This is a genomic window from Serratia sp. MMO-28 (genome assembly GCF_037199905.1).
Lineage (GTDB): Bacteria > Pseudomonadota > Gammaproteobacteria > Enterobacterales > Enterobacteriaceae > Chania > Chania oryzae.
On the sequence record NZ_JBBCVB010000038.1, the window covers coordinates 1 to 48,652 of the forward strand.

Sequence of the window (48,652 nt, forward strand, 5' to 3'; positions counted from 1 at the left end):
CCCACGGGCTTGGTGTCCCAGAGGGCGTACGTGCTGCCACGCCGGGTAAGAACACGGTACAACCTATCTTTTTACATCAACTACAAACATACAAGGGCCGGGGTGAGGGGCTTTAGTGCAGCAATATCCCCTTCTCCGCGCAAAACCGGCCAGCATTGCCAATCAGCGCACCGGAACCAGCAGTTCTGTCGCCACTACCACCACTATCAGCCCGACAATAACCGGCACAGAAGTCCGCTTCACTACCTCGAAGGGTGAGATCTTCGCCATCCCGGCAACCGCCACCACAACACCAGAAACCGGTGACATTGTTCGGCCCAGATTTGATGCCTGCAGCATCGGGATCACCAGATAAGCCGGGTTCACCCCCATCTGTGCAGCCAATTTAGGGATCAGTTCGACAAACGCATAGAAAGGCGCATTACCCGAACCTGTGGTCATCGCTGCCAGCATGGTGATCACCACCAGAACCAGCATCATGATAATGCCCCCCGTGCCGAACGACTGGGCCAGGCCGATCAATCCACTGATAAACCCAACGGTGCTTAACCCCTGCGCAAATACCCCTGCCGCCACCAACAGCATCACCACGCTGGCAAACGCATCCGCCATGCCACGGTAAGCCACTTCCAGGCCAGCAAATACGGTTTTGGCATTAAAACAGCGGATAAACTCGATCACCGCAGTCAATAACATGCAGATCACCAATATGGTAATAATATGCAGCTCAGGGCCCCATTTGCCGTCAAACACCAGCACCCCCAAGATCGGCGTAAACGGCAAAATAGCGTAGAAAGCCGGGGCATGGGTGGTGATTTCGCTCACATCAACAATATGATGCTGCTCATTGTTTTTCTTATCGAGATAGCGCTGCCAGAAGAAATGGGCAATCGCCATGCAGATAATGGCGGCGATCGAAATCGGCAACGTGGTTTTAAAGGCAAAATCCACCAGCGGCATTTCTGCCGCCTTGGCCGCCAGCACCACATCACCGGAGGTTGGCGAAAGGATAATCGCCGCCGGGGAAGCACAGATCGCCGCCGCCGCACCGCGGCTGATACCCACATTCACCATCAGCGGGAACAGCGTTGCCATCAACAGCACACCCAGCCCGGTAGCGGAAGACACCGCCAATGACATCAGGCAGGCAACAAAATAGGCGGCGATCATCAACAGATAAGGGGAGTTGATCATCTGCAGCGGGCGCGATGCCAGCTTCACCACTACGTCGTTGGCGCCAATGTGCGTCATGTAGGCGGCAAAACCACACAGCATCATGATCATCATGCCGAGATCGCCACCGCGGCTCATCAGCAGGATTTTCACATACTCGACAATGTCGGTTGCCCGCCAGCCGGTTGACGTGGCGCTGGCAGGCAAAACGCTTTTGCCCATCAATGCGCTGATCGTCAATAGCAGCAAGCCCCCAACCATCAGCACCCCAGTGGCCGAGTAACCTTTGATTATGTAACGGCCGACCCCCACCGCTACCAATGCACCAATCAGAAGCTCTAACATAATCCCTCGATTTAATTATTTTGTTTCTACTAAACACGCCATCACCACAGAATAGCGTCACACTCTGCCGAAGATCGGTACAGAATATTATGACACTCATCAAGGTTACGGGGGGAAACTATCAGGAAATAATGAAACTTCAGGCGAAAAAGGTCATTCAGGCTATCTGGATGCCGCGTAAAACCCTCATCCCAACGGAGAGGGTTAGCCTTAACTGACCAATATTAAGCCGACAAGCCGTCTTCTTAATTGCGTATCGCTAATGCCTTATCTTTGGCCAGGAAAAAGGGCCGAAGGTAAGCCACCGTATTGGATAGGGGAATCACATCATCACTTAGGCTGATATTCAGCACTTGCTGGATATATTCGCGCCGTTTGGCGATCCGCGCCCAAAGCTGCGGGTATTCCTGCCTGATGTTTGCCTGAAGTTCAGCGCTGGCCACCGCCACGCACTCTTCGGCACTGACACCGGTATACCCGGCTATAGACGGAATAATATCAATCTGGAGCATCATACCGCTGCTGATCTTTTCTTCCGATAACGGGTAGATGGGGGAAGACATCCACTCCTCATCTGCAACGAGGTGCCCTGGGTTCAAATGCCAGCCATACTCTTTCTTGGGTAATACCTGCTCGATCAGCGCATAAAGCTCGCCGCCTTTCATGCCGATACGGATACTTTCCAGCCAAACTGCAACCGCGTGGTAATAAGGTTTGGCAACTCTCGCCAGATAGTCAGATTGGTTAGCGGGTAACTCACTCTCATCGGCAATCACGAACCCGGTACGGCTTGATAACCCCCCTTTATAGGCAGTGGTCAACGACAGCGGATCCCCGCGCTGAATCACTTTGTGGGTTGGGTAAAAGTTAGCGTTCTCAAAACGCTGCCCTGTAGCGGCAATAGTGACTACCGTATTGTATTGCCCTTGCGCGGTGAGCCGCTGCCCGAGATCGGCTTCCTTGCGCCCAACGGCAACGCTATCCATGGCATCCATCATGCAGCTCGAAGAAAGGTTAGCACCGTACTCGTAGTGGGCGATTTCATTGGCATTATTCGTGGTTCTGGCACCATATGCTCCGCCAATAAACAGATGGGTGGCATTGACCAGCTCAGCTCTCGGAGCAAGGCTCCGCTTGATGGATTCAACAATAAAATACGGCAGATCAAAGAGCGTTTGTTGATTCCCCAAGGTGCCCGTGAACATTTTCCACCCCACCAAGCCGACCTTCTGCTTGCTGCCCAAACCTGCTGCGCTAAAAAGCTCATGCAGCGGTTTTTCATGCTCCATCGGCTGATTCGGTAAAGAAAAGTAGGGGCAGTGGAGCAGTTGAACGGGCAAACGCGAATGCCGCGCCATTTTCAGATTTTCATTACCGAGAATCACGGTGGCACTGCCATGGGCTTCCAGCAACAGCAGCCCTTCTTCAAAGCGCGGGACAAAACCGGTCAGGTATTCGAAGTTACTACCATGCTCTTTATCAGCATAAATAAGCAATGCATCAAAATGTTCTGCCCTCATCCGGGCAAGCACTTTGCCCAAACGCTCGGCCATCGTTTCCTTTGTCAGCGTGACCGGTGCCACCTGCGGAAAAGTGACTGGCGGGCTAACCGCAACGAGATCAACACGTTCTATATTCATTCAACATGCCCCTATGGATGGGTGGCCCCCCCACGTCACACGGGCCAGGCAAACGCCTGGCACATCGGCTATAGCTTATCGAGCAGTTTCTTCAGATCCTGCCCTTGATGCGAACTCTTATTCTTCTCTGCCCACTTATTCAGGGCTTCTTTCGCGCGATCCTGCAATGCATTACGCAGAAGCTGCTCAACCTGCAGTTGGTAGTTAAGCTGTTCCCACGGCCCATAAACCCGCAATGGAATCGGCGTTTTCCGCAACAGTGCAATCAGGGCATTGTCCCCCTGCCAGCCCCCGGTCACCAGCACGTTCAGCGTCATATCACACTGCTTGCCCGGCATATCCAGCGTCCCTCCGCCGGTCAGGCTAAGCAATGAGGAATCCGCCTTCAGATTGCTGAGAGTCACCGTGCCGTTACGCAGGCTGCCCTTGGCGCTGATCTGCTGCACCTCGGTATAACGCTGATAGTTATCCTGCCCGCGCACGCTGCTGTCATTACGGGCTACCGCCTGCTGAATGAGCTGCTGAATGTTCAAACCGTGCAACTGGGCATTTTTCATTGCCATTTCAGCCGTGCCTTGCCAACGGTGTTCGAGGGAGGCGGCAGTAAAGCGATCGCCCGTCAAATCGCCCTGCATGCTGAAGGTCCCCGTGAGTACCAATGGCATACCGAACGCCTTGAGCACATCGCCGAGCTCCACCTGCCGTAACCTGGGCTGTAACTTGATGACCGGTTTATTGCCACGGGCATCGAGCGAGCCTGGGAAAGCAAAATCACCGCCGGCCACGTTGCCAGACAGGCTTTTTACCGTCAGCAACCCCTGCTGGTTATCCGCCTGGGCCAGCAGTTGGCTGATGCTCAGCCCACGGTATACCACCTGTTCGGCCTTTAGGCTCAATTGAGCGTTAAAATCACGCAGTATCTGCAGATTCTGTTGCGGATCCTCTGCCTGGTTAGCTATTACCGGCGCAGAGGTAATCGACTGCGCAGTTTGTGCTTCATCGGCGGTTTTCTTCTGCCAGCCCGAAAGCGCGTCCAGATTGAGATGATTGGAGCTGAGATTCAGGGTATAGCTCGGCGTCGGGCCAAACTGCGCGCCGATCTCACCGGCCAGTTGACTATCGTTGGCACTGAGCACCAGTTGGCTGAGCGCAATTTGCTGCGGCGACTGCTGGTACACCACCTGCACGCTGCCTTCACCGGTGATCCCTGCTGCCGGAATATCTGCTCCTTCGAGCTGATAGTTGAACTGTGTGACTTTGGCGCTAACCTGGCGGGGGTACTGCTGCAGATCGAGATCGGCGGCCAGCGTGAATGCCAGATCGCGCTGATCGCGGTTCACCCGGCTGGAAAGCTCCATCTGTGCCTGGTGCAAACCGTTTTGTTGCAGGGTTAAATTGATATCGCGAACGTTAATTTGCTCGTTGTTGGCACGCTGCCAAATCAACAGGCTGTCCACCACCCGCAGGTTATCGATATCAAATTTCCACGCGGACGCGCTGGCGTCATCGGCCTGGTTGCCACCGGGCGCAATCGGTGCGCCTGGCTGGGCTTGTTCTTCACTCTCAGGGGTCAGGCGGATAACGGCATTTTTCAGCATCACCTGTTTGACATACAGTTGATGAGAAATCAGTGGCAAAAGTTTGACATCAAGCCGCATATTCTCGGCGCTGATCACCGGAGCCTTGGCCCCTGGGGCGGTCAGCGTCATACGCCCGGCCAGAATGCTGAGCTGCGGCCAGACGTGCCAGCGCAAATCGCCTTCCAGCGTCAGATGATAGCCACTACGCTGCTCAACCTTCTTGACCATATAGGCACGGAAATCATTCGGATTGACCAGCAGCACCAGCGCACTCATACCCGCCACCAGCACCACCAGCAAAATCACCAAAGCTGTCAGTAATCTTCTCATGCCATCCTCATTTATCAGCGCGCGACTGGCAAACATCCAGCGCTGTCAGTCTTTATCGATACGGCTGGCGACTGCCCCTTGCTGATCTTTATATTTCGCATCCTGGCGGCTGTTATAAGGGCGTGCTGCAGGCCCGGTCAGCAGTTCAAAACTCAGAGCACCGATCAGCATACCTGGGCGTAACGCCAACGGCAGCTTACCTGAATTATAGAACTCCAATACGATACGGCCGCGCCAGCCGGGATCAATACGATGCGCAGTGACGTGTACCATCAAGCCTAAACGCGCCAGAGAGGAACGGCCATCCAGCCAGCCCACCAGATCGTTGGGCAGCGTCACCGACTCCAGCGTCACCGCCAGCGCCAGTTCACCCGGATGCAGGAAGAAGGCTTCCCCTTCCGGCAGCACAATCTCGTCGCTCATTACGCGGTCAAGCGCAGCGCCTACTTCATCTTTTGGCCCGCTGAGATCGATAAATGCGGCAGTATGGCCACGGAACACACGAAACTGATTGCCCAGGCGGACGTCCACCGTGGCCCCGTTAATCCGCTCAATCGGCGGACGAGGCGAAATAGCCAGTTTTTCGCTATCCAGCCAGGCTTCTATATCGCGGTCACACAGTCTCATTCGTTATCTCCATTCCATCAAGGCGTACAAATTGATACAAAAATTGCCACATAACGGCCCATAGGTCTATGTCAGGGCGCAAATAGTTCGCCAAAGGCCGGAAAAACACGCTTTCCCAGCCCTTGAAGGGGGTTATTCAAAGAATTGGCTGATTTTGGCTTTCAGAATATCGATCGCAATACGGTTTTTGCCACCGCGCGGCACGATGATATCGGCATACTGCTTGGAAGGCTCAATGAACTGCAGGAACATAGGACGAACGGTTTTCTGGTATTGCGCCATCACCGAATCCATCGAACGGCCACGCTCATTCACGTCGCGCTTCATGCGGCGCATCAGGCAAATATCCAATGGCGTGTCGACAAAGATCGAGAAATTCATCGCCTGGCGCAGGCGAATGTCCGTGAGCAACAGGATACCTTCCAGAATGATGACTTTCTTCGGCTGCAGAAGCACCGTCTCTTTCTTGCGCGTATGTTCGGTGTAGCTATACAGCGGCAGTTCAATCGCCTGACCGGCTTTCAGCATTTGCAGGTGCTGGAACAGCAGATCGTGATCCATGGAGTTCGGGTGGTCATAGTTGGTTTTGACCCGTTCTTCCATGGTCAAATGAGCCTGGTCTTTATAGTAACTGTCTTCCGGGATCACACCGATATGTTCATCACCCACCTGATCGCGGAGTTCACGATACAAGGTACTGGCGATAAGGCTTTTTCCGGAGGCAGATGCGCCAGCAATACCAATAATGACGCACTGATGCGGCTTGTCAGTCATAAAATTAAAGACCTGATTTTATAGTGAGGAAAGGGGGAACTGAAACCCGATGATTATAGGGAGTTAACCGGCACGGCGCCAGCGTTTATCCCTTGAGATACCGCGCGGCGTTTTAAGAACAATTACGCTACTGCAAATCCTGCGCTCAGAGTACAATCGCCACATTATTGTCCCGTTCACCTTCAGCGAGCGTCAAGACCGTGAAACAACCCTCTTTATCTTCCGCCATGGAGTGCAGCCTTACATGAACTGGCATTTCCTGACCTTCTTCGGTGACAGCATGCTGTTGCTACCCTGCGCAGCCATTATCTTCATTATTCTGATGTTCTCACCGGCCAGCAGAAAACCGACCTGGGAATGGACACTGCTGTTCGGCGGCGTTGGAGCGGTGGTGTGTGCCTCAAAATTGGCATTTATGGGCTGGGGTATCGGCAGCCGCGAGTTTGATTTCACCGGCTTCAGCGGCCACTCGGCGCTGTCTGCCAGCATCTGGCCAGTGATGCTGTGGTTGCTCAGCGGGCGTTTTTCACCGGCAGTGCGGCGCATAGCCGTGATTGTGGGATATTTGCTGGCGATCGCTGTGGGGTATTCACGCTTGGCGATCCACGTCCATTCCACCTCAGAAGTAATCACCGGCCTGCTCCTGGGCCTGGTCGTCAGCAGCACATTCCTGCTGCTGCAGCGCGGCACCCCGCCGCCTCGGCTTTCTTACCGCAAGATTGCCGCTACGCTGGTTCTGCCGCTCATCCTGATCAACTCCGGTAGTGCAGCGCCAACCCAGGGGTTACTTGAGCGGATTGCCGTCACGATCGCCCCGGTGCATAAACCTTTCGTGCGCGCAGATCTGCACAAAGAACCGACGCCCGCAGCCAGCACTCATCACCATTAAAAAACCCGGCCTGGTGCCGGGTTGTCAGTTAAGCGCAAGGCTGCACAATCATACGGCCCTTGCTAAAGGAGTCGCCCCCTCTCCCCGTGGGAGAGGGCCGGGGTGAGGGGCTTGTAGTGCGGTGTTCATCCCCTCTCCCCAAGGGAGAGGGAACTGGTTACATTACGGGCTGCCATTAGCAAAGACTTGGTGTTACAGCGCGCGGAAGAAAATCTCGGTCGGGATCGCTTCCCCTTGCCAGTACATCTGTGCCGCAACGCGCCCCGCCAGTTGGCGATACATCTCGGCAAACTCGCTGTCAGGGCGGCTGATAACCGTTGGCTGACCGCGATCCAAATCCTCACGCAGCGAGATATGCAGCGGCATCTGCCCCAGCAGGCGGCTGTTGTATTTCTTCACCAGCTTCTCTGCACCACCGGTGCCGAAAATAGGTTCATGATGGCCGCAGTTGCTGCAGATATGCATGCTCATGTTCTCGACAATGCCCAGCACCGGCACATGCACTTTCTCAAACATCACAATACCCTTGGCTGCATCTAGTAAGGCGATATCCTGCGGCGTGGTCACCACCAACGCGCCGGTCACCGGGATATTCTGCGACAGCGTCAACTGAATATCGCCAGTACCTGGCGGCATATCCAACACCAGATAATCCAGATCCGGCCAAATCGTATCCTGCAGCAGTTGCAGCAGCGCCTTGCTGGCCATCGGGCCGCGCCAGACCATGGCGTTATCGTCAGTGACCAGATAGCCGATGGAATTGGTTGCCAGCCCGTGCGCCATGATTGGTGCCATGTGCTGGCCATCTGGCGACGTTGGCCGCTCATGTTCGGTGCCCAGCATATTCGGGATCGACGGGCCATAGATGTCGGCATCGAGGATCCCCACCTTGGCCCCTTCGGCGGCCAGCGCCAGCGCCAGGTTGACGGCGGTGCTGGATTTACCCACCCCGCCCTTGCCGGAACTGACGGCAATAATATTACGCACGCCCTTCACACCAGCCTGATCGTTAGCCCGCTTCAGGGTGGCGATATCCTGTTTCAGTTTCCAGTCAATAGATTTTGCGCCCGTTACGCGCAGCAACTCATCACTGACCGTCGCTTTAAGCGTGGCAAAACCGCTGCGCCAGGCGAATGGCATAATCAGTTCAATATGCAGAACCTGATCCAGCATTGCACAGTGATGGATCGCTTTCAGCGCGGTCAGGTTATTTTTTAACGTCGGGTGTTCAAAGGCGGCCAATACACCGGTCACCAGGGCACGCAGAACTTCAGGGTTGGTCTGCTCGGGGGATTTTGCGTTCATCCCGGCTCCTTGATTTTTTAAATGAATAGCATCCTCACAAGCATATCAGAACTGTGAGGTAACTCGCGCGTATAACCCGAAAGAAACCGCTCTGGCAGCCAAGAGCGCGATCGGTTAACATCAAAGCCCCTTTTTATTCATTACAGAAAGCAACTTCTCACTATGGCTCAAGTCGCGAAAAAATTATTGGTGACGTGCGCGCTACCGTACGCAAATGGTTCCATCCATCTCGGCCACATGCTCGAGCACATCCAGGCAGATATCTGGGTTCGTTACCAACGAATGCGCGGCCACGAGGTTCATTTCATCTGTGCGGACGACGCACACGGCACGCCGATCATGCTGAAAGCGCAGCAGATGGGCATTCAGCCAGAAGAAATGATCGCGGCAATGAGCCACGAGCACCAACAGGATTTCGCCGGCTTTGGTATCAGCTATGACAACTATCATTCAACCCATAGCGAAGAAAACCGCGAACTGGCGAGCCTGATCTACAGCCGTCTGAAAGAGAACGGCTTTATCAAGAAACGCACTATTTCTCAGCTTTACGATCCTGAGAAAGGCATGTTCCTGCCCGATCGCTTTGTGAAAGGCACCTGTCCGAAGTGTAAAGCCCCGGACCAGTATGGCGATAACTGCGAAGTGTGCGGCGCCACCTACAGCCCGACCGAACTTATCGAACCGAAATCCGTCGTCTCTGGCGCAACGCCGGTGATGCGCGACTCCGAACATTTCTTCTTTGATCTGCCCGCGTTCAGCGACATGCTGCAAGCCTGGACCCGTTCCGGCGCGTTACAGGAGCAGGTTGCGAACAAGATGCAGGAATGGTTCGAATCCGGCCTGCAACAGTGGGATATCTCCCGCGATGCGCCGTATTTTGGCTTTGAAATTCCGGATGCTGCCGGTAAATACTTCTACGTCTGGCTGGATGCGCCGATCGGCTATATGGGATCGTTCAAAAACCTGTGCGACAAGCGTGGCGATCTGGACTTCGATGAGTTCTGGCGCAAAGATTCTACTACCGAGCTGTATCATTTTATCGGTAAAGACATCGTTTATTTCCACAGCCTGTTCTGGCCAGCGATGCTGGAAGGCAGCAACTTCCGTAAGCCCACCAACCTGTTTGTGCACGGTTATGTGACGGTGAACGGCGCGAAGATGTCCAAATCGCGTGGCACCTTCATCAAAGCGGGCACCTACCTGCAGCATCTGGATGCCGACTGCCTGCGTTACTACTATGCCGCCAAGCTTTCCTCACGCATTGATGATATCGACCTGAATCTGGAAGATTTCGTGCAGCGTGTGAATGCCGATATTGTCAATAAAGTGGTCAACCTGGCTTCGCGTAACGCCGGTTTTATCAACAAGCGTTTTGGCGGGCAACTGGCTGACACATTGGCCGATCCGGCCCTGTATCAAACCTTTGTCGACGCCGCAGCCAGCATTGAAGAAGCCTACGCCAGCCGCGAAACCAGCCGGGCGATCCGCGAGATCATGGCGCTGGCCGACTTGGCTAACCGTTATGTGGACGAGCAGGCGCCGTGGGTTGTGGCGAAGCAAGAAGGCCGTGACGCCGATCTGCAAGCGATCTGCTCTATGGGCATCAACCTGTTCCGCATCCTGATGACCTACCTGAAGCCAGTATTGCCTGCGCTGACTGAGCGCACCGAGGCTTTCCTTAACTGTGAGCTGACTTGGGATACTATCGCGCAACCGTTGCTGGGCCATCAGGTGAACACCTTCAAAGCGCTGTTCAACCGCATCGTTCTCGACAAAGTGAATGAAATGGTGGATTCATCGAAAGAAGACATGGCCACCGCGAAAGCCGTGACAGGCCCGCTGGCGGACGCTCCGATCCAGGAAGCTATTACTTTTGACGATTTCGCCAAGGTCGACATGCGCATTGCGCTGATCAAGAGCGCCGAGTTTGTGGAAGGCTCCGATAAGCTGCTGAAGCTGCAGTTGGATCTGGGCGGCGAATCGCGCCAGATTTTCTCCGGTATCCGTTCAGCCTATCCGGACCCGAAACTGTTGGAAGGCCGTTTGACCATTATGGTCGCCAACCTGGCACCGCGTAAAATGCGCTTCGGCATCTCCGAAGGCATGGTGATGGCCGCAGGCCCGGGTGGGAAAGAAATCTTCCTGCTGAGCCCGGATAGCGGTGCACAGCCAGGTATGCAGGTGAAGTAAAGCCTCCGTGCAAGTCCCCTCACCCTAGCCCTCTCCCCCAGGGAGAGGGGACTGTTCAGTGACAATCTCTGCAATCACACCCACACTTGGCGGCTGTGATCATGCAACCCCAAACGCCCCACCTACCGTCCTTTCACCCTCTCTCGGGGAGAGGAGACTGTTCAGTGTCAATCTCTGCAATACATCCCCACACTTGGCGGCTGTGATCATGCAGCCCCAAACGCCCCACCTAACGTCCTTTCACCCTCTCTCGGGGAGAGGAGACTGTTCAGTGTCAATCTCTGCAATCACACCCACACTTGGCGGCTGTGATCATGCAACCCCAAACGCCCTACTTAACGTCCTTTCACCCTCCCTCGGGGAGAGAAGACTGTTCAGTGTCAATCTCTGCAATACATCCCCACACTTGGCGGCTGTGATATGCAGCCCCAAACGCCCTACCTAACGTCCTTTTCCCCCTCTCCCTCGGGGAGAGGGTTGGGGTGAGGGGTGGCTCTGCAAATGCTGCAAAATAATCTGCGCAACCCCCTCCCAATTTTGGAAAATTTCATCGTTCCAAAACCGAATCACCGTAAATCCCTGTTGCTCAAGGAAACGGGTCCGCTGCCGATCGTAGACAACCTGCTCCATATGCTGCCCTCCATCCAGCTCAATAATCAACCGGGCTTGCCAACAGAGAAAATCTGCAAAATAAGGCCCGATAGGGCATTGTCGGCGAAATTTAAACCCCGTGAACCGACGATCGCGCAGCTGCAGCCACAGCGCTTTTTCTGCCTCTGTCATACAGGATCTTAAACGACGAGCGGTGCTTAAAACGGTGACTGCCTTCATGACCACCTCCGCAACACAGCCTATCGCCTCCCTTTCGCTTTTGCCCCCTGTTCAAGCACACATTGCGCTCCCGATTCCAAAAAAGTCGTCAACCCATCATGACTTGCCGGGGCGCATTATGACGGGCGACGAATATCGCCCTTTTTTTTAAACAATTTTTCAGTTCTCCTCTTCTCAGGGCGGCAAAATCAGTTAATGTATCAAGACTGTATGCATTAACAGGGTAGGTTATGAAGGGATTCCCCCCGCTGATCAACACGTTGCTGGCAAGCTCGTTGATATTGACTATTGGTCGCGGTGTCACGCTGCCCTTTATCACTATCTACCTTACCGAGCACTTCCACCTGCTGCCGAAGAGCGTAGGGGTTATCCTCGGTATCAGCCTGACGATCGGCATCGTCAGCAGTTTTTATGGCGGCTATCTGGTCGATCGTTTTAATAAAAACCACCTTATTCTGCTGGCCATCCTGCTGTTTTCCCTGAGCTTCTTCGCCATTCCCTGGGTTCCAGGCTCCGGTGGTATCATCGCCGTATTAGCCATTCTGCATACGGCCTATGCGGTACTTGGCATCGCTATCAAAGCCTGCTTTGCTCACTGGCTGCCAGTCACTAAGCGCATCAAAGCCTTCTCGATGAATTACACGCTGGTTAACGTAGGTTGGGCCGTCGGCTCATCACTGGGTGTTATGGTTGCCGGTTACAGCCCGCTACTGCCGTTCTACCTCTCCGGTGCGCTGGCGCTATTCACCGTCGTGGCACTGAGTTTGCGGATGCGCCACCAGCCTCCCCCACCACTGGCAGAGCCCCATGCCGCGCCGGTTGCCGTGCCGAATTTCCGCCAGACGCTAAGCATTCTGCGCAGCGATCGGCGGCTGATCTATTTCACCATCGGCAGTGCGCTGGGTGCCGTTGTTTTCGGCCAGTTCACTGGCTATTTATCTCAGTACCTGATCACCACCGCCAACGCCGAATTCGCCTATCAAGTCATCGGCGTAGTGATGATCGTCAATGCCTGCATCGTGATCGCACTGCAATATCTGTTCAGTAAGGGCATGCGCCAGGACAACATGCTGCGCTGGCTGGCACTGGGGACCCTGTTCTTTGTTCTGGGGCTGATCGGCTTTTTGCTGGCCGGGCAATCGTTGTGGTTATGGGCGGTGGCGATGGCGATCTTCACCCTTGGGGAGATCATCGTTATCCCGGTTGAATATCTATTTATCGACTTCATCGCCCCTGCACACCTGAAAGGCAGCTATTACGGAGTACAAAGCCTCAGCAATCTGGGCGGTGCGATCAACCCGATAATGTGTGGCTTCCTGCTAAGCTATACGCCACCGCCGGTGATGTTCCTGGTGTTAATTGCGGCGGCGCTGTTCAGTCTGCTGTTCTTCTTTTTGGGCCACCGGTTAGCGGAACAACAGCGAACACTTATCCCTCTCAATAACCTGGAATAAGCACAGCGGCTACACTTAAACGGGCCGGGATCCTGCCGAAGTGACACATTCTTCATAACGCGCCCTCATGATGCATTTTGTGGTTTAGCTCACAATTTAATTGTATGATGAATGCGTCAGATTAAATGGGAAGGGGTTATGGGTAACGTATTCATACAGTGCTGGAAATATGCCAGGGCCATCGTGCTGATTTATCTCAGCCTATTTGCCGGAAACGCCGTTGCGGCGCTATTACCCATTGCCATCCCCGGCAGCATCATTGGTATGCTGATCCTGTTTGCCCTGCTCTCTTCACAAATCTTGCCCGCTAAATGGGTCAAGCCCGGCTGCCAACTGCTTACCCGCTACATGGTGTTGCTGTTCGTGCCGATCGGCATCGGCGTGATGCAGTATTACGACCAGATTATCGACGATCTCGGCCCGTTAGTGGTGTCATGCCTGCTCAGCACCTTGCTGGTGTTTGTGGTGGTCGGTTATACCTCTCACTTTTTCCACCGCGAACGCCCTGCTCTCGGCAACGGCAAGAACGCGGAGAACAAGAAATGAGCCATGATATCTGGTGGTCTTTACCGCTGACGCTGCTGGTGTTCTTCGGCGCCCGCAAGTTGTCACAATGGCTTAAGATGCCGCTGCTGAACCCACTGCTGGTTTCCATGGCAGTGATCATTCCTCTGCTGTTGCTGACGAAGATGCCCTACGAACGCTATTTTCAGGGCAGTAAAGTCCTCAATGATCTTCTGCAACCGGCGGTGGTAGCGCTCGCTTTTCCGCTTTACGAGCAACTCCATCAGATCCGCGCCCGTTGGAAGTCCATCATTATCGTGTGCTTTATTGGCAGTATGACCGCAATGATCAGCGGCGGCGCTATTGCGTTATTAATGGGGGCCAAGCCGGATATCGCGGCCTCTATCATGCCCAAATCAGTGACGACGCCGATCGCCATGGCTGTCGCAGAATCGCTTGGCGGCATTCCCGCCATCAGCGCGGTCTGCGTGATTATCGTGGGTATTTTGGGGGCGGTTTTCGGCCATTCATTGCTTAATCTGCTGAAAATCACCACCAAATCCTCACGCGGTTTAGCCATGGGCACCGCCTCACACGCGCTGGGCACCGCGCGCAGCGCAGAAATAGATTATCAGGAAGGCGCGTTCAGCTCATTGGCACTGGTGATCTGCGGCATCATCACGTCTCTGATTGCACCGTTCCTGTTCCCAATATTGCTGCATTTGTTCGGGTAATCGTAAAAACTTGCGATGAGTCTCGTAAACCTCGTTTTAATTGCACTTATTTCATCAATAAAAAGACATTAATCACACTTTATTGTGAGAAGGTTACCTAGACTATTTTACCCAGCAGCATTCGATATGCAGATAGGCCATCACTGAACGACAAATTAAACAGCCGCCCTGCATCTTGATGAATGATGGGTCTATCCCGTTAACCTGTAGAGAGACTTTCTATGCACCCGCGTTTTCATACTGTTTACAGCGAACTGCCCGCAGCACTGCAATCCGCCCTGCGGCCTTACCTTGATACGCCTGATTTCCCTGCTATGTTCCAGGCCGATCAGGTAGCGGCGATCAAGCAACACTGCGGGCTGGATGATGATGCTCTGGCATTTGCTCTGCTGCCATTGGCTGCCACCTACTCGTTAGCCACCATCTCTCATTTTCACGTAGGGGCTGTGGCACGCGGCGTCAGTGGCAACCTGTATTTGGGTGCCAATATGGAGTTCGGCGGTGCGCCGCTGCAGCAAACCGTGCATGCAGAACAGTCGGTGATCACTCACGCCTGGCTGCGGGGTGAAACCGGGCTGGTTTCCATTACCGTTAACTACACCCCTTGCGGCCATTGCCGCCAATTTATGAATGAGCTCAACAGCGGCACCGATCTGCAAATCCAGCAGCCTGGGCGCGCAGTGGCCACTCTGGGGGATTACCTGCCGTATGCCTTTGGCCCGCAGGACCTTGAGATCAATGAACGCTTGATGAGCCCGATCGATCATGGCTTCCAACTGACGCTGGATGATGAACTGGCAAAAGCCGCGCTGGCGGCGGCCAACCGCAGCCATGCGCCTTACAGCAACGCCCACAGCGGCGTGGCGCTGGAAGCCGAAGATGGTACCGTATATGCGGGCCGTTATGCGGAAAACGCTGCCTTCAACCCCAGCCTGCCACCGCTGCAGGCCGCGCTGGTGTTGATGAATCTTTCCGGTGGCGACTGCCAGAAAATCCGCCGCGCGCTGTTGGCAGAAGCGCAGAGCGCTATTTTGACGCAGTGGGATGCCACTCAGGCCACGTTGGCCGCGCTAGGCTGCCAGAATGTCAGTCGGGTTACTTTCTGAACCCTTGGCGGAGCCGATGAGTTCCGCCCTCCTTTCGTTAAAAACCGTTTAACCGCCGATAATTGCATCAATTTACGTCATAAACTCATAACAATTGCTGTACATATTCTGCCGATCTTTTAGGATCTACGGCTATTACGGCTATCTGATACGTTTAAGAGCAAAACTGATGGAACTTGAATACGAAAGCAAACGCCCTCTCTACATCCCTTACGCTGGCCCTATCCTGTTGGAATTCCCGTTACTCAATAAAGGCAGCGCCTTTACCGAAGAGGAACGCAGCCACTTTAACCTGCACGGTCTGCTGCCAGAAGCGGTGGAAACCATTGAAGAACAGGTTGAACGCGCTTATCGTCAGTACCAGGATTTTCAGAACGATAACGACAAACACATCTACCTGCGCAATATTCAGGACACCAACGAAACCCTGTTCTATCGCCTGTTGGAAGCGCACCTGAGTGAAATGATGCCGATCATCTACACGCCAACGGTGGGCGCAGCCTGTGAGCACTTCTCGGATATCTATCGCCGTGCCCGTGGCCTGTTTATCTCCTACCCGAACCGCGATCGCATTGATGATATGCTGCAAAACGCCACCAAACAGAACGTGAAAGTGATTGTGGTGACCGACGGCGAGCGTATCCTTGGCCTGGGCGATCAGGGGATCGGCGGTATGGGTATTCCGATCGGTAAACTCTCGCTTTACACCGCCTGCGGGGGCATCAGCCCGGCGTACACGCTGCCGGTGGTGCTGGATGTCGGCACCAATAATCCGCAGCGTCTGAACGATCCGCTGTATATGGGCTGGCGTCACCCGCGCATTTCCGGCGACGAATACCATGCGTTTGTCGAAGAGTTCATTCAGGCGGTTAAACGCCGCTGGCCAAACGTCTTGCTGCAGTTCGAGGATTTCGCCCAGAACAACGCCACTCCGCTGCTCAACCGCTATCGTGATGAGATCTGCTGCTTCAACGACGACATTCAGGGCACCGCCGCCGTCACGCTCGGCAGCCTGATTGCCGCCAGCCGCGCCGCCGGCAGCCAACTGCGCGATCAAACCGTGGCCTTCCTCGGCGCTGGCTCCGCCGGTTGCGGTATTGCCGAACAGATCATCGCCCAGATGAAGTCTGAAGGCTTGAGCGAAGAAGAAGCGCGGGCGCGGGTATTTATGGTCGATCGTTTCGGCCTGCTCACCGATAAGCTGCCAAACCTGCTCGACTTCCAGAGCAAGCTGGTGCAAAAAAGCGAAAACCTGGCCGCTTGGCAAGTGGAAAGCGATGCCATCTCCCTGCTGGAAGTGGTACGCAACGCCAAACCGACCATCCTGATCGGCGTTTCCGGCCAGCCGGGGCTGTTCACCGAAGAACTGATCCGTGAAATGCATAAGCACTGCCCGCGCCCGATCGTCATGCCGCTGTCCAACCCCACCTCCCGCGTGGAAGCACGGCCGGAAGACATCATCAATTGGACCGAAGGTGCTGCGCTAGTGGCCACCGGCAGCCCGTTCACGCCGGTTATCTACAAAGAGCAGGTATTCCCGATTGCCCAGTGCAACAACTCCTACATTTTCCCTGGCATTGGCCTGGGCGTTCTGGCCGCTGGCGCAACGCGCGTGACCGACGCAATGCTGATGGCCGCCAGCCGTGCGCTGGCCGACTGCTCGCCGCTGGCTACCGATGGCCACGGCGCGCTGCTGCCCAATATCGATGATATTCAGGGTGTATCCAAGTGCATCGCCATGGAAGTGGGTAAAGCCGCGCAGTTGCAAGGGGTGGCGGTAGTGACTTCGGAAGAGGCGCTGTCAAAAGCCATTGAGCACAACTTCTGGCGCCCGCAGTACCGCAGCTACAAACGCACATCGTTCTAAGCGTTAAAGATTGGGGGCAACATTATGCCCCCCTATTCTCCCGCCTATGACCTCATCTGAAGCAAACGCTGAAAAATACAGCGTAATACCTGCTGCGAACGGTGGAGCGCTTGCTTCAGCCAGACAGGTAAAGTAGCCTTGAATTCTACTTCAGTCATTAAGCGCGTAAGGCATCACTATGTGGAAACGCCTGATAATTAGCCTGTTAATCATCATTTCGCTGTTGATGGTCACGGCTATCGCGCTCGATCGTTGGATAAGCTGGAAAACCGCGCCCTACGTTTATGACGAGCTGCAAGAGTTACCGCATCGCCAGGTTGGTGTGGTGCTGGGGACCGCCAAATATTACCGTACCGGCGTGATCAATCAGTATTACCGCTATCGTATTCAGGGGGCGATCAACGCCTATAACAGCGGCAAGGTGAAATACCTGCTGCTGAGCGGTGACAACGCCCAGCAAAGTTACAATGAACCCATGACCATGCGCCGCGATCTGATCGCCGCTGGCGTTGCGCCGAGTGATATCGTGCTCGACTATGCCGGGTTCCGCACCCTCGATTCGATCGTGCGCACACGTAAAGTGTTCGACACCAACGATTTCATCATCATCACCCAGCGTTTCCACTGCGAACGTGCGCTGTTTATCGCGCTGCACATGGGCATTCAGGCACAATGCTATGCCGTACCGTCGCCGAAAGACATGATGACGGTGCGCGCCCGTGAGATCTTTGCACGCCTGGGAGCCTTAACCGATCTGTATATTCTCAAACGCGAGCCGCGCTTCCTTGGCCCGCTGCTGCCCATCTCTTCGATGCACGACGTGCCGGAAGATGCGCAGGGTTACCCGGCGGTGTCGCTGGAGCAGTTGGTGGAGCTGGAACACAAGCTGGCGACAGAAAAGCGCGCGGCGGCGAAAAAGAGCTGACATAATCCGTAAGAGGGCAACCATCATGGCTGTACATATCAACCCCGCATTGATCGTCATAGATTTGCAGAATGACTACTTCCCACAGGGTAAATTTCCGCTGTGGAACACCACAAGTGTGCTGGAAAATATCAAAACGGCAATCGGTAAAGCGAATCAGGCGAATATTCCCGTTATCCTGGTGCAACATATTGCCGACGGCAGCAAAGGCATCGCGCCGTTCTTTAATGAAGGCACCGAAGGGGCTGATATTCATCCCGAGATCCTTGCCGCAGCGCCTGATGCCATTGTGGTCAAAAAAGCGTTCGCCGATAGCTTCTTCCACACCACATTGGAAGCAGAACTGCATCGGCTGGCGGTGACAGATCTGTGGATTTGCGGCATGATGACGCAAAACTGCGTTACCCATACCGCCATTTCCAAGTCAGCGGAAAAATATAGCGTTTCCGTCTTGCCAGACTGCAGCACCACGGTGAGTGAAATACTGCATTTGATCGCCTTGAATGCCATGTCAACGCGGGTGCCATTAGTGCCATCAACAGACCTGCTGTAAGTGGTGTATGTCGGGTCGTTAGGCAAAGTATCTCTTCTCCTCAAATGAGAAGGGCTTTGCCTCCCTCGGCATTGCCTGACAACATGATAAATAAACACCTCAGGCCGCCAACCCGCCGCCTCCCGCGTAAGGCGTTTTCCCGGCAATTTTAGCAATCTCTGCGCCCAAGGTGACAAACGGCGCGCTCCGGCAGGCATAGATCAGGCCGCCAGCCTGGGCATACACGGCGGTTACCGTATCCGTCAGCGGATCGATAACTTCGGCCACGATCTCATGTGCATCGACCCAATCCCCCGGCTGGCGCAGCAGCAGTAAAATACCGCTGGCGGGCGCACGCACAATCTCACCGGCGCTAAACGGCAACATCAGCGTTTCCAGCTCCGGCACCACCGGTGGCTCCTCGCCGATCGCGCCGTAATATTGCAGATAACGGTAAAGACGCCCGGCATCGTTACTGGCCAACGCGTGGCTGACATCCTGCTGCCCACGCAATTCAAGCGTGACCGCCATGCACCCCAGACCAAACTGGCGCCACTCCGTTTGGCTGGCCGCCAGCCGATGCCAAGGCAGGCCACAGGCTTCATCAAACGAGCCGCCGCCGCTGTCCTGCGACAGCAGCACCGTGCCGATATCCATAAAACGCGCCAATATCTCCGCCTGCTGGCGATAGGCCGGATCGGCATACATATGCAAAATTGCTTGGTCATCACAATGCAGATCCAGCACCAGATCGGCGTCACACGCCAACAACAGCAGTTGCTGGCGCAGCGCGGCCACCTCTGAGCGGATCGGCATTGCGCCGAGCGCTGCGATCATGGCACTGCGCACCCGTTGCCGGTAATCGCTGGCATCGCTGAAGCTCTGCGCTAGTAAGGAATCCCGCACCCGCTGCGCCAGATCGGGAAAATCCCGGTTAAAATTGCCCCCACTGACCAGATCGAAACGGCCAACGCCCCCGTTGAGCAGCACCTGCGCCAGCCCAATCGGGTTGGCGATCGGCACCACAACGATCTCACTGCGGATATCGCCCTGCCGCTCCGCCTGGCACAACAATCTTTTCAGATAATGCAACACCAGCATTCCTGGCAGTTCATCAGCATGTAAACTCGCCTGCAGGTATATTTTCTTCCCCACGCCGGGTTGGCCGAAATGAAAACTGGTTAATCGGCGCTGTCCGCCCAGCGCGTGTTCAGGTAGGTTATGGTGATTGATTTTCATTGGACGTCCCATCTATGGAAAAGAAAACGCAGCTTGACCGAATTGATAAAAAAATCCTTGAAATACTGCGCCGCGATGGCCGTATTTCTTACCGCAAGCTGTCCGAGCAGGTTAACCTCACACCGCGCCCCTGTCTGGAACGCGTGCGGATCCTTGAACGCGCCGGTATTATCCGCGGTTACAGCACCCTGATTGAGCTGCCAGAACCGGAGCATGCGTTTGTGGTTCAGGCTCAGATTGCGCTGGCCGATCACGGCCAGTCGCAGTCGGCATTTGAGCAGGAAATGCGCCAAGCGCCAGAGGTGCTGGACTGCTGGCTGGTCAGCGGCAGCTTCGATTTTCTGGTGCGCATCGGCTGCCAAAGCATGGAACACTACCGGCAGTTGGCCGACACCTGGCTGACCAGCAAAAAATTCCGCGTGGATAAAATCATGACACTTACCGAACTGCAAACCATCAAACGCTCCTGAACTGAAGCTGCAATCAACTGCGGCGGGCAAACGCCAGCCAGCGCCGTTCGGCACGCGAGAACAGGAAAATCAGCACAAAGGTGCAGATCAAGTACAGCGCTGCCGCCAGCAGAAAGGGAATAAACGGTGAATAGGTCGCGGCATAAACAGAGCGTGCTACGCCGGTGATATCCAACAGCGTGACGGTGCTGGCCAAAGACGTCGCGTGCAGCAGAAACACCATCTCATTGTTTAATGCCGGGATCCCGCGCCGCAGGGTTGCCGGCAACACCAACCGGCGGATAATCTGCGCACGGCTCATGCCAAAGGCCTCGCCGGCTACCCATTCCTGGCGTGGAAAAGTGACCATCATCCCGGCCAGCAGCTCAGTCACATAGGCGCTGGTGTTCAGCACCAGTGCCAGCGTGGCGCAAAAGGTGGCATCGCGGAACAGCAGCCAGAATGGCTGATCGTTCTGCCAACCCAGTTGCACCACGTCGAACTGCGACAGGCCGTAGTAAATCAACATCAATTGCAGGTAGAGCGGCGTGCTGCGGAAAAAGTAACTCAGGCTGCGGATCAGCATCGCCAGCGGACGCGGGCCATAAACCTGGCCAACCGCCATCAGCACCGCCAAGAGCATGCCGGGCACCACCGACAGCAGGAATAGCCTGGCGGTCACCGCCAGCCCGGTAGCATCGTTACCGTCGCTCCATAAGAACGCGGGTAGCGTATCCAGGATCGTTTGCAGATTCATCAGTAGGTGTCCCTGGCCGTTGAAGAATACAGCGCATAGCGCCGCGCCAGGCGGTTAAACAGCCAGCTGGAAAGCGCGGTAATCACCATGTAGATCAGCGATACCAGGAAATAGAACAGGAAGGGCTTCTGGGTCGCCCGCCCGGCCTGCTCCGCCAGCCACACCATATCCTCCAGCCCAAGAATCGACACCAGCGCCGAGGCCTTCATCAGCCCCAGCCAGTTATTGTTGATGCCGGGAATGGCAAAACTCAGCATCTGCGGCAACATGACGCGGCGGAACACCTGCCCAGGCCGCATCCCATAGGCGATGGCCGCTTCCAGCTGACCGTGATCCACCGTCTGAAATGCGCCGCGGAAGGTTTCGGTATAGTAAGCGCCGAACACAAAGCCGATCGCCAATACCCCAGAGATAAAGGTATTGAAGTGCACCTGCCCAACGCCCAGCAGCCCGAGCAAACCGTTTACCAGCATTTCACCGCCGAAGAACAGCAGCAGCATGATCACCAGTTCAGGGATGCCGCGCACCAGCGTAGTATAGCCAGTCGACAGCCAGCGTAACCAGGGCGGGCCAAACAGCTTGATAGCCGCATTGATCAGGCCAAGCAACAATGCCAACACCAGCGCCAACAGCATTACGCACAGCGAAAGCCCGGCCCCCTGCAACAGCAGCGGTAAATAGTCGGTTACCATGCTATCTCTCCATAAACCAGCCGCTGCACAAGGTTGAATTATTCGCCGTAGATATCGAAGCTGAAATATTTTTTCTGGATAGCATCGTAAGTCCCATCGGCGCGGATGGCCTTGATGGCCTCATTGAGTGCATCGCGCAGCACCGGGTTGGCTTTTGCTACGGCGATCCCCACTTCTGAAGAGATGCTCTCATCACGGATCACCGGCCCGGCAAAGGCAAAATTTTTGCCGCGTGGCGTATCGATAAAGCTGTTGCCCGCCTGGATGTTGTCTTGCAGCGACGCATCTATGCGCCCGGACATCAGATCGAGATAGACGTTATCCTGATTGGCATAAGAACGGATCTTCACCCCATTCCCTGCCCACTGTTTTTTGGCGTAAGCCTCATGCACCGAGCCGGTCTGCACCCCCACCGTTTTGCCTTTCAGGCTCTGCGCATCAGGCTGCAACGGGCTGCCTTTACGCGCCACCAACTGGGCAGCACTGCGGTAATAACGGTCGGTGAAGTCGACCTCCTTCTTGCGCTCTTCGGTGATATTGAGCGAAGCGATAATCGCATTAAACTTACCGGCGTTAAGCGCCGCAATCATGCTCTCGAACGGCTGTTTGACAAACACGCACTTCGCCTGCAACTGCGTGCACAATGCATTGGCGATATCAATATCAAAACCGGTGATCTCGCCGTTAGGCGCGAGTACATCGAACGGTGGATAGCCGCCGTCCACGCCGAAGCTGATGGTGTCAAATGCCTTGGCGGCAAGCGGCGCACTCAATACCGAACTTATCAGCAGAACCGCAAACAGTTTTTTCATTATCTAATCCCTGTTGACTTGGATTCAGAAACGCAGTGACAAGCAGGTTAGCCCGCCGTCCATTTTTTTGAATTCGCTGGTATCCAGCAGCACCATCGGCATCCCCAGTTTTTCCAACTGTGCCAGGGTGTAAGGGTAACCCTGTGGCGTTAACAGGGTATCGTTGATCCATAACGTATTGCCCGCATAGGACTCCTCTTCCGGGATCACCACAATATTAAAAGCGGCAAAAGCCGGATGCTGCCGATAGGCTTCGGTCAGCAACAGCGTGTTGCGGCCAACGTAGTTGACGATCGACTTCAGGTGCAGCCCGGCGCTCACCTCAATCGCGGTCACCCGGTAACCATGCGGTTCCACCGCCGCGGCAAACTCGCCGATCCCCGCTTCATCGGTGCGAGAAGTCAGGCCAATAAAGAACTGGCGATCGACCAGCAGCACGTCACCACCGTCGAGGTGACCACGGTTGCTCATCTGTACCAACGGGCGGAAACCCGCCAGCACCGGCGCAATGCTATCCACTTCCCCCTGGCGGCTGGGCGCGCCCGGATGGGTAATCACTGCCAACTCCGGTATCACCACCGCCGTATCTTCAACAAAGTGTGCGTCAGGGAATGCCGGAGCGGCAGGCAGTACCGTAACCTTCAGGCCGAGCTGCAGTAGCGCATGCACATACGCCAGAAACTGGCGGCTGCTTTCAGCCACATCGGGTGCTCCCAGTTGGGCGGTGGTCTGGCCGGCACCACAGGTGTCGGCAGGCAATCGGGCAATGGCTTGGGTAAAGTGCATAGCGGCTCTCTTGGTTGAAAAGTACTGAGGGTGTCTCTTTGATTATTAAACGGATCCCGCTGCCAAGCAGGTCGAATCATGGCCTGCCACAGCACATTTGCGCTGTATATTGCTCCGTTTTCGGCCTATTGGGCTGTTGCGGCAAAGCAAGCGCAGATCGCCACAGAGCAAGGGGATCAAAGCAGTTAAATCGGGGAAGTTGGCATACGACGCGGGCAAAACGTAGAAAACCGCATCCTCCGGGCGGAAGGATGCGGTAGAAGAGTTACTTTTTCTTGGCGTACTTGAGCGAATCCAGCGCGACGGCAAAGATGATGATGCCGCCCTTGATGATGTATTGCCAGTAGGGGTTAACGCCGATGTAGGTCAGGCCGTAGTTGATCACGGTAAAGATGATCACCCCGGTCACGACCCCCAGCACCGTCCCCACACCACCAGCAAACGACACCCCGCCCACCACGCAGGCGGCGATCGCATCCAGCTCGTACATAAAGCCGAGGTTGTTAGTGGCACTGCCGATGCGCCCTGCCTCCAGCAAGCCACCGAAGGCGTAGAACACCCCAGACAGCGCATAGATCATAATCAGGTTCAGCGGCACGTTAACGCCGGAGACTTTCGCCGCCTCTGGGTTACCGCCGATAGCAAAGATATTTTTACCGAAGCGGGTTTTATTCCACAGGATCCAGACAAAGATAATCGCAATAATGGCGTAGAAGGTAATGTACGACAGCTTGAAGTCGCCAAAACGCAGGAACCCCTGGGCAAAGGTAGAGAACTTCGGATCAAAACCCGCTACCGGTGAAGCCCCCACGGAATCGTAATACAGCGAGTTGATGCCGTAGACGATAATCATAGTGCCCAAGGTGGTAATAAACGGCGTCACGTTAAGGTAGGCGATAATCAGGCCGTTCACCAGACCAATCACTGCACCTATCGCACACACCAGCAGGATCACCAGCGGGATCGACCAGGTTTCCATGTGCGGGAACACTTTATTGACGTTATCCATCGATTGCAGCAAGGTCGCGGCTACCACCGCCGCCAGCCCCACCTGCCGCCCGGCAGAAAGGTCGGTCCCTTGGGTGACGATCAGCCCCGCCACGCCCAGAGCAATAATAATGCGCACCGAAGATTGGGTCAGGATGTTACTCAGGTTCATCAGGCTTAAAAACGTCGGATCCTGAATAATGATAATTGCCAGCAGCACCAGCAATACCACGTAAATGCCACTTTCTTTAAAGTAAGTGAACAAAGTTTTTTTATTAAGCACGTTCATAATCACGATCCTTAAAGATGCAAGGAGGCTAATCGCAGTATTTCATTTTGCGAGGTCTGTTTGGTATTCACGATGCCCGCAACCTGACCATTACTCATCACCAGTATTCTGTCGGTAATTCCCAGCAGCTCTGGCATTTCAGAAGAGATAATAATGATCCCCTTGCCCTTCTTCGCCAACTCGGTCATTAACTGATAAATTTCAAACTTGGCTCCCACGTCAATACCGCGCGTCGGCTCATCCATCATCAATATTTCCGGCTGCGTCAGTAACCAACGGCCGATAATCACTTTCTGCTGATTGCCCCCCGAAAGCGAACCAATATTGGTACGGTGCCCCGGCGTTTTTACCCGCATAGCATCGATCACCCATTGGGTGTCGCTTTTCATCCGGGTATTGTCCAGCAAGCCCACTTTATTTTTGTAATTACGGATATTGGAGATCAGCGAATTAAAACCGACGTCCAGATAAGCATAAATACCGGTTGAGCGGCGCTCTTCCGTCACCAATGCAAAGCCGTGGTTAATGGCTTCATTGGCGGTGTGATTATTGATACTTTTGCCGTGCAGCTTGATGGTACCGGCGACTTTCTCGCGGATACCGAACAGGGTTTCCACAATATCGGTACGCTTGGCCCCCACCAAACCGGCAATCCCCAGAATCTCGCCCTTGTGCAAGTCAAAAGAGACATCGCGGATCGAAGGCTGGCGCAGGGAGGTCAGGTTCCTCACCTCCAGAATCACCTCTCCCGGCGTATTCTGGCGATCGGGGAAGCGCTGGCTCAGCGAACGGCCAACCATCATCGAAATGATCTTGTCCATATCCAACCCTTCCAGCGGCCGGGTGGCAATCCACTGGCCATCGCGCAGAATGGTAATTTCATCGCACAGCTGGAAAATCTCTTCCATCTTATGGGAGATATAAACGATACCGCAGCCACGATCTTTCAGTTTACGGATAATGGTGAACAGGTGTTTCACCTCTTTCTCCGTCAATGAAGAGGTCGGTTCATCCATAATGACGATCTTGGCGTTATACGAGAACGCTTTAGCAATTTCGATCATCTGCATCTGGGATACCGACAGCGTGCCCACTTTCGCACGCGGATCGATATCAATATCCAGTTCGTCGAAGATGGCTTTGGTGTCTTTGTACATTTTGTCCTGATCGACAAACAGGCCTTTGGTCGGATAGCGCCCCAGCCACATGTTGTCCATCACAGAACGTTGCAGAACCAGGTTTAATTCCTGATGCACCATAGAAACGCCGTGTTCCAGCGCCTCTTTCGAACTCTTGAAATCTATTTCCTGCCCCTGGAACAGGATACTGCCGGAATCTTTTTTATAAATGCCAAACAGACATTTCAATAACGTCGATTTACCCGCGCCGTTTTCCCCCATCAACGCATGAATGGAGTGCGGACGAACGCGCAGATTGACATTATCCAATGCCTTTACGCCGGGAAATGACTTATTAATATCGGTCATTTCCAACAGCCACTCACGAGAGTTATCGGCCATAAATATACCTGGGTTTTCTAATAATGAACTCCCCGCCGATGTTCGGCGGGGTCATTGCATCGCAATATACTTATTTAACAAACTGAGACAGATTGTCTTTATCTACACCCACGTAAGGGATACGCACGACTTTATTTTCGATCTTGTATTGGGTGCCATCGGCCGCTGGTTTACCCGCCGCCAGATTTTTTGCCAGCTCGAAGGTGGCTTTCGCCTGGTTTTCGGCGTCATTCAGCACGGTGCCGGCCATCGCGCCCGATTTCACCAGCGCCAGCGCTTCTGGCAATGCATCCACGCCAAAGACCGGAATGCTAGTTTTGTTATGCGCTTTCAGGGCCTCTACGGCCCCCATGGCCATCGCATCGTTGTTGGCAATCACCACTTCGATCTTGTTGGCATTCGGGCCAGACAGCCAGGCATCCATCTTGTCTTTAGCCTGAGCGGTGTCCCACATCGCGGTATCCAGCTGGAGCTGCTCAGTTTTGTAGCCTTTCTCATTCAGCGTTTTCACCACGTAAGTGGTACGCGCTTCAGCATCCGGATGCCCTGGTTCGCCTTTCAACAGCACATACTGGATCTGGCCGTCTTTATTCAGATCCCAGTTCGGGTTGGCTTTCCAGTGTTTGGCAATCAGTTCACCCTGAATCACACCGGATTCTTTAGAATCGGTACCGACGTAATAGGCTTTGTCGTAGCTGTCCAGCGCCTTGCGCGAAGGTTCTTTGTTGTAGAACACCACCGGAATATCGTTGGCCCGCGCTTTATCAATCACCACCGGTGCGGCGGCCGGATCCACCAGGTTGATCGCCAGAGCTTTCACTCCTTTGGCAATCAGCACGTCGATCTGATCGTTCTGCTTGGATTGGTCATTCTGCGAGTCATTCATTAACAGCGTGACGTCCGGAGACGCCTTGGCATCTTTCTCAATGGCCTTACGCACTACCGACATAAAGTTGTCGTCGTATTTATAAATGGTGACACCAATACGAGTTTCTGCGTGAGCGGCAGCGCCAAACATCATGCTTGCGGCCAGCGCGGCCAGGGTGAAAACCTTCTTATTCATTGTCTGTCTCCGGTTTGTAGAGGGTCGTACTCGGTATGAAAGTGATACCCACCGTACTGGAGGCGGCACCGACGGGCTTGCCACTCCCAGCACTTTGGTTATAGAGCATAGACAGCGTGATGTTAATATTCTGTGAATTTTCTCACAGATTGAAAACGGTTACACAACACTAAATGTTTAGAGAGTGACCGCCACCTCACTTTGCCACGGTGCCACAGAATGGCGGCGCACCAGCGTCGGCATGAAAATATGCGAGGTTTGCGGCTCCAGCGCCCCAGCGGCGCCTTTCAGCGCCAGTTCGGTGGCCAGAGTTGCCATAGAAACAATAGGATAGCGGATAGTGGTCAATTTTGGGCTGGTGTAGCGCGCGATGGGAATATCATCGAACCCCACCAGCGAGAAATGCTGTGGCACCGTGATACCGTTTTCTTTCAATACCGCCATGGCACCGGCGGCCATGGCATCGTTGTAGGCAAAGACCGCGCTCAGGTGCAGGTTGCGGCCGAGCAGTTCCACCATCGCCGCTTCGCCCCCCTGCAAGTCTGGTGAACCATAGGCACGCCAACTCTCTGCTGGTGAAATACCGGCGGCCATCATGGCCTGGCTGTACCCCTGCTGGCGCAGCGGGCCGTCTTCGATCGGATGATTGGAACCCAGATAGCCGATGCGCTGATGGCCCTGCGACAACAGCAGACGCAGCGCCATCTCGGCCCCGAATACGTTGTCCAGCCCGACGCAGCGATGCTCGTAACCTGTTATCACCCGGTTAATCAGCACCATGCCCGGCACCTGATCCATAAAGGCGATCAGTTCCGCATCACTCAGCACTTTTGCATGGACAATCAAGGCATTACACCGCTGGCGGATTAACACTTCTATCGCATGACGCTCTTTGTCCGCCTGGTGATAACTGTTACCGATCAGCAGGTATTTGTGGTTTTGCTGCGCTACGGTGTCAACCGCTTTCACCAAGGCACCAAAAAAGGGATCGGAGACATCCATCACCACCACACCGAGCGTATCGCTGCTCTGCGTGGCCAGCGCTTGGGCATTGGCGTTTGGCCGATAGCCCAGTTCCGCAACCGCCTGCAGCACCTGTTCACGCGTCTTCGGGCTAGTCAGGGCGCTGTTGTTCAGCACCCGCGAAACGGTAGCCACAGACACGCCTGCACGCTTCGCAACGTCGCGAATGGTGATCGGATGGACAGAATTCATGGAACGCCCTGGAGTCAGAAAAGTTGACAATGGCACTATCCTACTCCGATTGTCATCCTCCTCAGCGTGAATTACGTCACAGGAAAGAAAACGTTTACATACATTTTTTTAACCTGCCTGCGCCAGATCTCAGTTTGCTTTCTGCTGCGCATTGTCACCGGCGGCCATGGCCGTCAGCCAGCGCCACAGCCACTCCATCGGGCCTTGCTTGAAATGACGCAACCATAGGTTAGAAAACAACAGGTTAGCCAGCCACACCAGCGGGACAAACGCCAGTAACTGCAAGCGATCAAACTGCTGGTAAAGACCAAAACGGTAAAACAGCGTGGTGCAGATCAGCGTTTGCAGCAGGTAATTGCTCAACGCCATGCGCCCAACCTGCGTCAGCCAATGGCTGATACGCCAGCGGGAAAAGGTGGGCCAAAAACCGTAAACCAGTGCCAGGTAGCCCATCGCCTGCAATGACGCCCCCAGCTCACGCGGTACCTGCAGCAAGAAACCGCTCCAGCGGTAGTCCCAGTTCAGGTGCCACTGCAGCGCCACACCCGGCAACTGAATCAACAATGAAAGCGGTATCAGCCAGGCCGCCAAACGCCGGTAGTGAGCAGGGGTATACCTGTTGCGCAGCCAGCCGCTGCGCATCAGGCCCGCGCCAAACAGCATCAAACCGGCCAGTTGCCAGCCATACTGCGCGCCAATCGCCAACAGGCTGGAGGAAAGCAGATCCAGGCGGCTGCGCCAGGCTTCCATCCCCCCTTGTAGCTTCCAGAATTTCTCATACTGCAATTCCGCCGCACCCGGCTGCCAGAAACTGCCCGGCTCAGCGTGCGATATCAATCCCAGCAGCAGCAATACCGCAATGCCGATCGCGTACAGCACCGCCCCGGTTTTCAACAGCGTAATGGTGTCTTTGGCGTCGCGAATCATACGCCAGCACACCAGGCCGATCAGCCCATAGGCCAGCAGAATGTCGCCATCCCACAGGAAAACCCCATGCCCCAAGCCAAACAGCACCAGCCACGACAGGCGGGCGCGTATCCATACTTTACCGCGGTGCAACAACAGTTGCAGACCTGCACCAAACAACAGCGCAAACATTGCCAGAAACTTGGCCTGGGCAAACAGATCCAGCAACGCCCAGGTCCAGGCATCGCGTGCCGGAGGGATACCGAGATAAGCCGGGTTGAGATAGGCCGCTTTCGGCAGACCAAAAGCGCTGATATTCATCAGCAGAATGCCGAGAATGGCGATACCGCGAGCACAGTCCAACGTCGCAATGCGCGGCAGCGACGTTGTTGCATGATGGTTCATGTTATACCGCTGTATTCAGATCGTTAAAAAGGCGCCCGCAGGCGCCTATTCTCTTCGTTACCGAAGCACTCATTCTCACCCCTGATGGTGACGCACCGCACGCAGGAACTCCTGACGGGTGTTCTGGCTGGATTTGAACAGCCCTCCCAGAGAGGTGGTGGTCGTGGCGCTGGTCGCATCGCGGATCCCACGGGCCTTAACACAATAATGGACCGCATCAATGGATACTGCCACGTTATTAGTACCGAGCAAGGTTTGCAGCGCCACCAGAATCTGCTGGGTCAAACGTTCCTGCACCTGCGGGCGCTGGGCGAAGAACTGCACGATACGGTTGATTTTCGACAGGCCTATCACCGCATCTTTCGGGATATATGCCACCGTCGCTTTCCCATCGATGGTCACAAAATGGTGCTCACAGGTGCTGGTCAGGGTGATATCCCGCACCGTGACCATTTCATCCACCTTCATTTTGTTCTCAATGACGGTGATTTTCGGGAAGTTGGCATAATCCAGCCCGGAGAAAATTTCGTCGACATACATTTTCGCAATGCGATGCGGCGTTTCTGCCAGGCTGTCATCAGACAGATCGAGATTCAGCAACTTCATGATTTCCGTCATGTGTTCTTTGATGCGGCTTTTACGCGTTTCTCGGTCTAACATTTCCCCGCACAAGGGGGTCTCCAGGCCGCGCGCTTCGAGCGCTGCGTGCACCAGTGCAGCTTCATTACTTAACGATGTCATGGGTATATTTCTCCGGCAGGCGGCTCCGACAATGCCTGCTAGGCCAATCACTAGCAGATTTGCGGTGTCTCATTCTTTTTAACTACTGAGTTCAGACGCCATATAGCGTGAACCCGGTCAAGATTTTCCCCCACTCTAGATGAGAGCGAAGCGTTTATCCAGTGATTGTGCTTCATCATTGAGTGAAATATCCGCATCCAGCCCCTGGCAGGCGGGCTGCGGCTATCCCGTGTTTTTTGTACGGAATTCAATCAGCGTTATGCTCGTTTTTTGTCGCGGCCCGCGCCGGCGTATTGATCACCAGCAAACCGGCGATCGCCAACGCCACCACCGCGACATACAGTGCGGGCTCCAGCCGTTGGGTCAAGGCGGTTGAAACCGCCGACAAGACGGGGCCAACCAGTTGCCCTAACGCATAACCGGTGGTCAGCAACCCTGCCATGTAGCGCGCATGATGAGGGGCCAACTCCCTGCCGTGCAGAATGGAAAGCTGTACCACACTGAGGAAGCCACCGCCGGTAAATAGTGCGCCCAGCACCAGCCCGCTTACACCCGGCACCAACTCAGCACACAGCACGCCCAGCGCCTGCACCCATAAGGTGATGGCCAAGCGGCTTTGCGTTGTGAGCTTATGGCGCGTCAGAATACCGATGACGATCCCCAGCACCGCCGCACCACCAAAAATCGGCCAGACAAACTGGGCAAACAGGCTGCCGGGGAAACGCGCCGCCGCCATCTGCGAAAGAAAGGTGGCGGGCAGGATATAGCCAAAGCCAGCCAGGCTATAGCTCCATACCAGGCGCTTCAAGGCCGGCGTCAGCACCAGCGGTTCCGGAGCCGTCTCCGGGCGGTGCAGATCTCCAGCCCGCGGCAGATTAATGCTGATAACACCAACCAACACCAAAGCCAGCACGCCATACACCAGCCATGCCTGTGCGGCACTCAGTGCCAGGCTGTTGATTGCCACGGCCAACATACCGCTGATAAAAATCCCGGCACCCGGCCCGGCAAACACGGCGGCGCTTAACGCCGGGCGGCCGAAATGAGCCAAGCGTTCGTTGGTCCACGCCGCCACCAGCACCATCGACCAGCCGCTGGCCCAGCCAATCATCAAGCGCACCGCTCCGTGCCACCACACGCCATCAACCACTGCCGACAACAGAGTGAAGAGCACTACGCCCCAAACGCCGAGCCACAAACGGCACTCGACGTGGCGGCTGGCGCGCATGGCGTCAAAAGCGCCACACAGGTAGCCCAGGTAGTTCAGCGCTGCCACCAGCCCGGCCCCGGTCAGGGTAAACTGCTGCTCAGCTATCATCAGCGGCACCTGTGGCGTAAAGGCAAAACGGCCAATGCCCATCGCGACAATCAACGCAATAAAGCCACTCAGAGCAATTCTTAACGCCATGGGTGATTCCTGAATGTTAGAAGAAAGTTGCGACTATCATGCAGCAGTATTACACTCACAAAAACTGAATAATACTAACCAAGTTCATCACAAAAAGAGAAAGTAATGGATCTGACCCAACTGCGCATGTTTTGCAGCGTGGCCGAAACCGGCTCCGTCGCCCGTGCCGCCGAGCAGTTGCACCGCGTCCCATCGAACCTGACCACGCGTTTGCGCCAGCTTGAGCAGGAGTTGGGGGCCGATCTGTTTATTCGTGAAAAACAGCGGCTGCGGCTTTCGCCAATGGGCCATAATTTTCTCTGTTACGCCCAGCGGATCCTGGCGCTGAGCGAAGAGGCCATGAGCATCACTCACGCCGGGGAACCGGCAGGCAACTTTGCCCTGGGGTCAATGGAAAGCACCGCCGCCACCCGCCTGCCGAGTTTGCTGGCAGCTTATCACCAGCGTTACCCGCTGGCCGCGCTGTCGCTCACTACCGGCACCTCGGGGGAAATTATCGAACGGGTCCGCGCCGGTACGCTGGCAGCAGCGTTGGTAGATGGCCCATTGCAGCACGATGAACTGAACGGCTGTATCGCCTTCCCGGAGCGCATGGTGGTGATTTCCTGTCTGGACCATGCCCCGATCGAAAACGCGCACGATGCCAAAGGGGAAACCCTGTTCGCCTTCCGTGCCAGCTGTTCTTACCGTTTGCGGCTGGAATCCTGGTTCAAACACAGCGGCGCAGTGCCCGGCCAGATTATGGAGATCCAGTCCTATCACGCCATGCTGGCCTGCGTGGCCAGCGGTGCCGGGTTAGCAATGATCCCGCATTCGGTACTTAATTTATTACCGGGCTTTGAACGGGTAAAAGTGCACCCGTTACCGCCAGAGATTGCTGAAACCGCCACCTGTTTATTGTGGCGACGCGATGCGTTCGGGCCCAACGTCCGCGCATTGAAAGAACTGATTATTGAGCAGGCTGACACTGCGGCCACTGAAAACACTGAGGAGAAGTAGAATGGAGATGATCAAAACCCGCGCGGCCGTAGCTTGGGGCCCGAATCAGCCGCTGACGATCGAAGAAGTCGATCTGATGCCACCGCAGAAAGGCGAAGTGCTGGTGCGGATCGTCGCCACCGGCGTTTGCCATACCGATGCCTACACGCTGTCTGGTAAAGATCCTGAAGGGGTATTCCCGGCGATCCTCGGCCACGAAGGCGGTGGCATCGTGGAAGCGATCGGTGAAGGCGTAACCAGCGTCGCCGTGGGCGATCACGTCATCCCGCTCTACACCCCGGAATGCGGCGAGTGCAAATTCTGTAAATCCGGTAAAACCAACCTGTGTCAGGCGATCCGCGCTACCCAGGGCAAGGGGCTGATGCCCGACGGCACCACGCGCTTCTTTAAAGACGGCAAGCCGATTTTCCACTATATGGGTACGTCCACCTTCGCCGAACGCACCGTGGTGCCAGAAATCTCGCTGGCCAAAATCAGCAAAGAAGCGCCGCTGGAAGAGGTCTGCCTGCTGGGCTGCGGCGTCACCACCGGTATGGGTGCAGTATTGAACACCGCCAAAGTGCAAGCGGGCGATACCGTGGCAATCTTTGGCCTGGGCGGCATTGGCCTTTCGGCGATTATCGGCGCTCAGATGGCCGGTGCAAGCCGCATTATCGGCATCGATATCAACACCAGCAAGTTCGAGCTGGCACGTAAGCTGGGTGCCACCGATCTGATCAACCCGAAAGATTACAGCCAGCCGATTCAGGAAGTGATCGTTGAGCTGACCGACGGCGGCGTTGATTTCTCCTTCGAATGCATCGGTAACGTCAACGTGATGCGCTCGGCGCTGGAGTGCTGCCACAAAGGCTGGGGGGAATCGGTGATTATCGGCGTTGCCGGTGCCGGTGAAGAGATTGCTACCCGCCCATTCCAACTGGTAACCGGCCGCGTATGGCGCGGTTCCGCGTTCGGTGGCGTGAAAGGCCGCAGCCAGCTCCCCGGCATTGTGCAGCGCTATATGGACGGCGAATTTGCCCTGAATGACTTTATTACCCACACCATGGGGTTAGAGCAGATCAACGACGCCTTCGATTTGATGCATGAAGGCAAGTCGATCCGTTCGGTGATCCATTTTGACCAATAAGCCAGGAGGCAGAGAGATGAACACGTCATTAGAACTTCTCGAAGAGCACCGCATGTTCGGTGGCTGGCAACAGCGTTACCGCCACGCGGCGCAGAGCCTGAATTGCAACATGACTTTCAGCATCTATCTGCCGCCGCCGCGCGATGACAATCCCCCGCCGGTGCTGTATTGGCTGTCGGGGCTGACCTGCAATGATGAAAACTTCACGCTGAAGGCGGGTGCCCAACGCATCGCTGCCGAACTGGGGCTGGTATTGGTGATGCCCGACACCAGCCCGCGCGGCGACGACGTGCCCAACGACGCGAGTTACGATCTGGGCCAGGGGGCGGGTTTTTATCTCAACGCCACCCAGGCCCCTTGGGATAAGCACTTTCGCATGTACGATTACATCAGCGATGAGCTGCCCGCGCTGATTCAGCAGCATTTCAGCATCAGCGATCGTCAGTCCATCTTTGGTCACTCGATGGGCGGCCACGGCGCGCTGATGATGGCCTTGCGCAATCCGCAGCGCTTCCGTTCCGTATCGGCCTTTGCGCCGATTGTTAACCCTTGTCAGGTGCCGTGGGGGCGTAAAGCCTTTGCCGCCTACCTGGGTGACGACGAGAGCCAGTGGCTGCAATACGACAGTTGCCACCTGCTGGCGAACGGCGCAGAAAAACTGCCTATTCTGGTGGATCAGGGCGATGGCGATCAGTTTCTGGCCGATCAACTGCAACCGGCGAAGCTGGCCGAGCTGGCACGTCAGCTCGACTGGCCGCTAACGCTGCGTACTCAACCGGGTTACGACCACAGCTATTTCACTATTGCTACGTTTGTCGAAGATCACCTGCGCTTCCATGCCGAGCATCTCTTCCGCTGATTTTTTTAGCTGTTTGTGGCTGCACTCGGTAGCCACAAACAGCGATTTCCTTATCGCTTAAGGCCCCGGTTTTACCGGCCTGCCCCCCATTTGTGATCCTCTTCGCTTTAGCGGCGTGAACGCCTTTACAAGCGGATCGTTGCCCTTCATGTTACCGCACATCATTGATATGACATTTCAGCCAAGGTATCCCCATGAATCCTGTTGATATTCCGTCTGCTCCTGCCTCATTAGCCTCAATCCTTGCCCGGCGCGACTGGGAAAACCCAGCCTGTACCCACTATAACCGCCTGCCAGCACACCCGCCGTTTGCCAGCTGGCGTGACGAGCAGCAGGCGCAATTTGACCAGCCTTCAGCACAGCGAACCTTGCTCAACGGTGCCTGGAGGTTCAGCTATTTCACCCAGCCAGAAGCCGTGCCAGAACGCTGGTTACAGCAGGATCTGGACGATGCCGACACGCTTCAGGTGCCGTCTAACTGGCAGATGGCCGGTTACGACGTGCCGATCTACACCAATATCACCTACCCAATCCCGGTCACACCGCCATTCGTGCCGCAACAGAACCCGACCGGCTGCTATTCCCTCTCCTTTGAGGTGGCCGAAAGCTGGCTGCAACAGGGGCAGACGCGGGTTATTTTCGACGGCGTCAATTCAGCGTTCTATCTGTGGTGTAACGGTGTTTGGATTGGCTATTCGCAAGACAGCCGCCTACCCGCCGAGTTTGATTTGAGCAACGCCTTGCGGCCCGGCGAAAACCGGCTGGCGGTGATGGTGCTGCGCTGGAGCGACGGCAGCTATCTGGAAGATCAAGACATGTGGCGCATGAGCGGTATTTTCCGCGATGTTAGCCTGTTGCATAAGCCAAGCAGCCATCTGAGCGATATTCAGTTACGCACCCATCTGGCCCCGGGTTTTTATCACGCTGAGCTAGAGGCGCTGGTACAGGTTCAATCGCCAACGGCGGGCTGCTCCATACGCGTTCAGCTTTGGCAGGGTGAGCAACTCACCGCCACACACCAGCAGCCACTGGGCAGCGAAATTATTGACGAACGCGGCTGCTATGACGATCGCACCACCCTACGCTTAGCAGTGGAACAGCCCGCGCTGTGGAGCGCCGAACAGCCTCATCTGTACCGCGCCGTGGTCTCCTTGCTGGCGGCCGACGGTTCATTGATTGAGGCAGAAGCCTATGACGTGGGTTTCCGCCAGGTAGAAATCAGCGACGGCCTGCTAAAGGTGAATGGCAAACCCGTTCTGATTCGCGGCACCAACCGCCATGAGCATCACCCGGAACAGGGGCAGGTGATGGACGAAGCCACCATGCTACAAGATATCCTGCTGATGAAGCGGCATAACTTCAACGCGGTGCGCTGTTCACATTATCCTAACCATCCGCTTTGGTATCGGTTGTGCGATCGCTACGGCCTGTACGTGGTGGATGAAGCCAATATCGAAACCCATGGTATGCAGCCGATGAACCGCCTGACGGACGATCCGGTATGGTTTCCTGCCCTGAGTGAGCGCGTCACGCGCATGGTGCAGCGCGATCGCAACCATCCCTGCATTATCATTTGGTCGCTGGGCAATGAGTCCGGCCACGGCAGCGCGCACGACGCCCTGTACCGCTGGATCAAAAGCAGCGATCCAACCCGCCCGGTGCAGTACGAAGGTGGCGGTGCAGATACCGCTGCCACCGACATTGTCTGCCCAATGTACGCGCGCGTAGATCAGGACCAGCCCTTCCCGCAGGTGCCGAAGTGGTCGATCAAAAAATGGATCGGCCTGCCGAATGAGCATCGTCCGCTGATCCTATGTGAATATGCTCACGCGATGGGCAACAGCTTCGGTGGTTTTGACCGCTACTGGCAGGCATTCCGTAAGCACCCACGCTTGCAGGGTGGCTTTGTCTGGGATTGGGTGGATCAGGCGCTGACCCGCACCGGTGAAGACGGCGTGCGTTACTGGGCCTACGGCGGTGATTTCGGCGATACCCCTAACGATCGCCAGTTCTGTATGAATGGGCTGGTGTTCCCCGATCGTACCCCCCATCCCGCTCTGTATGAGGCGCAGCGCGCGCAGCAGTTTTTCCAATTTCGGCATCAGCCAGAAGCGCCGCTGACCATTGAGGTCACCAGTGAATACCTGTTCCGCCCTACCGACAATGAACAGTTGTTCTGGCGGCTGGAGCTGGACGGGCAGTGCATCGCCCAAGGCGAGCAGTTACTGGACATCCCACCGCAAGGCACCCAACGCCTAGTGCTGGGTGAGATGCCACAGGTACAAGGCAGCGGTGAGCTATGGCTGAATGTTGAGGTCCGCCAGCCAAGGGCAACGGCCTGGGCCGCCGCGGGCCACCGCTGCGCCTGGGACCAGTGGCGCTTACCGCACGCGCTGGCACTGCCCGATATCAGCAGCGGCCCGTTGCCGCAGTTGATCGCTCATCCAGAGACGGTGGAAATCACCCACGGGCAGCAGCGCTGGCAATTTTGTACCACCCGCGGTTACCTGATCCAATGGTGGCGTGATGGTGAGCCGCAGTTCTTGAGCCCGCTGCGCGACCAGTTTGTGCGGGCACCGCTGGATAACGATATCGGCGTCAGCGAAGCAACGCGTATCGATCCCAATGCCTGGGTAGAACGCTGGAAAAAAGCCGGCATGTACGCGCTGGAAAGCCAACTGCTGTCCTTCAACGCCGACGCCCTCGGGCATGGCGTGCAAATCTCAACGGTGCACAGCTACAGCAGCCAGCAGCAGCCACTGTTTATCAGCCGCAAAACCTATCTGCTCGATCGCGCTGGAAAGCTGCATATCAGCGTGGATGTCGTTCTCGCCAGTGGCGTACCCGCACCCGCGCGCATCGGCTTGAGCTGCCAGTTGGCAGAAACCGCCGCAGCGGTTGAGTGGCTGGGCCTGGGGCCGCACGAGAACTACCCAGATCGCCAGCTAGCAGCACAGCAAGGGCGCTGGGTGCTGCCGTTAGCAGCCCTGCACACACCGTATATTTTCCCCAGCGAAAACGGCCTGCGCTGTGATACCCGCCAGCTCACCTTTGGCCGCTGGCAGTGGCAGGGCCGTTTCCACTTTGGCCTGAGCCGTTACAGCCAGCAGCAGTTGATGGAGACAACGCATCAGCATTTGCTGCAGGAAGAAGCGGGCACCTGGCTCAACCTGGACGGTTTCCATATGGGCGTGGGCGGTGATGACTCCTGGAGCCCCAGCGTCAGCCCCGAGTTCCTGCTAACGGCGAATCACTACCATTATGAAGTCACCTGGATGCAGAGGTAATCTCCTGTGTCACCTGCTCCGGGTGGCACCTAAACTCAAGCCCAACTTGGTAAACGACAAGCAAAGACGTACAGTTCCTTAAGCAAAGCGCGGAACCACTGTATTTCAGTATGGAGAGATTTGACGTATAGTGCTCACGTTAGATGTGGACCACTCGCCGCCAACTTCGTACAGGAAAGCAAAAAAACCGGCCTCACCAGTCGGTTTTTTTACGCCTGAAATTTGCTTCCTTCCTTAAACATCTTCCTCAATTGAACTTAGATGCTATTTTACATGACTGCCATGTAAGATAAGAAAGTGTCACCAGAGTAAAGGGTAGCAAATGTCAGTATCTGATATTGTTTTTTACATTGTACTTGCATTTGGTGGGGTTGGAGGCCTGCATTGGGGGATAACTGCTCTCAGAACAGGTGAGTTTCATGGCCGTTATCGCTTCACATCAACAAAATACTGCTATCGCAGAGGTGATGAGCCGCTGAAGTACTGGTCAGAAACCCTTACCGTTTTAATCGGTGGCATATTATTACTGATTCTTGATACATGGTTTATTTTTCGATAACCCTTCCTTGGGCTAAGCATTTAACCCTTCAGCTTCGGATCCAGCGCATCGCGCAGCCCATCGCCCAACAGATTGAACGCCAGCACGGTGAGGAAAATCGCCAAACTGGGGAAGATCGCCACGTGCGGTGCGATCACCATATCGGCCCTGGCCTCATTAAGCATCGCCCCCCACTCCGGCGTGGGCGGCTGAGCGCCCAGGCCAAGAAACGACAGGCTGGCGGCGGTGATAATCGAGGTGCCGACACGCATGGTGAAATAGACCACAATGGATGAAATGGTGCCCGGCAGAATATGCCGCAGGATAATGGTCCAGTCAGAAGCGCCAATGCTGCGTGCCGATTCAATGTAGGTCAGGTGTTTTAACACCAGCGTGTTACCACGCACTAAACGGGCAAACGCCGGGATGCTGAAAATCGCCACTGCAACAATCACGTTGGCCATACCGCTGCCCATGATCGCCACCACGCCAATCGCCAGCAGAATGCCGGGGAAGGCAAACAGCACGTCGCTGATGCGCATCACGATGCGATCCCACCAGCCTTCATAATACCCGGCCAATAAACCAAGCAGCGTGCCAATCGCTCCACCCACCAAGACCGAAAACACCCCGGCCGCCAGGGAAATACGCGCGCCCATCAGAATACGGCTGAAGATATCGCGCCCGAGGGAATCAACCCCCAGCCAGTGCAGCAGCGAAGGGCCGTCGTTCAGCCGATCGTAATCGAAGTAGTTCTCCGCATCATAGGGCACCAGATAGGGTGCCAACAGCGCCGCCGCCACCAGCAACAGCACAAACAGCCCGGCCACCATGGCCACATGCTGCCGCCGGAAACGCCGCCAGAATTCATGCCAAGGGGTACGCACCGCATGAGGGTTCACCTGCGGCATCGCTTTCAGTGCGGCATTTCGCCGCCAATGCTTAATCATGCGGCCGCCTATTGATAGCGAATGGAAGGGTTGATCGCCGCATACAGCATATCCACCAACAAGTTAATCAGAATAAACTCCAGGGAAAACAACAGCACTTCGGCCTGGATCACCGGGTAATCACGCATTTCTACCGAATCCACCAGCAAGCGCCCTAATCCTGGCCAGTTGAATACCTTTTCCACCACGATCGAGCCACCCAGCAGAAAACCAAACTGCAGGCCCATCATGGTCACCACCGGGATCATCGCGTTGCGCAGCCCGTGCTTGACGATCACCAGCGACTCCCGCACGCCCTTGGCGCGCGCGGTGCGCATATAGTCTTCCTGCATCACTTCGACAAACGAGGCTCGGGTAAAACGCGCCATCACCGCAGCCACCGCCGCGCCCAGCGTGACGGAGGGCAGAATATAGTGCCGCCAGCTATCTGCCCCCACCGTGGGCAGCCAGCCCAGATTGACCGAAAACACCTGCATCAGCAGCATCCCCAGCGCAAAGGCCGGGAAAGAGATGCCTGACACCGCCAGCGTCATGCCCAGCCGATCAGGCCAGCGGTTGCGCCACACGGCGGAAGTCATACCGATCCCCATACCGAAGATCACCGCCCACAGCATGCTGGCGATCGTCAGCCAGAACGTGGGCATAAAGCGTGAGGCGATCTCTGCACTGACCGGGCGCTTAGAGACCATCGAGGTACCAAAATCGCCCTGCAGAATGTTGACGAAGAAACGCACAAACTGCTGCAGCAGCGGTTTATCCAGCCCCAAGTCCTGGCGCACCAGTTGCACCACCGCTTCGTCGGCGTCTTGCCCGGCCACCAGCCGCGCCGGATCGCCCGGCAGCAGATGAACAAACAGGAACACCAGCACCGCCACAATCAGCAGCGTTGGGATCAGCCCCAGCAGGCGTTTAAGAAAGTAATTAAGCATTACGTGCAATTCCCCTCACCCCAACCCTCTCCCACAGGGAGAGGGAGCGACTCATTAGCGCGGAGGGTGCCTTATTTCAGGTCTGCGTTGTCGAAGTTGAATGACGCATCCGGCATCACATAGAAACCGCTCAGCTGTTTGTTATTTGCCGAGAGCAGACGCTCAGTGACCAGGAAGATCCACGGGGCATCGGCCCAGATGCGGTCCTGCACCTGTTGGTACAGCGCCTGCCGCTTGGTGCGATCGGTGGTTGCCAGCGCCGCTGCCAAATCCTCATCCACCTGCGGGTTGCTGTAGAACGCGGTGTTGAACTGTTTCGGCGGTGCCGCCTGAGTAGAGAACAGCGGCGACAGCGCCCAATCGGCCTCACCGGTCGATGCCGACCAGCCGGTATAGAACATCCGCACGCCGGTGTCCTTCACACCCACGCTCTCCACCTGCGCCGCACGCTGCCCCGCATCCATTGCCGTGACCGTCACCTTCACCCCAACCTGCGCCAGCTGTTGCTGGGCAAACTGCAGCACCTTCTGCGCGGTACTGTGGTTATGAGAAGACCACAACGTGGTGGTAAAACCGTTCGGGTAACCGGCTTCTTTCAGCAGTTCACGCGCCTTGGCCGGATCGTAGGGCCAAGGTTGATAGCGAGCAGCAAAGTCGATTGCCGGTGGCACCGGTCCTTCTGCAGGCACGGCATAGCCTGCAAATGCTACTTTAATCAGCGCGTCTTTATTGATGGCGTAGTTCAGCGCCTGGCGCACTTTCAGGTTGTCGAACGGCTTTTGCGTTACGTTCATGCTGATATAGCGCTGCAGAATTGACGGGGCGGCCACCAGATCCAACTTAGCGTTTTTTTCCAGCACGCTGGCCTGCTCATAAGGGATCGGGAAGGCAAAGGTGGCTTCACCGGTTTGCAGCATCGCCGCACGGGTGTTGTTATCTACCACCGGGCGCCAGGTGATGGTATCGAGTTTCGGCAGCCCGGCTTTCCAGTAACCGTCAAACTTCTTCACTTTGACAAAATCGGTCTGGTTCCAGGTTTCAAACTGGTAAGGGCCGGTTCCCACCGGATGGAAACCGATCTCCTTACCGTACTGTTTCAGCGCCGCCGGGGAGATCATCACCGCTGCCGGATGTGCCAGGTTGTTGATAAACGCCGCAAAAGGCGTTTTCAACACAATCTTGACGGTATCCGGTGCCACTGTCTCGGTCTTATCGATCATTCTGAACAGGTTATAACGTTTGAGGCGGTTCTCCGGGTTACTGGCGCGATCCAGGTTAATTTTCACCGCTTCGGCGTTGAAATCGCTGCCATCGTGGAATTTCACCCCCGGATGCAGCTTGATGGTATAGGTCAGGCCATCTGGGCTCACCTCATAGCTATCCGCCAGCACGTTAACCAGCTTCATGTCTTTATCGAAGCCGAACAGCCCCTGATAGAAGGATTTAGCCACCGCCTGCGACAGGGTGTCGTTGGCATCGTACGGATCGAGCGTGGTGAAGTTAGACGCCACGGCAATCACCGCATCTTTGGCGGCCCAGGCCGGACCAGCGGCCACAGCCAGTAGAGCGGCGGCCAGAACATTGCGTTTAAATCTCTGCATGGTCATATCGTTTTCTCTCCTGAGGCAAGGCTAAAAGGCACCGGCAATCGGATGGCGGGCCACAAAGTGCCCCGGCCCAACCTGCACTAAAGGTGCGGTAACGGGGTCGTCGCCCAGCGCGCGGATCGGGCTGGGTATTTCATCCACCAGCAGTGGCTGGCGTTGATGAGCTTGGGCCGGATCGGCAACCGGCACCGCAGCCATCAGCTTGCGGGTATAGGCATGCTGTGGGTTTTCAAATACGCTGCGGCGCGGGCCGATCTCAACAATCTGGCCGAGATACATCACGGCTACGCGGTGGCTGATGCGCTCCACCACCGCCATATCATGGGAAATAAACAGGAAAGCGATGCCAAACTCACGCTGCAGATCGAGTAACAGATTCACGATCTGCGCCTGTATCGACACATCCAGCGCAGAAACGGCTTCATCCGCCACCACCACTTTCGGGTTGAGCGCCAGCGCGCGCGCAATGCAGATCCGTTGGCGTTGGCCGCCGGAAAACTCGTGCGGATAACGCCGCGCATGTTCCGGCAGCAGCCCAACCCGCTCCAGCAGCCAGGCCACGCGCTTTTCCGCCTCGGCACCGCGCGCCACGTTATGCACCAACAACGGTTCCATGATCGAGAAACCCACGGTCAAACGCGGATCCAATGAAGCGTAAGGGTCTTGAAAGATAAACTGGATATCGCGCCGCAAATGCTGCAACGCCGCGCCTTTAAGCTGATTGATCCGCTGGCCGTTGAAAGTAATGGTGCCGTGCTGGCTATCGACCAGCTTCAGCAGCGCGCGCCCGGTGGTGGACTTGCCGCAGCCGGACTCCCCCACCAGCCCCAGCGTTTCGCCGGGGTATAAATCGAAACTGATGTTTTCCACCGCGTGCACGCGGCGGGTGACGCGGTTGAGAATGCCGCTGCGCAAATCAAAACGCGCGACCAGGTTTTCCACCTGCAGGATCGGTGCCGCTCCGGCCTGCAAGGTATCCTGCGGTGCGCCATTGTCTGCGCTGCCGGGCAAGGGGAATTTGGCCGGCAAGTCCTGATCCTTCATCGAACCCAGCCTTGGCACCGCTGCCAGCAGCGCTTGGGTATAAGGCTGTTGCGGCGCGGCAAACAGCGCGCGCACGTCGCCTTCTTCTACCTTTGCTCCCTGATGCATCACCAGCACCCGATCGGCAATCTCGGCGACCACGCCCATATCGTGGGTGATAAAGATCACCGCCATTTGCATTTCCTGCTGCAATTCGCGGATCAACTGCAAGATTTGCGCCTGAATGGTGACATCCAGCGCGGTAGTCGGTTCATCGGCGATCAGCAACGCCGGCTTGCACGACAGCGCCATGGCGATCATCACCCGCTGGCGCATGCCGCCGGAAAGCTGGTGCGGATAGCGATCCAACACATTTTTCGCTTCGGGGATGCGCACCCGATCAAGCATGCGTAACGCTTCGCGTTTGGCGCTGCGGTGATCCATGTGCTGATGCAGGCGTAACGACTCGGCGATCTGCTCCCCCACTGGGAATACCGGGTTGAGCGAGGTCATCGGCTCCTGAAAAATCATCGCCATATCGGCACCGCGCAGGGTGCGCAAGGTGCTCTGCCTGGCCTGCGCCAGATCGAGCACCTGGCCATTGCGGCGGCGAAACTGCATCACCCCGCGGGTCAGTTCACCGCCGCCCTGTTCCACCAGACGCATCAGCGCCAGCGAGGTGACGGATTTACCGGAACCGGATTCACCCACAATCGCCAGCGTTTCGGCGCGATCCACGTTGAAGGCCAGATTGCGCACCGCCGCAATGGTTTCTCCTTCCTGACGGAATTGTACGCTCAGATCGCTCACCGCCAGCACGCGCTGCGGCGGCAAGATGATGGCATCGCTCATGCGCCCCTCCGCTTAACGTTCAGCGATAGATACCGACGGAAGGGGCATCACCGACATAGCCAAAGCCACGGTACATGCCTTCACTGTTGAACGGCAGTGCCACGTTGCCGAAGCGATCGATGGCGATCAACCCGCCGCTGCCGCCCATCGCCAGCAGCTTTTCCATCACCACTTTATCGCAGGCCTGTTGCAGGCTTAGCCCGGCATATTCAATCAATGCGGAAACGTCATAGGCCGAGAGATTACGCATAAAGATTTCACCGGTGCCGGTGCTGGACACCGCGACGGTAGCATTGTTGGCATAGCAGCCAGCGCCAATCATCGGCGTATCGCCAATGCGCCCAGCCTGTTTATTGGTCATGCCGCCGGTCGAGGTCGCGGCCGCCAGGTTACCCAAAGCATCCAGCGCCACGGCCCCTACGGTGCCAAACTTGCGATCGGGGTCGAGAGGATCGTCACCGTGCAGCGCCGCACCGTCATGATCGAGCAGCACGCGCCCCAGTTCCGCCTGGGCGCGGTGCAGTTGGTCAAAGCGTTCCTGAGTAAAGAAGAAGTCGGGCTCGACCATTTCCAGGCCGTGGGCAGCGGCAAAGCGTTCGGCACCTTCAGCGGCAAACAGCACGTGATTGCTGTTCTCAAGCACCGCACGCGCCGCGAGGATTGGGTTACGTATCCGGCTGACAGCGGCAACCGCCCCTGCGTCACGGGTGCGGCCATCCATCACGCAGGCGTCCAGCTCATGGGTGCCCTGATGGGTAAATACCGCCCCTTTGCCCGCATTAAATAACGGGCACTCTTCCAACAGCCTGACTGCTTCCGTAACCGCATCCAGCGCGCTGCCGCCCTGTGCCAGAATCACCTGCCCGGCGGCAACAATATCGAAAAGCGCCTGAATATAACGTTGTTCCTTTTCAGCACTCAACGCGGCACGGGTAATTGCCCCCGCTCCGCCATGAATGGCAATCACTGGTTTGCTCATTGACCTGACATCCTGTGTTAACTCAATATCTGGCGGAACTGATATACCCGTCATACTTGAAGGGGATAATTATTATTCTGTCTTTTTCGACTATATTTAGCCCGGCATACGATGTAAAGCACAAAGTCTTCGGCCAGGATTTGCTTAGATTATTTTGTACGTTGAAAGAACTTAATAGAATAAAAACATCCTGTTATCTCCGTACCTGCAACGTAATGCTGTCGCGCCCAGCCCGCTGGACGCGCAGCAAAATATTCAGAACCCCGAGCCCGGTTGCAGCAGAAATTCACGCTCATCTGGCGTCGATTCCCGGCCTAATATCGCATTACGATGTGGATAACGGCCAAAACGCTCAATAATGGCTTTATGACGTATTTCATATTCCAGTTGATCGCCATTATTTAATTCGCTGTACAACGCCAATGCCTGTTGATGGATCTGCACGGATTCGGAATGCATAAACGGCAAATAAAGAAAACCGCGCTGCTCAATGCTGAGCTGTTCGCATAATCCGCTCGCGATCGCCTCCTGCGCCAATACCAGTGCCATACCATCACAGGAAAAAGCACGCGGTGTGTCGCGAAACAGATTACGGCTGAACTGATCGAGCACGATAATCTCCGCCAACCGCCCTTCTATCGTGGCGCGCCAGTGTGCCAATTCCCCCCGTGACGCCGCATGCCAAACCTGGCTGAAGCGGGTATGTAGCAGACGATCAAAATCATCGTCTTTTTTAAACCACATCACCGGGTTAATCTCTGTAAACCAGAAATCCAGTATCTGTCTGTGCATTGTCGTTTCCTATTGTTGACCTCAGGAGCATCATTCTCCCCTCCGGCGTTATCTGCCATAATAGCCGCACTTTGCCGAAAAACTCGCGCACGCTGATTATGGAGCTTATTTTATGGATCATTGCCATACTTCCGACCTTATCTCCCTTGAGCAGGCACTGGAGACCATGCTCTCCCAGGTTGCGCCACTGCAAGAGAGTGAATCCATTGCGCTGACCAGCGCCGCCGGGCGCATTACGGCGGCGGCAGTGATTTCCCCTATCGATGTGCCCCCTTTCGCTAACTCGGCGATGGACGGTTACGCGGTGCGCACCAACGAATTAAACACCAACGCGCCGTTACCGGTGGCGGGTAAAGCCTTTGCCGGCGCGCCATACACCGGCGAGTGGCCAGCCAAGACCTGTCTCCGCATTATGACCGGCGCGCCGATCCCAACGGGGGCCGATGCGGTGATCATGCAGGAACAGGCAGAGGTGAGCGAGGCCGGTGTGCGCTTCAACGCACCAGTACGCAGCGGGCAGAATATCCGGCTGGCGGGAGAAGATATTCGTCAGGGTGCCAGCGTCTTGCCTGCCGGGGTTAAGCTCGGGGCGGCACAGTTGCCGCTGCTGGCTTCGCTGGGCGTGGCCGAGGTGCAGGTGATGCGCAAGCTGAAGGTCGCGGTGTTTTCTACCGGTGACGAACTGCAACCTGTCGGCCAACCGTTACAGGCGGGGCAGATTTACGATACCAACCGCTTTGCGGTGCGCCTGATGCTGGAACAGCTTGGCTGCACGGTGATCGATCTGGGGATTATCCGCGACGATCAGGCAGCCCTTCGCGCCGCGTTCAATCAGGCGGATAGCCAGGCGGACGTGGTGATCAGCAGCGGTGGCGTTTCGGTCGGTGAGGCCGATTACACCAAGCAGATGCTGGATGAACTCGGCCAAGTCGGCTTCTGGAAGCTGGCGATCAAACCTGGCAAACCTTTCGCCTTCGGCAAGCTGCAACGCGCCTGGTTCTGCGGCCTGCCGGGTAACCCAGTTTCTGCCGCACTGACTTTCTATCAATTGGTGCAACCGTTGCTTGCCAAGCTGGCCGGGCACAGCGAATGGCGCTTACCGGCCCGCCTGAAAGCACGCGCGCTGACGCCGCTGAAGAAATCACCGGGCCGCCTCGATTTCCAACGCGGCATCTTCAGCAGCAACGCCACAGGCGAGCTGGAAGTGAGCAGCACCGGCCATCAAGGTTCACACGTGTTCAGTTCCTACAGCCAAGGCAACTGCTTTATCGTACTGGAGCGCGAACGCGGATTTGTCGCTGCCGGTGAAATGGTGGATATCGAACCTTTCAACGGATTACTGGGGAACTGAACATGCTGCCGGAATTAACCGATGCTGAAACGCTGCGTTATAACCGCCAGATCGTGCTGCGTGGTTTTGACTTCGACGGCCAGGAAAAGCTGAAAGCTGCACACGTGCTGATCGTCGGGCTCGGCGGTTTGGGCTGTGCGGCAGCGCCTTATCTGGCTACCGCAGGCGTCGGCCACTTGACCTTGGTTGATTTCGACACGGTTTCACTCTCTAATCTGCAGCGCCAGATCCTGCACCGCGATGCCCGCATCGGCATAGCGAAAGTGGATTCGGCGCGCGCTGAGCTGAGCGCGATCAATCCGCACATCCGTATCGATACGGTCGCCGATCAGTTGGATGAGGCACACATGGCGGCGCAGATTGCCGCCTGTGATGTGGTGCTGGACTGCACCGATAACGTTGCCACACGCGATCTGCTAAACCGCCTGTGCCATGCACAGCGTAAGCCGCTGGTTTCGGGTGCTGCTATCCGCATGGAAGGCCAACTCAGCGTGTTTACCTATCAGCCTGGGGAACCCTGCTATCGCTGCCTGAGCCGCTTATTTGGTGAAAACGCCCTCACCTGCGTGGAGGCCGGGGTAATGGCACCGTTAGTCGGCACGATCGGCACGCTACAGGCAATGGAAGCAATCAAGCTGCTGACCCATTACGGCCAACCGCTGGTGGGGAAATTGCTGATGTTTGACGCCATGAGCATGCAGTTCCGCGAGATGAAGCTGCCGAAGGATCCGCAGTGCGAAGTGTGTAGCAAAAACACCTGAATTCCCCCGCAAGGATGCATAAACCAACCGATTATGTTTATTTACCGTAAACGGAGCGCATTGCGCTCCATAGCTAATAAGATCAAATAGTGAAGGGCTGAATTATTGCCGTCAGAAAGGAATGGATAAGATACACGTGATAGAACAGGTTAGCCGCTATGGTGTGCGGCTGAACAAAGTCGAATGCTAAAAAAGGCCGCATCAGCGGCAACTATTTGTCAGTTAAGACTAACCAGTTCCCTCTCCCTTGGGGAGAGGGTTAGGGTGAGGGGACAATCGCCGGACGACAAGCCCCTCACCCCCGCCCTCTCCCACAGGGAGAGGGAGAAGCTCACCGCTCGATGCAGATTTACGTTACGCCTGCTGCTATCGAGAAAGAAGAATTCACCGACAGACTCAGATTCGAGCGGTTACCTCTCCCACAGGGAGAGCAGCTGTGTTTAAAGTCAATGGGTGATGATTAATTTGTCACCCATTGCCTATTATCTCGCAGCATCGCGTTTAATATCGTTAACAGCTTTCTG

At 55.8% G+C, this 48,652-nt stretch carries 42 protein-coding genes; 17 read left to right on the plus strand and 25 right to left on the minus strand.

What is annotated here, in order from left to right; genetic code table 11:
- Positions 1–162 precede the first annotated feature (162 nt).
- From dcuC to udk, 5 genes are all read right to left on the minus strand, one after another.
- The gene (gene dcuC, locus WG891_RS23800) at positions 163–1,518 is read right to left on the minus strand and encodes an anaerobic C4-dicarboxylate transporter DcuC (protein WP_337264758.1); all 1,356 of its coding nucleotides are present in this window, start codon (positions 1,516–1,518) and stop codon (positions 163–165) included.
- 245 nt (positions 1,519–1,763) lie between these two features.
- Positions 1,764–3,158 (minus strand): aminopeptidase P family protein, encoded by a 1,395-nt coding sequence (locus WG891_RS23805; protein WP_337264759.1) that lies wholly within the window; start codon positions 3,156–3,158, stop codon positions 1,764–1,766.
- A 68-nt stretch (positions 3,159–3,226) separates the two neighbouring features.
- Entirely contained in the window at positions 3,227–5,068 is a 1,842-nt protein-coding gene (gene asmA, locus WG891_RS23810; protein WP_337264760.1) for an outer membrane assembly protein AsmA, read from the minus strand.
- A gap of 45 nt (positions 5,069–5,113) precedes the next feature.
- Positions 5,114–5,695 (minus strand): dCTP deaminase, encoded by a 582-nt coding sequence (gene dcd, locus WG891_RS23815; RefSeq protein WP_076941214.1) that lies wholly within the window; start codon positions 5,693–5,695, stop codon positions 5,114–5,116.
- A gap of 132 nt (positions 5,696–5,827) precedes the next feature.
- Entirely contained in the window at positions 5,828–6,469 is a 642-nt protein-coding gene (gene udk, locus WG891_RS23820; RefSeq protein ID WP_076941213.1) for a uridine kinase, read from the minus strand.
- Between the two features lie 244 nt (positions 6,470–6,713).
- Here udk and WG891_RS23825 point away from each other — a divergent pair, with 244 nt between their 5' ends.
- Entirely contained in the window at positions 6,714–7,358 is a 645-nt protein-coding gene (locus WG891_RS23825; RefSeq protein ID WP_337264761.1) for a phosphatase PAP2 family protein, read from the plus strand.
- A gap of 192 nt (positions 7,359–7,550) precedes the next feature.
- Here WG891_RS23825 and apbC read toward each other — a convergent pair whose 3' ends face one another.
- Positions 7,551–8,663 (minus strand): iron-sulfur cluster carrier protein ApbC, encoded by a 1,113-nt coding sequence (apbC, locus tag WG891_RS23830; protein ID WP_076941212.1) that lies wholly within the window; start codon positions 8,661–8,663, stop codon positions 7,551–7,553.
- A gap of 162 nt (positions 8,664–8,825) precedes the next feature.
- On the opposite strand from apbC, the gene metG reads away from it, so the two are divergent.
- Positions 8,826–10,853, plus strand: coding sequence for a methionine--tRNA ligase (gene metG / locus WG891_RS23835; RefSeq protein ID WP_337264762.1), 2,028 nt, complete (start codon positions 8,826–8,828; stop codon positions 10,851–10,853).
- Positions 10,854–11,294: 441 nt separating this feature from the next.
- On the opposite strand, the gene WG891_RS23840 is transcribed toward metG, so the two are convergent.
- Positions 11,295–11,684: an endonuclease domain-containing protein gene (locus WG891_RS23840; protein ID WP_337264763.1), complete on the minus strand. Its 390-nt coding sequence runs from the start codon at positions 11,682–11,684 to the stop codon at positions 11,295–11,297.
- A 230-nt stretch (positions 11,685–11,914) separates the two neighbouring features.
- Here WG891_RS23840 and WG891_RS23845 point away from each other — a divergent pair, with 230 nt between their 5' ends.
- The 7 genes from WG891_RS23845 (at position 11,915) to WG891_RS23875 (ending at position 18,827) form a co-directional block, all read left to right on the plus strand.
- Complete coding sequence (locus tag WG891_RS23845; RefSeq protein WP_337264764.1) at positions 11,915–13,138, plus strand: MFS transporter; 1,224 nt, start codon at positions 11,915–11,917, stop codon at positions 13,136–13,138.
- Between the two features lie 138 nt (positions 13,139–13,276).
- The gene (locus WG891_RS23850) at positions 13,277–13,684 is read left to right on the plus strand and encodes a CidA/LrgA family protein (protein ID WP_337264765.1); all 408 of its coding nucleotides are present in this window, start codon (positions 13,277–13,279) and stop codon (positions 13,682–13,684) included.
- Positions 13,681–14,376, plus strand: a complete 696-nt coding sequence (locus WG891_RS23855; protein ID WP_337264766.1) for a CidB/LrgB family autolysis modulator — start codon at positions 13,681–13,683, stop codon at positions 14,374–14,376. The genes WG891_RS23850 and WG891_RS23855 overlap by 4 nt, the downstream gene beginning before the upstream one ends.
- A gap of 221 nt (positions 14,377–14,597) precedes the next feature.
- On the plus strand, positions 14,598–15,482 hold the full coding sequence (gene cdd / locus WG891_RS23860; RefSeq protein ID WP_337264767.1) for a cytidine deaminase: 885 nt from the start codon (positions 14,598–14,600) through the stop codon (positions 15,480–15,482).
- A gap of 169 nt (positions 15,483–15,651) precedes the next feature.
- Entirely contained in the window at positions 15,652–17,349 is a 1,698-nt protein-coding gene (locus WG891_RS23865) for an NAD-dependent malic enzyme (protein WP_337264768.1), read from the plus strand.
- 178 nt (positions 17,350–17,527) lie between these two features.
- Positions 17,528–18,274, plus strand: coding sequence for an outer membrane permeability protein SanA (gene sanA / locus WG891_RS23870; RefSeq protein ID WP_337264769.1), 747 nt, complete (start codon positions 17,528–17,530; stop codon positions 18,272–18,274).
- Between the two features lie 25 nt (positions 18,275–18,299).
- Positions 18,300–18,827 carry a cysteine hydrolase family protein gene (locus WG891_RS23875; protein WP_337264770.1) on the plus strand — a complete coding sequence of 176 codons (528 nt, stop codon included), beginning with the start codon at positions 18,300–18,302 and terminating at the stop codon, positions 18,825–18,827.
- Positions 18,828–18,926: 99 nt separating this feature from the next.
- Here the strand turns inward: WG891_RS23875 and WG891_RS23880 are convergent, their stop codons facing one another.
- On the minus strand, positions 18,927–20,045 hold the full coding sequence (locus WG891_RS23880; RefSeq protein ID WP_337264771.1) for a succinylglutamate desuccinylase/aspartoacylase family protein: 1,119 nt from the start codon (positions 20,043–20,045) through the stop codon (positions 18,927–18,929).
- A 14-nt stretch (positions 20,046–20,059) separates the two neighbouring features.
- Between WG891_RS23880 and WG891_RS23885 the strand changes: the two genes are divergently transcribed.
- Positions 20,060–20,515 (plus strand): Lrp/AsnC family transcriptional regulator, encoded by a 456-nt coding sequence (locus tag WG891_RS23885; RefSeq protein WP_156294259.1) that lies wholly within the window; start codon positions 20,060–20,062, stop codon positions 20,513–20,515.
- A 13-nt stretch (positions 20,516–20,528) separates the two neighbouring features.
- Here WG891_RS23885 and WG891_RS23890 read toward each other — a convergent pair whose 3' ends face one another.
- The 11 genes from WG891_RS23890 to WG891_RS23940 all read right to left on the minus strand — a co-directional run bounded on the left by WG891_RS23890 (position 20,529) and on the right by WG891_RS23940 (position 32,075).
- The gene (locus WG891_RS23890; protein ID WP_076941200.1) at positions 20,529–21,251 is read right to left on the minus strand and encodes an ABC transporter permease; all 723 of its coding nucleotides are present in this window, start codon (positions 21,249–21,251) and stop codon (positions 20,529–20,531) included.
- Entirely contained in the window at positions 21,251–21,943 is a 693-nt protein-coding gene (locus tag WG891_RS23895) for an ABC transporter permease (RefSeq protein WP_156294260.1), read from the minus strand. The genes WG891_RS23890 and WG891_RS23895 overlap by 1 nt, the downstream gene beginning before the upstream one ends.
- A gap of 38 nt (positions 21,944–21,981) precedes the next feature.
- Positions 21,982–22,755 carry an ABC transporter substrate-binding protein gene (locus WG891_RS23900; RefSeq protein ID WP_337264772.1) on the minus strand — a complete coding sequence of 258 codons (774 nt, stop codon included), beginning with the start codon at positions 22,753–22,755 and terminating at the stop codon, positions 21,982–21,984.
- Between the two features lie 24 nt (positions 22,756–22,779).
- Positions 22,780–23,541, minus strand: coding sequence for a dimethylarginine dimethylaminohydrolase family protein (locus WG891_RS23905; protein WP_076941197.1), 762 nt, complete (start codon positions 23,539–23,541; stop codon positions 22,780–22,782).
- A gap of 265 nt (positions 23,542–23,806) precedes the next feature.
- Complete coding sequence (gene mglC, locus WG891_RS23910; RefSeq protein ID WP_076941196.1) at positions 23,807–24,817, minus strand: galactose/methyl galactoside ABC transporter permease MglC; 1,011 nt, start codon at positions 24,815–24,817, stop codon at positions 23,807–23,809.
- Positions 24,818–24,828: 11 nt separating this feature from the next.
- Positions 24,829–26,337 carry a galactose/methyl galactoside ABC transporter ATP-binding protein MglA gene (gene mglA, locus WG891_RS23915; protein WP_337264773.1) on the minus strand — a complete coding sequence of 503 codons (1,509 nt, stop codon included), beginning with the start codon at positions 26,335–26,337 and terminating at the stop codon, positions 24,829–24,831.
- Positions 26,338–26,407: 70 nt separating this feature from the next.
- A complete protein-coding gene (gene mglB, locus WG891_RS23920; protein WP_337264774.1) occupies positions 26,408–27,400 on the minus strand; it encodes a galactose/glucose ABC transporter substrate-binding protein MglB in 993 nt (330 codons plus the stop codon).
- A 177-nt stretch (positions 27,401–27,577) separates the two neighbouring features.
- Positions 27,578–28,615 carry an HTH-type transcriptional regulator GalS gene (galS, locus tag WG891_RS23925; protein WP_337264775.1) on the minus strand — a complete coding sequence of 346 codons (1,038 nt, stop codon included), beginning with the start codon at positions 28,613–28,615 and terminating at the stop codon, positions 27,578–27,580.
- Between the two features lie 129 nt (positions 28,616–28,744).
- The gene (yeiB, locus tag WG891_RS23930) at positions 28,745–29,926 is read right to left on the minus strand and encodes a DUF418 domain-containing protein YeiB (protein WP_337264776.1); all 1,182 of its coding nucleotides are present in this window, start codon (positions 29,924–29,926) and stop codon (positions 28,745–28,747) included.
- Positions 29,927–30,001: 75 nt separating this feature from the next.
- Positions 30,002–30,667: a GTP cyclohydrolase I FolE gene (gene folE, locus WG891_RS23935; RefSeq protein WP_076941191.1), complete on the minus strand. Its 666-nt coding sequence runs from the start codon at positions 30,665–30,667 to the stop codon at positions 30,002–30,004.
- A 247-nt stretch (positions 30,668–30,914) separates the two neighbouring features.
- The gene (locus tag WG891_RS23940; RefSeq protein ID WP_337264777.1) at positions 30,915–32,075 is read right to left on the minus strand and encodes a YbfB/YjiJ family MFS transporter; all 1,161 of its coding nucleotides are present in this window, start codon (positions 32,073–32,075) and stop codon (positions 30,915–30,917) included.
- A gap of 105 nt (positions 32,076–32,180) precedes the next feature.
- Between WG891_RS23940 and ptrR the strand changes: the two genes are divergently transcribed.
- From ptrR to WG891_RS23965, 5 genes are all read left to right on the plus strand, one after another.
- A complete protein-coding gene (ptrR, locus tag WG891_RS23945; protein ID WP_337264778.1) occupies positions 32,181–33,074 on the plus strand; it encodes a putrescine utilization regulator PtrR in 894 nt (297 codons plus the stop codon).
- Position 33,075: 1 nt separating this feature from the next.
- Complete coding sequence (locus WG891_RS23950) at positions 33,076–34,200, plus strand: S-(hydroxymethyl)glutathione dehydrogenase/class III alcohol dehydrogenase (protein WP_337264779.1); 1,125 nt, start codon at positions 33,076–33,078, stop codon at positions 34,198–34,200.
- A 16-nt stretch (positions 34,201–34,216) separates the two neighbouring features.
- On the plus strand, positions 34,217–35,059 hold the full coding sequence (gene fghA, locus WG891_RS23955) for an S-formylglutathione hydrolase (RefSeq protein WP_337264780.1): 843 nt from the start codon (positions 34,217–34,219) through the stop codon (positions 35,057–35,059).
- A 209-nt stretch (positions 35,060–35,268) separates the two neighbouring features.
- On the plus strand, positions 35,269–38,346 hold the full coding sequence (locus tag WG891_RS23960) for a beta-galactosidase (RefSeq protein WP_443006303.1): 3,078 nt from the start codon (positions 35,269–35,271) through the stop codon (positions 38,344–38,346).
- Between the two features lie 322 nt (positions 38,347–38,668).
- Complete coding sequence (locus WG891_RS23965) at positions 38,669–38,905, plus strand: hypothetical protein (protein ID WP_156294269.1); 237 nt, start codon at positions 38,669–38,671, stop codon at positions 38,903–38,905.
- A 20-nt stretch (positions 38,906–38,925) separates the two neighbouring features.
- On the opposite strand, the gene gsiD is transcribed toward WG891_RS23965, so the two are convergent.
- The 6 genes from gsiD to WG891_RS23995 all read right to left on the minus strand — a co-directional run bounded on the left by gsiD (position 38,926) and on the right by WG891_RS23995 (position 46,016).
- Complete coding sequence (gsiD, locus tag WG891_RS23970; RefSeq protein ID WP_337264782.1) at positions 38,926–39,834, minus strand: glutathione ABC transporter permease GsiD; 909 nt, start codon at positions 39,832–39,834, stop codon at positions 38,926–38,928.
- Positions 39,835–39,842: 8 nt separating this feature from the next.
- A complete protein-coding gene (gene gsiC, locus WG891_RS23975; RefSeq protein WP_337264783.1) occupies positions 39,843–40,763 on the minus strand; it encodes a glutathione ABC transporter permease GsiC in 921 nt (306 codons plus the stop codon).
- Between the two features lie 71 nt (positions 40,764–40,834).
- On the minus strand, positions 40,835–42,370 hold the full coding sequence (gene gsiB, locus WG891_RS23980) for a glutathione ABC transporter substrate-binding protein GsiB (RefSeq protein ID WP_337264784.1): 1,536 nt from the start codon (positions 42,368–42,370) through the stop codon (positions 40,835–40,837).
- Between the two features lie 24 nt (positions 42,371–42,394).
- Positions 42,395–44,245 (minus strand): dipeptide ABC transporter ATP-binding protein, encoded by a 1,851-nt coding sequence (locus tag WG891_RS23985; protein WP_337264785.1) that lies wholly within the window; start codon positions 44,243–44,245, stop codon positions 42,395–42,397.
- A 19-nt stretch (positions 44,246–44,264) separates the two neighbouring features.
- The gene (locus WG891_RS23990) at positions 44,265–45,224 is read right to left on the minus strand and encodes an isoaspartyl peptidase/L-asparaginase family protein (protein ID WP_337264786.1); all 960 of its coding nucleotides are present in this window, start codon (positions 45,222–45,224) and stop codon (positions 44,265–44,267) included.
- A gap of 255 nt (positions 45,225–45,479) precedes the next feature.
- Entirely contained in the window at positions 45,480–46,016 is a 537-nt protein-coding gene (locus WG891_RS23995) for a DUF924 family protein (protein WP_337264787.1), read from the minus strand.
- 112 nt (positions 46,017–46,128) lie between these two features.
- Here WG891_RS23995 and moeA point away from each other — a divergent pair, with 112 nt between their 5' ends.
- On the plus strand, positions 46,129–47,367 hold the full coding sequence (moeA, locus tag WG891_RS24000) for a molybdopterin molybdotransferase MoeA (RefSeq protein WP_337264788.1): 1,239 nt from the start codon (positions 46,129–46,131) through the stop codon (positions 47,365–47,367).
- Between the two features lie 2 nt (positions 47,368–47,369).
- The gene (moeB, locus tag WG891_RS24005; protein WP_337264789.1) at positions 47,370–48,128 is read left to right on the plus strand and encodes a molybdopterin-synthase adenylyltransferase MoeB; all 759 of its coding nucleotides are present in this window, start codon (positions 47,370–47,372) and stop codon (positions 48,126–48,128) included.
- The last annotated feature ends 524 nt before the right edge of the window (positions 48,129–48,652 follow it).

What these genes read in the sequence shown, in the direction of transcription:
- udk (WP_076941213.1), bottom strand. Translation starts at nt 6,469, where the DNA reads ATGACTGACAAGCCGCATCAGTGCGTCATTATTGGTATTGCTGGCGCA.
- gsiC (WP_337264783.1), bottom strand. Translation starts at nt 40,763, where the DNA reads ATGCTTAATTACTTTCTTAAACGCCTGCTGGGGCTGATCCCAACGCTG.
- WG891_RS23885 (WP_156294259.1), top strand. Translation starts at nt 20,060, where the DNA reads ATGGAAAAGAAAACGCAGCTTGACCGAATTGATAAAAAAATCCTTGAA.
- mglB (WP_337264774.1), bottom strand. Translation starts at nt 27,400, where the DNA reads ATGAATAAGAAGGTTTTCACCCTGGCCGCGCTGGCCGCAAGCATGATG.
- WG891_RS23890 (WP_076941200.1), bottom strand. Translation starts at nt 21,251, where the DNA reads ATGAATCTGCAAACGATCCTGGATACGCTACCCGCGTTCTTATGGAGC.
- WG891_RS23805 (WP_337264759.1), bottom strand. Translation starts at nt 3,158, where the DNA reads ATGAATATAGAACGTGTTGATCTCGTTGCGGTTAGCCCGCCAGTCACT.
- galS (WP_337264775.1), bottom strand. Translation starts at nt 28,615, where the DNA reads ATGAATTCTGTCCATCCGATCACCATTCGCGACGTTGCGAAGCGTGCA.
- WG891_RS23875 (WP_337264770.1), top strand. Translation starts at nt 18,300, where the DNA reads ATGGCTGTACATATCAACCCCGCATTGATCGTCATAGATTTGCAGAAT.
- gsiB (WP_337264784.1), bottom strand. Translation starts at nt 42,370, where the DNA reads ATGACCATGCAGAGATTTAAACGCAATGTTCTGGCCGCCGCTCTACTG.
- folE (WP_076941191.1), bottom strand. Translation starts at nt 30,667, where the DNA reads ATGACATCGTTAAGTAATGAAGCTGCACTGGTGCACGCAGCGCTCGAA.
- yeiB (WP_337264776.1), bottom strand. Translation starts at nt 29,926, where the DNA reads ATGAACCATCATGCAACAACGTCGCTGCCGCGCATTGCGACGTTGGAC.
- WG891_RS23905 (WP_076941197.1), bottom strand. Translation starts at nt 23,541, where the DNA reads ATGCACTTTACCCAAGCCATTGCCCGATTGCCTGCCGACACCTGTGGT.
- WG891_RS23985 (WP_337264785.1), bottom strand. Translation starts at nt 44,245, where the DNA reads ATGAGCGATGCCATCATCTTGCCGCCGCAGCGCGTGCTGGCGGTGAGC.
- gsiD (WP_337264782.1), bottom strand. Translation starts at nt 39,834, where the DNA reads ATGATTAAGCATTGGCGGCGAAATGCCGCACTGAAAGCGATGCCGCAG.
- apbC (WP_076941212.1), bottom strand. Translation starts at nt 8,663, where the DNA reads ATGAACGCAAAATCCCCCGAGCAGACCAACCCTGAAGTTCTGCGTGCC.
- WG891_RS23855 (WP_337264766.1), top strand. Translation starts at nt 13,681, where the DNA reads ATGAGCCATGATATCTGGTGGTCTTTACCGCTGACGCTGCTGGTGTTC.
- WG891_RS23900 (WP_337264772.1), bottom strand. Translation starts at nt 22,755, where the DNA reads ATGAAAAAACTGTTTGCGGTTCTGCTGATAAGTTCGGTATTGAGTGCG.
- fghA (WP_337264780.1), top strand. Translation starts at nt 34,217, where the DNA reads ATGAACACGTCATTAGAACTTCTCGAAGAGCACCGCATGTTCGGTGGC.
- dcd (WP_076941214.1), bottom strand. Translation starts at nt 5,695, where the DNA reads ATGAGACTGTGTGACCGCGATATAGAAGCCTGGCTGGATAGCGAAAAA.
- moeA (WP_337264788.1), top strand. Translation starts at nt 46,129, where the DNA reads ATGGATCATTGCCATACTTCCGACCTTATCTCCCTTGAGCAGGCACTG.
- ptrR (WP_337264778.1), top strand. Translation starts at nt 32,181, where the DNA reads ATGGATCTGACCCAACTGCGCATGTTTTGCAGCGTGGCCGAAACCGGC.
- mglA (WP_337264773.1), bottom strand. Translation starts at nt 26,337, where the DNA reads ATGGCCGATAACTCTCGTGAGTGGCTGTTGGAAATGACCGATATTAAT.
- WG891_RS23880 (WP_337264771.1), bottom strand. Translation starts at nt 20,045, where the DNA reads ATGAAAATCAATCACCATAACCTACCTGAACACGCGCTGGGCGGACAG.
- WG891_RS23895 (WP_156294260.1), bottom strand. Translation starts at nt 21,943, where the DNA reads ATGGTAACCGACTATTTACCGCTGCTGTTGCAGGGGGCCGGGCTTTCG.
- WG891_RS23995 (WP_337264787.1), bottom strand. Translation starts at nt 46,016, where the DNA reads ATGCACAGACAGATACTGGATTTCTGGTTTACAGAGATTAACCCGGTG.
- WG891_RS23940 (WP_337264777.1), bottom strand. Translation starts at nt 32,075, where the DNA reads ATGGCGTTAAGAATTGCTCTGAGTGGCTTTATTGCGTTGATTGTCGCG.
- WG891_RS23840 (WP_337264763.1), bottom strand. Translation starts at nt 11,684, where the DNA reads ATGAAGGCAGTCACCGTTTTAAGCACCGCTCGTCGTTTAAGATCCTGT.
- mglC (WP_076941196.1), bottom strand. Translation starts at nt 24,817, where the DNA reads ATGAACGTGCTTAATAAAAAAACTTTGTTCACTTACTTTAAAGAAAGT.
- metG (WP_337264762.1), top strand. Translation starts at nt 8,826, where the DNA reads ATGGCTCAAGTCGCGAAAAAATTATTGGTGACGTGCGCGCTACCGTAC.
- WG891_RS23850 (WP_337264765.1), top strand. Translation starts at nt 13,277, where the DNA reads ATGGGTAACGTATTCATACAGTGCTGGAAATATGCCAGGGCCATCGTG.
- sanA (WP_337264769.1), top strand. Translation starts at nt 17,528, where the DNA reads ATGTGGAAACGCCTGATAATTAGCCTGTTAATCATCATTTCGCTGTTG.
- dcuC (WP_337264758.1), bottom strand. Translation starts at nt 1,518, where the DNA reads ATGTTAGAGCTTCTGATTGGTGCATTGGTAGCGGTGGGGGTCGGCCGT.
- WG891_RS23950 (WP_337264779.1), top strand. Translation starts at nt 33,076, where the DNA reads ATGGAGATGATCAAAACCCGCGCGGCCGTAGCTTGGGGCCCGAATCAG.
- WG891_RS23845 (WP_337264764.1), top strand. Translation starts at nt 11,915, where the DNA reads ATGAAGGGATTCCCCCCGCTGATCAACACGTTGCTGGCAAGCTCGTTG.
- asmA (WP_337264760.1), bottom strand. Translation starts at nt 5,068, where the DNA reads ATGAGAAGATTACTGACAGCTTTGGTGATTTTGCTGGTGGTGCTGGTG.
- WG891_RS23865 (WP_337264768.1), top strand. Translation starts at nt 15,652, where the DNA reads ATGGAACTTGAATACGAAAGCAAACGCCCTCTCTACATCCCTTACGCT.
- WG891_RS23825 (WP_337264761.1), top strand. Translation starts at nt 6,714, where the DNA reads ATGAACTGGCATTTCCTGACCTTCTTCGGTGACAGCATGCTGTTGCTA.
- WG891_RS23965 (WP_156294269.1), top strand. Translation starts at nt 38,669, where the DNA reads ATGTCAGTATCTGATATTGTTTTTTACATTGTACTTGCATTTGGTGGG.
- cdd (WP_337264767.1), top strand. Translation starts at nt 14,598, where the DNA reads ATGCACCCGCGTTTTCATACTGTTTACAGCGAACTGCCCGCAGCACTG.
- moeB (WP_337264789.1), top strand. Translation starts at nt 47,370, where the DNA reads ATGCTGCCGGAATTAACCGATGCTGAAACGCTGCGTTATAACCGCCAG.
- WG891_RS23990 (WP_337264786.1), bottom strand. Translation starts at nt 45,224, where the DNA reads ATGAGCAAACCAGTGATTGCCATTCATGGCGGAGCGGGGGCAATTACC.